Raw genomic sequence first — 54939 nt, 5'->3', positions numbered from 1 at the left:
ACGCATCGTAGGCCGCCGCCTCGTAATTCTCGAAGGCGCGGTTGGCGAAGGCGTTCTTCAGGATCTCGTCCTGGGCCGGGGCGTGGGCCAAAGCCGCCATGTTGCCCATGAAGCCGAGCACGCCCTCCTTCAGGGTCGAAGGGCTCTCGGACATCGCCGCCAGCGCTTCGTCGAGCCGGTCGCGCTGGCCATGCGTCTCGGCGATGTGGCGGCGTAGAGCCGCGTCCATGTCGGGATAGCGCTCCAGGCGCTCGACCTGCCGCTCCATGATCTGAAGCGCCTGCAATTCGAGGGCGTGGGTGTTCTTCAGGGCAGTCACGTAGAGCGAACGGATATCCTCGGCCATCGTCGGGTCCTTCTCGGCGCGGCGATCCGGCAGGGATCGGCTTTCCCGGCGGATCGGATGTCCGGCCCAACGTCGCCGATCTGCGCCGGTTCGCCAAAAATACTCATACTACGAAACAGTATTTTTCGACCCGACGTCTCACGGAACGCCGCCAGGATGGAGACGTTGTTCGCCCTCATCGGCAGCAGGCCCCGGCGCACGCCATGCCGACCCATGAGACGAGGGAGATCCGCATGACCGCTTCCCCGCCCCCCGTGCCGCCGGCCAACCGGTCCGACAAGGGTCCCGGCAGTGCCGAGCGCGCCCCGACGGAGACCGGCGCCAAGGACACCGGCCAGACCCGGGACCCGGACAAGATCGGCCAGTCCGGCAACGCGACGGTGAACACGACCCACCAGGGCCATCAGCAGGATCGGTAAGGCCAGGAGCGTCCATCCCCATGAGCACGTCGACCAAGACCGACGCCGCCGACCGCCATCACGGCGGCCCCGGCAGCAGCCACCAGCGATCCGACCGCCCGGACCCCACCGCCGATACCGGACCGACGCCGGGCTCGGCCACCAGCGACAGCCGCTCGCACGTCTCGGGTGGCGGCGGCGAGCGCGACCGGCACCACGCCCACGATCCCGACCGCAAGGCGCACTCGCCGCGCTCGCATTGAATACGCGAGACGCGCGGCCTTGCGGCGGACCGGGATGTTTCCCGTGAAACCATGATCCGCGCCGGACGGGGTCCCCGTTCGGCGCGGACGGGTCGGGGCTCCTGGACGCCAACTCGCCCCGATCCTGTCACGGCCTCAGCGTGATATCGCCAAGGTCGTGCGCCACCTGGGCTTTCCTGACGAACTCCGCGCGCATCAGGGAGCCCGCCACGATGTCCGATCCTGCCCTCCTCCTTCGCCCCGCCTCCGGCCTCACCCGCCGCGCCGCCCTGATCGGTGCAGCGCTCGCGACCTGTGCGGTTCGCGGTGCGGCCGCGACGGAGGATGCGGTGGCCCGCCTCGCCCAGTTCGAGCGGCGCGACGGCGGGCGGCTCGGGGTCGAGGTGCGGGACACCGCGACCGGCCGCCGCTTCGGTCACCGGGCCGACGAACTCTTTCCGATGTGCAGCACCTTCAAGGCGGTCGCCGCCGCCGCGGTGCTGGCCCGGGCGGACAAGGGCCAGGACGACCTGAACCGGCGCATCGCCTATACTCGTGACGACCTCCTCAGCTACGCCCCGGTCACCTCGAAGCACGTCGAATCCGGCCTGACGCTGGCCGAACTCTGCGCCGCCGCCGTGGTGTGGAGCGACAACACCGCCGCCAACCTGATGCTGGCGACCCTGGGCGGGCCCGGCGGCATCACCACCTTCGCCCGGGCGCACGGCGACACCGTCACCCGCCTCGACCGCACCGAGCCGACGCTCAACACCGCGATCCCCGGCGACCCGCGCGACACGACGAGCCCGGCGGCGGTGGTCGGCCTCCTCGACAACGTGCTCCTCGGCAAGGCCCTGTCGGCGGAGTCGCGCACGAAGCTGGTCGGCTGGATGCACGAGAGCCCGACCGGCCTGAAGCGCGTGCGCGCCGGCCTGCCGGAGGGATGGCGCACGGCCGACAAGACCGGCACCGGCGACAACGGCACCGCCAACGTGGTGGCGCTGATCCACCGGCCGGACGGTGCGCCGATCCTGGCGGCGGTGTATCTTACCGGATCACCGGCCGAGCCCGCCGCGCGCGACGCCCTGCACGCCGAGGTCGGCCGGCTGATCGCCCGGAGCTTCCCGGGCGCCTGATCCCGCTCGCAGGACGCACCGTCCCGATGTCGAAGACCACCCGCGCCACGCAGGTCCTGACCCGTGCCGGCATCCCGCACACGGTCCACGCCTACGACTACGACCCGGAGGCGACCCGCATCGGCCTCCAGGCCGCGGAGGCGTTGGGCGTCGCGCCGGGCGAGGTGTTCAAGACCCTGATGGCGATGGTGGACGGCAAGCCGGTCTGCGTGCTGGCGCCCTCCGACCGGGAGATCTCGCTGAAGAAGCTCGCCGCCGCCTTCGGGGGCAAGTCCGCCGCCATGATGCGCCCGGCCGAAGCCGAGCGCCTGACCGGCTACCATGTCGGCGGCATCAGTCCGCTCGGGCAGAAGCGGACGGTGCCGACCCTGGTCGATGCCGCCGTCCTCGCGCTCCCGGAGATCTTCCTCAACGGCGGCCAGCGCGGGCTGCAGGTGCGGGTCAAGCCCGACGATCTCGTCCGCGTGCTCCAGGCCCGAACCGAGGCCGTGACCTGACGGAAACGCCCCGTTAACCACGATCCGTCAAGGCTGGTGCGGGTCGCGGGAGAGGACGGACGGATGGGTCACAGCGTGAGGCTCCTGGCGGGCGCGGTCCTCCTCGGCCTCGCCGGGCCGGCGATGGCCGCCGACCTGCCCGAGCCGGGTTACTGGCCGGAGCCGCGCCGCGCGCCGGGTCCTCCTCCCGCCCCCCGCTACTTCCCGCGCGGCGACAGCGACGCCTCGCCCGCCCGGGTGCAGCCGCCCTGCCAGGGCTTCGTGCCCACCAACGCCCTGGGCGATCCGACCTATGTCGGCTCGCCCTTCGGCCTCGGCAAGCCGAGCTATTACGGCTTCCCGCCCCCGCGCGGCGTCGACGACCCGTACGGGCGGCGACTCGCCCGGGGCTGCTGGTAGGCCGCCATCGGACGCCCCCTCGTGGCCCGCATCGCCTGCCTCCATACCGCCGACGGCAATATCGCAATCTTCGACGACGCCCTGTCGGCGAGCGGCCTGGTCGGCATGACCCTTCGCCATGCCGTGCGCGCCGACCTGCTGGCCGCCGCCGAGCGGGAGGGCGGATTGACGCCGGGCCTCGTCGCCGAGACGGCCGCGGCCCTGGGGGCGCTCTGCGCCGGGGCCGATGCGGTGCTGCTGACCTGCTCGACCCTCGGGCCCGCCGCCGCGATCGCGGCCCGCGATGCTCCCGTCCCGGTCCTGCGGGTCGATGCGGCGCTCGCCGCCGCGGCGGTGGCGGAGGGCGGGCGGGTCGTCGTGCTCTGTGCCGTGGAGACCACGATCGCGCCGACGCGCCATCTGTTCGAGGAGGCTGCACGGGCGACCGGGGCGGTGGTCGACGTGCGGTGGGTGCCCGGCGCCTGGGACGCCTTCAAGGCCGGCGACATCCCGCGCTACCTCGCGCTGATCGCCGCGGCGGGCGACGCGGCGTTGCGGACGGGCGCCACCCGTGTCGCTTTCGCCCAGGCCTCGATGGCGGGTGCCGCCGCGCGGGTGGGCGGTGAGCCCCCTCCCCTCACCAGCCCGGTCGCCGGCCTGCGCGCCGCGGCGGCGGCCGTACGGGGTGGTTGAACCCGACCCTACCCGGCAGGCCGCTCGGCCATGCGCGCCCGCGTGTCCTCGTCAAGCACGGCGCGGATCGCCGCCGTCAGCGGGTGGCGGGCGGTGTGCTTGGCGCCGTAGGCGAGGTTGAAGGCGTAGTCGAAGCCCGGCGGGTTGCGGCCCTGGTTGTGCTGGAGGATCGTCTCCAGCTTGTCGAAGCCCTTGGCCAGGACCGCCTCCGGCGAGGTGCCGGCCTCGTACTCCTCCCACAAGCCCAGGATCTCGTCCCGGCGCGCCGACGGCAGGGTATCCGTGAGGGACAGGAGATCGCGCCGCTCCTGCGCCGCCTTGTCGGCCGCCCGGGGATCGGTCGCCGGGATGTCGCCGCCGACCGCCTCGCCGAGATCGTGGACGAGGCACATCTTGATCAGCCTGAGCAGGTCGAATCCGTCCGCCCCGTCGACCAGCACCATCGCCATCAGGCAGAGCCGCCAGGTGTGCTCGGCCGTGCTCTCCGGCCGGCCGGAGGCGGCGTGGCCGCTGCGCAGCGTGCTCTTGAGCGCCTCGGCCCGGCGCAGGAAGTCGAGGGTACCGACGAGGTCGTCCGGACTCATGATGGGGATGACTCCTCGCTCAGCGCGGTGCCGTGCGGCGCAGCCTCGACCGCAGGATCGCCATACAAGATCGCCATATCCGATTCGCTCGGCGTGAGGCGGATGGAGGGACGATACGAGAGATGAATCGCTCGCCTGCCCCAAAGTCCGCCGGTGATCCGGGGTAGGATCACTCGGCCGAGCCGGACTTCCATCTGCAATCCCGTTCGACGGAATCGCAGCCGGGTTCCTCCCAAGGCTCTTCTCCCAAAACTCTCCTCCCAAGGCTCCCCTGGCGCGGCTCCGGCGCGCCGATTACCGTCGCGCCGGTTCGACCGACAGGAGCCTCGCGCGATGACGCCACCCCCCTCCCCTTCCGCCGTCCTCCGTCTCGGCGACGTCGCCGCCCTGCAGGGTCGGGTGCGCGACTGGCGGAGAGCCGGGGAGACCGTGGCTTTGGTGCCGACCATGGGGGCCCTGCACGAGGGGCACCTCGCCCTGGTGCGGCAGGCGCAGGAGCGGTGCCGGCGGGTGATCGTCAGCATCTTCGTCAACCCGACGCAGTTCGGCCCCAACGAGGACTTTTCGCGCTACCCCCGCGTCCTGGAGGACGACATCGCTCTCCTGGCCGAGGTCGGGGCGGATGCCGCCTACCTGCCCGACGTGGCGACGATGTATCCGCCGGGCTTCGCCACGACCGTGACGGTGGCGGGCCTGACGGAGGGGCTGTGCGGCCCGGTGCGGCCGGGACATTTCGCGGGCGTCGCCACCGTGGTGACGAAGCTCCTGCTCCAGGCCCTGCCCGATCTCGCTCTCTTCGGCGAGAAGGATTTCCAGCAGCTCCAGGTGATCCGGCGCGCCGCCCGCGACCTCGACGTCCCGGTGGCGATCGAGGGCGTGCCGACGGTGCGGGAGGCCGACGGCCTCGCCCTGTCGTCGCGCAACCGCTACCTCTCGACCGAGGAGCGGCACGCCGCCCCGACGATCCACGCGGTGCTGCAGCGGGTGGCCGCGGCGGTGCGCGGCGGCGCGGCGACGGCACCTGCCCTGGCGGAGGGCCGCGCCGCGCTCGAAGCGGCGGGCTTCGGGCCCGTGCAGTACCTGTCGGTGGCCGACGCCGAGAGCCTGGCGCCCCTGGAGCGGGTCGAGGGCCCGGCCCGCGTGCTGGTGGCGGCCTATCTCGGCCGCACCCGCCTCATCGACAACGTCGCGGTCTGACGCGACCGCGACGGCGGGCGGGGTCCGGCCCCGCCCGCTCCCGAAACATCGGTCCCGCTCGGGACGTCAGTCCCGCTCGGGATGTCAGTCCCGCACGGGATGTCAGTCCCGCAGAAGGTCGTTGATCGCGGTCTTGGCCCGGGTGCCGGCATCGACGCGCTTGACGATGACGGCGCAGTAGAGCGACGGGCCCGGGGTACCGTCCGGCAGCGCCTTGCCGGGCTGCGTGCCCGACACCACCACCGAGTAGGGCGGCACGCGGCCATACGAGACCTCGCCGGTGGCCCGGTCGATGATCTTGGTCGAGGCGCCGATATAGACGCCCATCGAGAGCACGCTGCCCTCGCCGACGATCACGCCCTCGGCCACCTCGGCGCGGGCGCCGATGAAGCAGTTGTCCTCGATGATGACCGGGTTGGCCTGGAGCGGCTCGAGCACCCCGGCGATGCCGGCGCCGCCGGAGATGTGGCAGTGCTTGCCGATCTGGGCGCAGGAGCCGACCGTGGCCCAGGTGTCGATCATCGAGCCCTCGCCGACATGGGCGCCGAGATTGACGAAGGACGGCATCAGCACCGCGCCCGGCGCGATGTGGGCGCCCCGGCGCACCACCGCGCCCGGCACGGCCCGGAAGCCGGCGGCGCGGAAGCGCGCGGCGTCCCAGCCCTCGAACTTCGACGGCACCTTGTCCCACCAGCCACCGCCGCCGGGCCCACCCTCGATCAGCGCCATGTCGTTGAGGCGGAACGAGAGCAGCACCGCCTTCTTCAGCCACTGGTTAACGTGCCAGTCGCCGCCCTCGACCTTCTCGGCCACCCGGGCCTCGCCGGAATCGAGCAGCGCCAGGGCGGCGTCGACCGCCTCGCGGACCGGCCCGCGCGTGTCGGCCCCGACATTCGCGCGGTCCTCCCAGGCGGCTTCGATGGTCCGGGCGAGATCGGCGTGCGACATGGGAGGCGTCCAGGGCGGGAGGGAAGTCGTATCGGCGTCCCCTCTATCAAAGCCTCGGCCCCGCTGTCACGTCGGGTCAGCGGCGCGGCTGCTGGCAAAGGTACGGGTGAGGGCGGCGAGCTCGTCGGCCAGCACGTCGTGGATCACCGCGGCCGCGTCGGGAAACACCTCGAGCACCCGGCGCATCAGGGCCTGCGTGACGACCATCACCTCGGCGGGGTCGGCGCCGACCCGCGCCGTGCTCGGCCGCTCCAGGGGGAGGAACAGGGCGGTCTGCCCGATCAGGGTGGATGGCCCGGCCTCGACCGGGACGCCGCGGGGCGAGCGGGGCTCCAGCACGACGGTGCCGCGCGTCACCACGAAGCCGCCATCGGCCGGCGTGCCGCGGGTGAACAGCACGGCGCCGGGCTCGAGACGGCGGCGCTCGGCCGCGAACGAGATCAGCCGCAGGGCGTCCCGATCCATCAATCCGAACAGCGGCGCGGCGGCCAGAATCGCGATGTCGTCGTCGAGCGCCAACGGCCTCGCTCTCCCCTGCCGCAACCCCGGCGCGGTCCTTCCGCGCCCGGGCGGCCCGGCCAAGCTCTAGCCGATCCGGCGCGCCGGCACCATGCGCGCCGGCCCCTCTTCCGATGTCCGATCGGTCACGCCGGGTGGCAGGAACCCGCCCGGTGCGGGCTTGCGCCCCTCACGCGACCCTCGCGCTCTCCGCGCCGCCCAGGCGGGCCACCACACGGTTGCGGCCGAGGCGCTTGGCCTCGTAGAGCGCCGCGTCGGTGGCCGCGAAGCACGCGCCGCCGCTCTCGCCCGGGCCGGCCTCGGCGACGCCGAGGCTCACCGTGATGCCGCCGCCCTCGTTGCCGGCATGCGGGATCAGCAGGCGCGCGACCGCCAGGCGGATGCGCTCGGCCCGGGCGACCGCCTCGGCGCTCGACGCGCCGGGCAGCAGTACGGCGAATTCCTCGCCGCCGATCCGGCAGGCGGTCTCCTCCGGCCCGCGGATCTGGCGCTGCAGCACCCGGGCGATGGCGCGCAGCACCTCGTCGCCGGCGAGGTGGCCGTAGGTGTCGTTGTAGAGCTTGAACCGGTCGGCATCGAGGAGGACGAGGCTGAACGTCGCCCGGCGCGGCATCGGCCCCCGGGCCTGCTCCTGCGCCCGCGCGAAGGCCTCGTCGAAATGGCGCCGGTTCGGCAGGCCGGTCAGCCCGTCGGTATGGGCGAGGCGGGCGAGATCGCGGTTGGCGTCGAGCGCGCGCGCCTCGGCCCGGCTGCGCCGTTCCAGCTCGCGCTGGAGCCGCAGGGTCAGCCCGATCATGCCGCCGCACAGGATCGCCACCAGCACCGCGATGGCGATGGCCTTGGGCCGCCACAGGGCCGTGATCACCTCGGTCGGCACCACGGCCGTCGCCACCAGCGGATGGCGGCCGACCCGGCAGTAGGTGAACAGGGCCTCGACCCCGTCCGGGTGGCCGGGCGCGACGAACTGGCCCGATCGGTGCTCGAAGAAGCGCCGGAAATGCGCGAGGGACGACAGGTCCTCGCCGATCATGCGCTCGATGGGCGGGCTGCGCACCAGGAGTTCGCCGCTGTCGCGGAAGAACGCGATGCGGCTCTGGTCGCCGATGCTGAGGCGGGCGAACAGGCCGTTGAAGTAGCCGATATCGATGGTTCCCATCACCACGCCGGCGAAGGCGCCGTCCGCGTAGGCGAGGCGCCGGCTGAGCGGGATCACCCAGCGGCCGTCCGGCGCCATGCGGAACGGCTTGCCGATATAGAGCCCGACATCTCCCCGCTGCTTGTGAGCCAGGAAGAAATCCGCCTCGGGGAAGGCCAGGGCCCGCGGTACCGCGTTGGTGGAATCGACGAAGGCCTGTCCCTGCGGGTCGAGGGCCAGGATCGCGCCGAGGCCGTTCGCCGTCGCGGCCCGGTCGAACAGGGCGAGCTGGCGCAGCTCCGGCGGGCTCTCGTCGATCGCCGGGTTCTGCAGCCCGTCCACCACCGCCTGGAGCGACAGGTCGTAGAACTCGATGTTGCGGTCGACCATGTGCTCGACCGCCTCCAGCAGGTTCTGCGACACCCGGCCGACCTGCTCCCAGGCGCTGCGGCGCATCTGCATGACCGTCAGACCCGAGGCGGCGCCGATCACCAGGGTGACGGCGACGATCGATCCGGCCAGCGCGCGGGAGGCGGCGGGACCCCGCCGACGGGCTCGAGGGTGCATCGGCGCTCCGTTGCGCAGTGCCTGCAATACGACCGGTGTATGACCCGAAGTCTAAGATTGGGTTGCGTCCGAGCCTTACCCGGATGCCGTTTCGGCCGGTGGCCGGCACGCCCCGTTTCCGGCTACGGTCCCGGCCGGACACCTGCAGGGAAGGGACCGTCATGGGCGGCACGGAAGCGATCGATCGGGCGCGCAGGGTGAGGATGGGGCGGGCCCGGCCCGGACGGGGGACGTCGCGATGATCGCCCCCGCCTTGCGCGAAGAGATCGCCCGCCGCTACGGCACGCCCGCGGTCGTCATCGACCTCGACCGGGTCGAGCGCAACATCGCCCGGCTCCAGGCCGCCTGCGACGCGGCCGGGCTCGCCAACCGCCCGCACATCAAGACGCACAAGAGCCCGGTCCTCGCCCGGATGCAGATCGCGGCCGGCGCGCGGGGCGTGACGTGCCAGAAGATCGGCGAGGCCGAGGTGATGGCGGCGGCCGGCATCGACGACATCCTGGTGAGCTACAACCTGGTCGGCCCGCACGCGGTCGGGCGTCTCGGGCGGCTCCTGCGCGAGAGCCCGGCCCGGCTCACGGTCGCGGCCGACAACCCGGTGACCGTGGCGGGCCTGGAGGAGGCCGCGCGGGCCGGCGGGCGCACCCTCGACGTGGTGGTGGAATGCGACACCGGCCGCAAGCGCGCCGGCGTCGAGACCCCGGGCGAGGCGGTGGCGCTCGCCCGCGACATCGCGAGCCGCCCAGGCCTCGCCTTCGCGGGCCTGCTCCTCTACCCGCCGGCCGGGGACGCCGCCGGGGCCCAGACGTTCCTCGACGAGGCGAAGGCGGGCCTCGCCGCCCTCGGGCTCGAGCCCCGGATCGTCTCGACCGGCGGCACGCCGAACCTGCCGGAGCTCGGCCAGATTCGCGGCGCCACCGAGCACCGGGCCGGCACCGTGATCTTCAACGACCGGATGATGATGGCGGCGGGCGTCGCCACCCTGGAGGAGTGCGCGCTGGCCGTGCTCGCCCGGGTGGTGAGCCGGGCGGGGCCCGAGCGCGGCATCCTGGATGCCGGCTCGAAGACGCTCACCAGCGATACCGGCGGCGGGCTCGACGGGTTCGGGCTCCTGCCCGACCATCCGGGCGCGCGCATCCACGCCTTTGCCGAGGAGCACGGCTTCCTCGACCTCTCGGCCTGCGCCGACCGACCCGCGGTCGGGACGCTCGTCGAGGTGGTGCCCAACCACGTCTGCGTCGTCGTCAACATGGTCGACACGCTGGTGACGGTGCGCGGCGGCGCGATCGTCGGCACGCTGCCGGTGGCGGCGCGGGGAATGATCGCGTGAGCACGCCGCGCGTGAACGCGGGGCGGTGAGCGAGGCTCAGGGCAGCAGCTTGTAGCCGCCGCCCTCCGTCACCAGGATCGAGGCGGTCGCCGGGTTCGGCTCGATCTTCTGGCGCAGGCGGTAGATGTGGGTCTCGAGGGTGTGGGTGGTGACCTGGGCGTTGTAGCCCCACACCTCGGCGAGCAGGGTGTCGCGCCCCACCACCTGCCGGCCGGCGCGGTAGAGGAAGCGCAGGATCGCGGTCTCCTTCTCGGTGAGCTTCAGCTTCGAGCCGCGCTCGCCGACGAGGAGCTTCGCGCCCGGCCGGAAGGTGTAGGGGCCGATCTGGAACACCGCGTCCTCGCTCGCCTCGTACTGGCGCAGCTGGGCGCGGATGCGGGCGAGCAGCACCGCGAGCTTGAACGGCTTCGTCACGTAGTCGTTGGCGCCGGCATCCAGCCCCTGCACGGTGTCGGTGTCGGAGGCCTGGCCGGTCAGCATGATCACCGGGCCGCGAAAGCCGCCCTGCCGCATCTGCCGCACGGCCTCGCGCCCGTCGAGGTCGGGCAGGCCGACATCCATCACCACGAGGTCGATCCGCTCGGAGGAGACCCGCTCCATCGCGCCCTGCGCGGTCTCGGCGGTCACCACGTCGAAGGAATCCGAGAGGGCGAGCTGCTCGGTCAGGGTGTCGCGCAGGGTCGGATCGTCGTCGACGACGAGCAGGCGGTGGGCGTTCGACATCGAACCGGCACTCTCGAACAGAACGGTCGGCCGCCGGCCGGGCTCGGCCCCGCCGCCGGCCGGGGCGGCGATCCGGGACGGAGCGCAGCCTGGCAGCGTGCGGGGCAGAGTAGCGGAGCGCCGGGCCGCGGCAAGGGCCGGGCCCCTCCCTGTCCACGGCATCGGGGCTCAGGCGCGGGGCGGCAGCGGCCCCTCCGGCCGGGGTGGAACGGGCCGCAGGTTGCTCGGCGCGGTCAGCTCCGGGCGCGCCACCGCCACCGGGCAGGCCTGGAGCCAGAGATAGGCCCGGAGCGCCAGCCAGGCGTCCTCCAGCGCTCCGTGGCGGGTGCCGACCCGGGCGAGCCCCATGCGCCGACACACCGCGTCGAGGGCGGCGCGCCCCCTCTCGCCGCGGCGGCGATAGGCCTCCATGGTGCAATAGACCTTGGCCGAGACGGCCGGCAGGCCGGTCGCCGCCATCTCGCGGTCGAGGACGGCGAGATCGAAGGCGGCGTTGTGGGCGACGACGAGGTCGGCCCCCGCCAGGATCCCCGCCAGCGCCGCGAGGTGCATCGCGGCCGGATCCTGATGGCGCAGGAGCCAGTCGTCGTAGCCGTGCACGGCTTGCGCCGCCGGGTGGCTCGGCCGGCCCGGATCGAAGATCAGGTGGTGACAGGCGATCTCGGGCCGGCCGGTGGCGAGCGAGGCGGTCGCGAGCGCCACCACGCCCACGCTCACCATCCGGTCGCCCGCGGCAAGGCCGGTGGCCTCGACATCGAGGGCGACGAGACGCGGCGGCAGCCAGCCGAGCCAGTCGGGAATCGGGGTCGGCTCAGGCATCGGTCGCGGATTCGCCCGGGTTCGTGGATCGGCGGCCCTGGAGCCGTCGCGGCGGGAGCCTTAAAGAGGATGGCGATGAAGCGCACGACCCTTCCGCACCTGCGGGTCCGCCCGAACCCCCTCGACCGCCGCCGCGGCACCCTGATCGCCGGCCCGGTCCTGATTCCCTGCGCCCTGGGCAAGGGCGGCCAGCGGCAGGTGAAACGCGAGGGCGACGGGGCGTCGCCCCGCGGCACCTTCCGGCTGCGCGGCGGCTTCTACCGGCCCGACCGGCTCGGGACGCGCCCACCGACCCCCCTCCCCTTGCGGGCGATCCGCCCCGGCGACGGCTGGTGCGACGACCCGCGCGACCGGCGCTACAACCGGCCTCTCGCCCTCCCGGCCCCCGGCATCAGCGCCGAGGCGATGTGGCGCGACGACGGGCTCTACGACCTCGTGATCGACCTCGACTACAACCGCGGCCCGATCCGCCCCGGACGCGGCAGCGCCATCTTCCTCCACGTCGCCCGCCCGGGCTTCCGGCCGACCGAGGGCTGCGTCGCCCTGCGCCGCCCCGACCTGGTGCGGCTCCTGCGCCGCCTCGGCCCCGGCACGCGTCTCACGATCTGAGAAAGATCTTCTCCGGTTTCGCGGGGCGAGGGATGGAGATCCTCACCGTCGCGCGATGCTGCACGGCACAACGAAATCTTTAGATTTGGTAACGCTGCCACACTCGCGCACCTCGAAAACATGCGCTAGGGTTCGACTGCCACACAAAAGCCGCACCGGACGCAGGGAGAGACGCATGCTCGACGCCTATACCGCGACCGAGATCGTTCGGGCCCGCCAGATCCATGCCGTGGAGGGGCCGCGCGGCACCCTCTGGAACGGCTCGGCCCGTTACCGCGACGGGCTGCCGAATTCCCCCGTCCTGCTCACGGACGAGGACCGCGTCCGCTTCCTGGAGCAGGCGCGGGAGGAGATCCGCTGCCTGCACGCCAATTGACGGCCGCGCGTCAGTCCGCCGTCGCCGCCTTGGGCCGACGCGCCCCGAAGATCGCGCTGCCGACCCGCACATGGGTCGCTCCCATCTGGATCGCCGCCGGGTAGTCGGCGCTCATCCCCATCGACAGGATCGGCAGGGCGTGGCGGCGGGCGATCGCCGCCAGCAGGCCGAAATGCGCCGAGGGCGGGTCCTCCGCCGGGGGAATGCACATCAGGCCGCAGACCGTGAGGCCGTGCGTATCCCGGCACTCCGCCAGGAACGCGTCGAGCCCGCCCGGCGCCACGCCGCCCTTCTGCGGCTCCTCGCCGGTATTGACCTGCACCAGCAGGCGCGGATGCCGGCCGTTGCGCTGGATCTCCTTGCCGAGCGCCGCGGCGAGCGAGGTCCGGTCCAGGGTGTGGATCACGTCGAACAGCTCGACCGCCTCGCGGGCCTTGTTCGATTGCAGCGGGCCGATCAGATGCAGTTCGGCGTCCGGATACGCCTCGCGCAGGGCCGGCCACTTGGCCTTCGCCTCCTGGACGTAGTTCTCTCCGAAACAGCGTTGTCCGGCTTCCAGCGCCGGCTGGATCCCCTCGGGCGGAATCGTCTTCGACACCGCGATGAGGGCGACGCCCGCGGGATCGCGCTCGCTGTCCTCGGCCGCCCGGGCGATCGCCGCCCGCACCTCGGCCAGGTTCGACGTGACGGTCTGCGGGTCGATCATGACCGGCTGCCTCTCCATTGTTGACCCTCGGGACCAAACCGTGTCCTAGTCCGCCGGCGCCGCGCCGAGCAAGCTCAACCGTTTGCGGCCGTGACGTTTTCCCTTCATCCCTGCCGCCGGTGCTCACGGCGCCGGCGCCGACCGGTCGCAAAGACGCCGCCCATGGCCGAACGTTACAACGCGAAGGATTCCGAGCCCCACTGGCAGCAGGTGTGGGCCGAGCGCGAGATTTTTCGCACCCGCAACGACGATCCCCGTCCGAAATACTACGTGCTCGAGATGTTCCCCTATCCGTCGGGGCGCATCCATATGGGCCACGTCCGCAACTACGCCATGGGCGACGTGGTGGCGCGCTACAAGCGGGCCAAGGGCTTCAACGTCCTGCACCCGATGGGCTGGGACGCGTTCGGCCTGCCGGCCGAGAACGCCGCGATGCAGAACAAGGTCAACCCGCGGGACTGGACCTACGCCAACATCGCGACGATGCGGACACAGCTCCAATCGATGGGTCTGTCGCTCGACTGGAGCCGGGAGATCGCGACCTGCGATCCCGAATACTACAAGCACCAGCAGCGGATGTTCCTCGACTTCCTGAAGGCCGGGCTGGTCTCGCGCCGCACCGCCAAGGTGAACTGGGACCCGGTCGACCACACCGTGCTGGCCAACGAGCAGGTGATCGACGGGCGCGGCTGGCGCTCGGGGGCGCTGGTCGAGCAGCGCGAGCTGACCCAGTGGTTCTTCAAGATCACCGACTTCGCCCAGGATCTGGACGACCGGCTCGACACCCTGGAGCGCTGGCCGGAAAAGGTCCGGCTGATGCAGCGCAACTGGATCGGCCGCTCGGAAGGGCTGGAGCTGCGCTTTGCCCTCGAATCGGCGCCGGAGGGCGCGGGCTCCGAGGTGACGGTCTACACGACGCGGCCCGACACCCTGTTCGGCGCCAAGTTCCTGGCGGTCGCCGCCGACCACCCGCTCGCCGCTTCGGTCGCCGCCGGCAACCCGGCCCTGCAGGACTTCATCGCCGAGTGCCGGCGCATGGGCACGGCGCAGGCCGCGATCGACACGGCGGAGAAGCTCGGCTTCGACACCGGCCTCAAGGTCCGCCACCCCCTCGACCCGTCCTGGACCCTGCCGGTCTACGTCGCCAACTTCGTGCTGATGGAGTACGGCACCGGCGCGGTGTTCGGCTGCCCGGCGCACGACCAGCGCGACCTCGACTTCGCCAACAAGTACGGTCTCGGCAACACCCCGGTCGTGTGCCCGCCGGACCAGGACCCGGCCGCCTTCGTGATCACCGACACCGCCTATGACGGCGACGGCCGGATGATCAACTCGCGCTTCCTCGACGGGATGGACACCGACACGGCGTTCAAGACTGTTGCCGACCGGCTGGAGGCCGAGACCCTGGACGGCGCCTCGGTCGGCCGACGCCGGGTGCAGTTCCGCCTGCGCGATTGGGGCGTGTCGCGCCAGCGCTACTGGGGCTGCCCGATCCCGGTGATCCACTGCGACTCGTGCGGCGTCGTGCCGGTGCCGGTCGCGGATCTGCCGGTGAAGCTGCCCGAGGAGGTGTCCTTCGACGTGCCCGGCAACCCGCTCGAGCGCGATGCCGCCTGGCGCAACGTGCCCTGCCCGTGTTGCGGCAAGCCGGCCCGGCGCGAGACCGACACGATGGACACCTTCGTCGATTCGTCCTGGTACTTCGCCCGCTTCACCGCGCCGTGGCTGACGGACGCGCCGACCGAGAAGGCTGTGGCCGATCACTGGCTGCCGGTCGATCAGTATATCGGCGGCATCGAGCACGCGATCCTGCACCTGCTCTACTCCCGCTTCTTCATGCGGGCGATGCGCCAGACCGGCTGGGCCGGTGTCGACGAGCCCTTCGCGGGCCTTTTCACCCAGGGCATGGTCGTCCACGAGACCTATCGCGACGAGGCCGGCGCCTGGGTGCAGCCGGTCGACGTGCGGATCGTCAGCGAGGATGGCGCCCGCAAGGCGTTTCACGTGAAAACCGAAGCGCCCGTCTCGATCGGTGCGATCGAGAAGATGTCGAAGTCGAAGAAGAACGTCGTCGACCCGGACGACATCATCGCTTCGTACGGCGCCGACACCGCCCGCTGGTTCATGCTCTCCGACTCCCCGCCGGAGCGCGACGTGATCTGGACCGAGGACGGCGTCCAGGGGGCCTCCCGCTTCGTCCAGCGCGTCTGGCGCATGGTGAGCGAAGTCGCCGAGGGCGGGACCGAGGCGGCGCGCGACGACAACCCGGCGGTGCTGAAGGCGGCCCACAAGGCCCTCGCCGCGGTGGGCGAGGATATCGAGCGCCTGCGCTTCAACCGCTGCGTCGCCCATGTCTACGAGCTGGCGAACAGCCTGCAGGAGGCGGTCGCCACGGAACGCGGCCACGCCCCCTCCCCCGCCCTGCGGGAGGCGACGCGGATCCTGGTGCAGCTCATCGCCCCGATGATGCCGCACCTCGCCGAGGCCTGCTGGACGGCGCTGGGGCAGGACGGCCTGGTCGCCGAGGCGGGCTGGCCGGAGGTCCGCCACGACCTCCTGGTCGAGGACAGCGTGACGATGCCGGTGCAGATCAACGGCCGCAAGCGCGCCGACGTGACGGTGCCGCGGGACGCCGACCAGGCCGCGGTCCAGGCGGCGGTGCTGGCGCTCGAGCCGGTGCAGCGCGCGCTCGAAGGCAAGCCGCCCCGCAAGGTGATCGTGGTGCCGCTGCGCATCGTGAACATCGTCGTCTGATCGATCGACACGATCACGGCAGCGAGCGGGGCCCGGCGATCCGACGATCGCCGGGCCTTTCGTTTGACACCGTAGTCCCCGATATTCTCGCCGCCTTCGTCCCCCGGCCCTGCTGTCGCCGCAGAGATTTTTTAGGATCACCCCCTAACCTGGCGGCCCGGAAGGCAGGGCTTGCCGGGACCGCCCCTCCCCACGGTCACGCCTCTTGGCAGGACCTCGGCGGGGCGGTAACGGGACGCGTGGTGGCAGGACGGACCTTCATGACAGGCTTGATGGCAGGCAGCACGGTGAAGACGGCGCGGAACCTCACTCTCGTCGCCACCCTGGCGCTCGGTCTCTCGGCCTGCTTTCGTCCGCTCTACGGGCCGACCGCTTCCGGCGCACCCCTGAGCGCCGTACTGGCCTCGATTCAGGTCGACCCGGCCAAGACGGCCCAGGGCCAGGAACGTCTCGGCCACTACCTGCGCAGCGAGCTGGTGTTCGACCTCGACGGCTCCGGCCAGCCCTCGGACAAGAAGTACCGCCTGACCTTGACCGCGAGCGAGACGGTGCAGACCCCGATCGTCAGCTCGATCACCGGCCGGGCCGAATCCGCGACCCTGTTCGGCACCGCCTCCTACAAGGTTCAGACCTTGTCCGGCGACCGCACCCTCACGGAGGGTGTCGCCCAGGGTACCGCGACCTACGACCGCTCGTCCCAGCGCTTCGCCAGCCTGCGGGCTGCCCGCGACGCCGAGATCCGGCTCGCCAAGCTGCTCTCCGAGCAGATCAAGACCCGCGTCGCCGCGATCCTGGCGACCCAGCCCTGAGCGCGTCATGACAGCCGTGAAGGCCGGCGAGGTCGAGGGGCTGCTGCGCCGCGGCCCCGACCCGCGCATCGCCGTCATCCTGGTTTACGGCCCGGATACCGGCCTCGTCGCCGAGCGCGCGCGCCTGCTCGCCGAGAAGGCGGTCGACGATCCCACCGATCCCTTCGCCCTGGTCAAGCTCGACGGCGACGTGCTGGCGAGCGACCCCGGCCGCCTCATTGACGAGGCCGGCACCGTCGGTCTGTTCGGCGGCAAGCGTGCGGTCTGGGTACGTTCCGGCAGCCGCAACTACGCCCCGGCGGTCGAGGCCGCCCTCAAGCAGGAGGGTGCCGACACACGGATCGTGGTCGAGGCCGGCGACCTCGCCAAGTCGGCTCCCTTGCGGGTGGTGTGCGAGCGCTCGCCCCGGGCGCTCGCCATCCCCTGCTACGCCGACGATGCCGGCACGCTCGCCGACCTGATCGACCGGACGCTGCGGGCCGACAACCTGCGCATCACACGCGACGCCCGCGATCTCCTCGTCTCCGGGCTTGGCGGCGACCGGCGGGCCAGTCTCGGGGAGATCGAGAAGCTCGCTCTCTACGCGCGCGGCCAGGGCGAAATCGGAATCGACGACGTCGAGGCGATCGGCAGCGACGTCTCGGGCTCGATGCTCAACACCCTGGTCGATGCCGCCTTCGCCGGCCGCATCGCCGAGACCGAGCGCAGCTATCGCCGCTTCCAGATCGAGGGCATGGACGCGTCGGTGATGCTGGGCGCCGCGCTCCGCCACGGCCTCACCCTGCTCGCCACCCGCCTCGACGGCGAAGGCAAGAGCCCGGGCGCGATGGTGGCGGGCTGGCGCGGCCTGCATTTCCGCCGCCAGCGCATCGTCGAGACGCAGCTCGCCCGCTGGAGCCCAGCGTCGTTGCGCCGGGCGGTATCGCTGCTGCAGGATGCCGTGCTGGGCGCCCGCCGGGCCGGCGGCGACTTCTCCCACGCCATCGCGGCCGACCTCTTCCTGCGCCTCGCCAGCGAGGCGGCGCGGCGGGGGTAGCCCCCTCCCCTTCGTCGCGACAGCGGGCCGATCCCCGAAAGACAGGCGTATTGCCCATTACCGCCTCTCGGACGCGATTGTCAGCGTCACGAGATCGGCGGCAGCCTGCCGGGGCCGTCGCGAAGAAGGCCGGACCATCCGGCCCAGCCTTCCTCCTCACTCCCCGATCTGCATTTCCAGCCGTCGGCACAATCCGTCGAGCTGGTCGAGGCTCGTGTAGCGCAAGCGCACCTCGCCACCGCCGCCCTTGGCGTCGATCGACACAACGACGCCGAGCACGTCTTCCAGCCGCCGCTCCAGGGCACGGGTGTCGGCATCCTTCTCGGCCGCAACCTTGCGCGGCCGGCCGGGACGCGGCCCGGTGCCGGTCTGCTCACCGGCGGCGAGCGCCTCGACCTCGCGCACCGTCATCCCGTCCTCGATCACCCGGCGGGCGATGCCCTCCGGGTCCTTGACCGAGAGGAGCGCACGGGCATGGCCGGCGGTCAGGGTACCGGCGACGACGTGCTCCTGAACGGCCGGGGGCAGCTGCAGCAGGCGCAGCGTGTTGGCGAGATGGCTGCGGCTCTTGCCGATGATCTCGGCGAGTTCGGTCTGGGTGTAGCGAAACTCGCTCATCAGCCGCTCGTAGCCCGCCGCCTCCTCGATGGCGTTGAGGTCGGCGCGCTGGACGTTCTCCAGGATCGCGAATTCGAGCGAAGTGCGGTCGTCGATCTCGACCGTGACGACCGGCACCTCGTGCAGGCCGGCCCGCTGCGCCGCGCGCCAGCGCCGCTCGCCGGCGACGATCTCGAACGCGTCCGGCAGGTTGGCGAGCGCCCGCACGACGATCGGCTGGATCACCCCGCGGGTCCGGATCGAGGCCGACAGCTCCTCGAGCTCGGTCTCGGCAAAGTGGCGGCGCGGGTTGCGCGGGTTCGGCCGCAGGAACTCGATCGGCACACGCCGCTGACCGGCCTTTGGCTTCTCGGTGGCGGCCGGGACGTCCTCGCCGAAATCACCGATCAGCGCCGCGAGACCCCGCCCGAGGCGCGGTCGCGCTCCCTCCTCCGCCATGCCCTTCATCCTCTCAACAACTCCGTTACGACGGTTCAGGCGGCGGCCGGGAGGCGGCCTTCCCGTTGGATGACCTCGGATGCGAGGCGCAGATAGGCCTGCGAGCCCGCGCATTTGAGGTCGTAGAGCAGCACGGGCTTGCCGTGCGACGGGGCCTCGGAGACCCGCACGTTGCGGGGAATCATGGTCTCGTAGACCTTGTCACCCATGAATTCCCGCACATCGGCGACGACCTGGGCCGACAGGTTGTTGCGCGGGTCGAACATCGTCAGCACCACGCCCTGGATCGCCAGGCGTGGGTTGAGGGCGCCCTTCACCTGCTCGACGGTGCGCAGCAACTGGCTCAAGCCCTCGAGGGCGAAGAACTCGCATTGCAGCGGCACCAGCACCGCGTGGGCCGCAGCCAGCGCGTTGAGGGTGAGGAGATTGAGCGAGGGCGGGCAGTCGATCAGCACGTAGGTGAAGCGCTGATCCTCCGGCATCTCGCCGCGATCGAGCGGTTCGAGCGCGCGACGCAGGCGCTGGGCCCGATCCGGCGCGCTCGCCATCGCCATCTCGAGACCGAGGAGATCCATGGTCGAGGGGACCAGGGACAGGCGCGGCACGGCGGTGACCTGCACCGCCTCTGCCAGCGGCGCCTCGCCGGCCAGCACATCGTAGGTCGAGAGACGGCGTTGGCGCCGGTCGATGCCGAGGCCGGTCGAGGCATTGCCCTGCGGGTCGAGATCGATGATCAGCACGCGCTCGCCGATCGCCGCCAGCGCGGTACCGAGGTTGATCGCCGTCGTGGTCTTGCCGACGCCGCCCTTCTGGTTGGCGAGCGCGATGATGCGCAGGGGCCGCGGGCTATCGCTCGCCTGCGCCTCGGGGGGTTCCGCGATCATGGGAGAAGGTCGCTCACACTGGAGATGCGGACGATTCTGGCGTCAGAATCGGTCCGACTCGGGATCAGATCCGCGGTAAATCTCCACCTTTCCTCCGCCTCGGTCAATTCGGTTAAGACATCACGCCCTTTGGGAAAAAGCCCCGTGGCGCCATTTTTCAACAACGGGGCGGTCCAGGACAGGAGTTGGGACAGGGGGGCGAGGGCACGCGCGGTGACGATCTGCGAATCGGCGAACCCGTCGATCACCGCCTCGATCCGCGCGACGTGCACCTTGGCCGGCGCCCCGGTGAGCCGGGCCGTTTCCTGCAGGAAGGCGCCCTTGCGGCCGTTGCTCTCGACGAGATCGACACGGAAGCCCGGCCGCTCGCGCCCGGCGATGGCCAGGATCAGGCCTGGGATGCCGGCACCGCTGCCGAGGTCGAGCCAGCGCGTCGCCTCGGGCGTCATTGCCAGGAGCTGGAGCGAATCGGCGACATGGCGCGTCCAGACCTCGGCGAGGGTCGAGGGACCGACGAGGTTCTTGATCGACTGCCAGCGGGTGAGCTGGGCGACGTAGAGGTCGAGCGCCGCCGCTGTTTCACGTGAAACGCCCGCCTCGCGCAGGACGGCGTCGCGGCCGGGAGCAGGGTTCTTCATTCGGCCGGAACCTGGATCGACGGAATACGGCGGGCATGGGCCGCCAACAGAGTGAGTGCCGCCGGCGTGACGCCCTCGATGCGGGCCGCCTGGCCAAGGGTGAGGGGACGCACCGTATCGAGCTTGAGGCGCAGTTCGTTCGACAATCCGGCGATACCGGCATAATCGAGGTGAGCCGGGAGCGTCACGGCCTCGTCCCTCCGGAACGCCGCGATGTCGGCCTTCTGCCGGTCGAGATAGACCGCGTAGGTCGCGTCCGTGCAAATCCGATCCGCGAGGGCAGGGGGGATCGCCGCGAGCTGAGGCCAGATCGCAGCGAGCCGATCCCAGCCGATCTCGGGATAGGATAGCAGCTGGAACGCCGAGCGGCGGATCCCGTCGCGGTTGAGCGCGATCCCGTGACGCTGGGCCTCGGTCGGGGTCAGGCTGAAAGTGTCGAGCATGCACCGGGCCATCGCCTGGGCTTCCTGCCGCGCCGCATGGTGCGTGGCCCGCCCGGTAGAGATGCAGCCCAGGGCAAGGCCGCGGCCCGTCAGTCGCTCGTCGGCGTTGTCGACGCGCAGGCTGAGCCGATACTCCGAGCGCGAGGTGAACATGCGATAGGGCTCGCTGACCCCATGGGTCACGAGGTCATCGATCATGACGCCGATATAGGACTCGGCCCGGTCGAACACCGCCAGATCGGCCTTGCCCGCCAGGCGGGCGGCATTGAGACCGGCGACCAGTCCCTGACCCGCCGCCTCCTCGTAACCCGTGGTGCCGTTGATCTGTCCGGCGAGAAACAGGCCGGCGATGCGCCGGGTCTGGAGCGTCGCATCGAGCTCGCGCGGATCGACGTAGTCGTACTCGATGGCGTAGCCCGGGCGCAGAATCACCACACGCTCGCATCCCGGCAGCAGGCGGACGATGCCGTGCTGCACCTCCTCCGGCAGGGAGGTCGAGATGCCGTTCGGATAGACCGTCGGATCGTCGAGCCCTTCCGGCTCGAGAAAGATCTGGTGGCCGTCGCGGTCGCCGAACCGCACCACCTTGTCCTCGATCGACGGGCAGTAGCGCGGACCGCGGCTGGTGATGCCGCCGGAATACATCGCCGAGCGATGCAGGTTGGCGCGGATCAGGTCGTGTGCCGCCTGGCCGGTCCGGGTGACACCGCACTCGATCTGCGGAGTGCTGATGCGCTCGGTCAGGGTCGAGAACGGCACCGGCTCGTCGTCGGCGGCCTGCTTGTCGATGCCGTGCCAGTCGATCGTACGACCGTCGAGTCGCGGCGGCGTGCCGGTTTTCAAGCGGCCGAGGGCGAAGCCGTGCCGGTCGAGAGTCGCGGACAGGCCGAGGGCCGGCCCTTCGCCGATCCGGCCAGCAGGCGTGGTGACCTCGCCGATATGGATCAGTCCGCGCAGGAAGGTCCCGGTGGTCAGAACGACGGCCCGGCAGGGGAGGGCGCGGCCATCGGCCAGGACGGCGCCGGCGACCTGTCCGTCCTTGACCGTTAGATCGGCGACTTCACCCTCGACGATCGTGAGGTTCGGCGTCTCGGCGAGCGCGGCCTGCATCGCCCTGGCGTAGAGCTTGCGATCGGCCTGGGTTCGCGGCCCGCGCACGGCGGGGCCCTTGCGGCGGTTGAGCAGGCGGAACTGGATACCCGCTCGATCAGCGGCACGGCCCATCAGCCCATCGAGGGCGTCGACCTCGCGCACGAGGTGGCCCTTGCCGAGGCCACCGATGGCAGGGTTGCAGGACATCGCCCCGAGCGTCTCGCGGCGATGGGTAACCAGGGCGGTGCGGGCCCCGTAACGCGCGGCGGCGGCGGCCGCTTCGGCGCCCGCATGCCCACCGCCGACGACGATCACGTCGAAGGAGGAATCATCTCTGTGCATGGGGTGATTAGGCGCTGCCCCAGGGTGGCGTCAATCACGCCGTCGGCCTCGTTCGCGTTTCACGTGAAAACTCCCCCGGGTTGGTGCTCAGGCACCGATCCGACAGAGCTACTTCCCGATGCAGAACCCGGCGAAGAGCCGGTCGAGCATTTCCTCGACACCAACCCGGCCTGCGACCTCCCCGAGCGCACGAACCGCGAGGCGCAGATCCTCCGCCACGAGTTCCGCCGGCAGGGTCCCGCCATGCGTCACGACGCGATCGAGTTGTCGCTCGCAGGCTTCCAGCGCCAAGCGCTGCCGCTCGCGGGTGACCAGCGCATCACCGCTCCCGAGCGACGCCGCGGCGTTCCGCTCGATCTCCGCGAGGAGCCGGTCTAGGCCTTCACCCGTCCGGGCCGAGATCGCGATGTCTTCCCCGGTGACATCACCCGGCAGGTCACGCTTGGTCGCGACGACGCGTACCGGGGCGGACAGGGGAGGGGGCGCATCCCCGCCCGGTTCGCGCAGCCAGAGCACGAGATCGGCCTGCTCGATGCGGCGGCGGCTGCGGGCGACACCCTCGACCTCGATCGCGTCGTTGGTTTCGCGCAGGCCGGCAGTGTCCACCAGCAGAACCGGCAGGCCGCCGAGATCGCAGCGCACCTCGATGGCATCCCGGGTCGTTCCCGGAACCTCCGAGACGATGGCGACGTCCCGTCGTGCGAGGGCGTTGAGCAGCGTCGACTTGCCCGCATTGGGCGCCCCGGCGAGCACCACCGTGAACCCGTCCCGCAGGCGCTCGCCCCGTCGTCCGTCAGCGAGAGCAGCGCGGATCTCATCCCGCACGCTCTCGGCGGCGACCCGACCGGATGCGGCCAGGGCGTCGTCGTCGACATCACCCTCGTCGGAAAAGTCGAGGGCGGCCTCCGTACCGGCGAGGACGTCGAGAAGCGTCTCGCGCCAACACTCGACGGCCCGACCGAGGACACCGTCGAGCTGGCGCACAGCCTGACGCCGCTGCGCCTCGGTCTCGGCGTCGATCAGGTCGGCCAGTCCCTCGACGGCCGTCAGATCCATTCGGCCGTTGAGGAAAGCTCGGCGGGTGAAGGCCCCTGCCTCAGCCGGCACGAGCCCCGGCAAGGCCGCAAGGCTGCGCAACACGGCCGCCCGAACCGCCGGACCACCATGAAGGTGCAGCTCGACCATGTCCTCGCCGGTCGCTGTCCCCGGGCCGGGCAGCCAGGCGACGAGGGCCTGGTCGAGGAGCTCGCCCGTCCCCGGCTCGCGCAAGGTGCGGAGGGAGAGGCGACGCGCCGGCGGCAGCGAGGCCCGGATCAGAGCCGCGAGGGCAGGACCCGCCTGCGGGCCGCTGATCCGCACGACCGCGACGGCGGTGCGGCCATAACCGGTAGCGGGGGCGAAGATGGTGTCGGGCGGGAGCATCGGGGGCACGGGGAGGGAGCGGACGGGGGTGGCCCGTGGCTAGAGCACTTCACGATCGCGTTGCAATCGCGAAGCACTCTAGGTCTCTGATTTTGCCGCATTTTCTGCGACGAACCAGTATCCGCTCCGTCGGAAAATGCTCCAGCACGAATCGGTGACGATGCCGAACGGGAGAGACGGTCGGGGATGCGGTCTCGCGGGCCACGGAGCGTTGAACGACCGGAGAGGGACGATGAGAGGTCCGCGGGACGGGACGTTCCGGCCGTGGTCGCGATCGTCCTCGCCGTGATGGTCCGGATACGAAAACGGCGCCCCTCTCGGGGCGCCGTGCAGGAGGCGGGTGATTGCGACCGAAGGGCCGGATCAGGTGTTCATCGAGTCGAAGAAGTCGCCGTTGCTCTTGGTCTGGCGCAGCTTGTCGAGCAGGAACTCGATCGCGTCGGTGACGCCCATCGGGTTGAGGATGCGGCGCAGCACGTAGGTCTTCTTGAGCGCGTCCGGCGGGACCAGCAGCTCCTCCTTGCGGGTGCCCGAGCGGGTGATGTCGATCGCCGGGAAGATGCGCTTGTCGGAGACCTTGCGGTCCAGGATGATCTCGGAGTTGCCAGTGCCCTTGAACTCCTCGAAGATCACCTCGTCCATGCGCGAGCCGGTATCGATCAGCGCGGTGGCGATGATGGAGAGCGAGCCGCCCTCCTCGATGTTGCGGGCAGCGCCGAAGAAGCGCTTGGGCCGCTGGAGCGCGTTGGCGTCGACACCGCCGGTCAGCACCTTGCCGGAGGACGGCACCACGGTGTTGTAGGCGCGGCCCAGACGCGTGATCGAGTCGAGCAGGATGACGACGTCGCGGCCGTGCTCCACCAGGCGCTTGGCCTTCTCGATCACCATCTCGGCGACCTGGACGTGGCGGGTCGCCGGCTCGTCGAAGGTCGAGGCGATGACTTCGCCCTTCACCGAGCGCTGCATGTCGGTGACCTCTTCCGGCCGCTCGTCGATGAGCAGGACGATGAGGTAGCACTCCGGGTGATTGAGGGTGATCGACTGGGCGATGTTCTGCATCAGCACCGTCTTGCCGGTGCGCGGCGGCGCCACGATCAGGGCGCGCTGGCCCTTGCCGATCGGCGCGACGATGTCGATGATCCGGGGCGAGAAGTCCTTGCGGGTCGGCTCCGCCAGTTCGAGCTTGAAGCGCTGCGTCGGGAATAGCGGCGTCAGGTTGTCGAAGTGGACCTTGTGCTTGATCTTGTCCGGGTTCTCGAAATTGATCGTGTTGACCTTGAGCAGCGCGAAGTAGCGCTCGCCGTCCTTCGGGCCCCGGATCGGCCCCTCGACGGTGTCGCCGGTGCGCAGGCCGAAGCGGCGGATCTGCGTCGGCGAGATGTAGATGTCGTCCGGGCCCGGCAGGTAGTTCGAGTCGGAGGAGCGCAGGAAGCCGAAGCCGTCCTGCAGCACCTCGACGGTGCCGGCACCGATGATCTCGACGTCCTTGGCAGCGAGCTGCTTCAGGATCGCGAACATCAGCTCCTGCTTGCGCATGGTCGAGGCGTTCTCGACCTCGACCTCCTCGGCGAAGGCCAGGAGCTCGGTGGGGGTCTTGGACTTGAGATCCTGCAGCTTCACCTCGCGCATGGCGGGGGCGGCCGGGGTCTCGATCGGGGCGAGCGTATCTTCGATCATGGGATATCGGGGTGCGAGGCGAAGCTGGGGAGCGTCGTCATGTCGGGACAAGTCCGGCCGCCGCGGGTCGCGGCGTTGAGCGGAGAGCAACGGGGTGGCCGAGGCGGGCACCGGTCGCGAAATCGTCGCCTGATGTGTCCCGGAGGTCGCGCGGAGGAACCGGATCGGTCCTGGAAGCGACGTGACGTGACGATGGAGGAGGGATCGTCTTTATGTAGCGGCTCCGCGACGCAGGCTCAAGTCCCCGCGGGGGAAAAGTGACGCGCCGCCGGGACCGACGAAGGGATGAGGGCGCCCGTCAGCGGCGGCGCAGCCGGATGTAGAGCGCGCCGCCGCCGCCATGGTGGTGGGCGGCTTCCTCGAAGCCGACGACCAGGGGGCGCAGCTCGGGCAGGCGCAGCCAGTGCGGCACGCTGCGGCGCAGGACGCCGCGCTCGGCATAGGGATCGTCGCCGCCGCCGCCCTTGCCGGTGACGACCAGCACCACCGCGTGCCCGGAGGCGCGGGAGCGTTGCAGGAAGCCGATCAGCGCCGCATGCGCCTCGGACTGGCGCATCCCGTGCAGGTCGATCGCCGCGTCGACGCTGCGCGAACCGCGGCGCAGGCTGGTCCGCACCCGGCGCTCGAGCGGCGCCAGCGGCGGCAGGACCGGCGCGGGCAGCGGAGGCGGGCTCACGGTCTTCGCGGCCCCCTTGGGGGCGGGTCGCGCCACCTTGGCGGGCCGCACGAATTTCGGCGGCGGAGGCACCATGGGCGCAGGGGCGGGCGTCGGCACCGATACCGGGGGAGGGGAGGGCGCGACGGGGGCGGGCGCCCGCCCGCGCAGCGGCACGATCAGGCGGGAGATCTCGGCCCAGAGCCGGCTCTCCTCGGTGGTGAGGCGGCGGACGCGGCGGGGACGGCGCGGCTCGGTCACGGCGCAGCCCCCGGCGCATCCGGCTTCGGCAGCAGCACGATGAAGCGCGTCGGGTCGCGCAGGAGCCCCGCAACGGCACCGGCCCGCGCGCCGGTGCCGAGATAGAGGTCGCCCCGAGCCGGCCCGAGGATCGCCGAGCCGGTATCCTGCGCGATCACGAGGCGGCGCAGCGGGACGCTGCCGCCGTCCGGCTCCGGCAACACCCCGTCGAGCCAGAACGGCAGGCCGTAGCGCCACAGGGTGGCATCGACCGCGAGGCTGCGGCCGGCGGTCAGCGGCGCGCCCGCCGCACCCCGCGGGCCGGTCTCCGGCGCGCCGTCGTCGAGGCGAAAGAAGATGTAGGAGGCGTTGCGGCGGATCAGGTCGCGGGCCACGTCCGGGTGGGCCCGCAACCAGCCGGTCCAGCGCTCCAGCGTCAGGCCCTCGAGGGGCAGATGGCCGCCGGTGACGATCAGCCGGGCGACCGAGGTGTAGGGCCGGCCGTTGCGGCCATCATAGGCGAGGCGGACCGAGCGGCCGTCGGGCAGGCGGACGCGCCCCGAGCCCTGGACCTGCAGCACCAGGAGGTCGACCGCGTCCCGCAGCCAGAGCAGCGGGCGGGTGCGGGGGCCGAGCGCTCCGTCCTCGATCGCCGCCCGGTCGGGATAGGGGCGGAACGCCTCGCCGTCGCGGCGCGCCGCGCGCAGGGACGGGTCCAGGCCCGGCCGTGTCTCGCCCGGTTCGAGGGAGACGAGGTCGTCGGGGCGCGCCAGCGCCGGCACGGTGAAGTCCGGCGTCGGCACCGGGGAGCCGTCGAGTTCGGGCTCGAAATAGCCGGTGAGGAATCCGGCCTGACGCTCGGCCGGGTTCTCGCGGGCCGGCCGCAGCACCCGGTAGGCGGCAAAATTCTGGAGGAAGAAGCCTTTCGCACCCTCGGGCGGCACGGTCGCGGCGGCAGCGCAGGCCGCGGCCAGATCCTGCGACGGCGCCTTCGGCGCGGCTTCGGCGAGGACAGGGGCGGCGGGCTGTGCACAGGTCGCCCGGAAGGTCGCGAGGGCGGCCGCGAGATCGTCGACGGCGAAACCCGGGAGCGCGTCGAGGGCGACGGGTTCGAGCACGGCCTCACCGACCCGCAGCGGTGCCGCATCGGCGCGGCCGCCGGAGAGTCCGACCAGGGAACCGGCGATCATGCCGGCGAGGAGGAGGGCGGAGGAGGGCGATCCGGTGCGGGGACGTCGGCCCCAGGGCATCCTGCAAGGGGTCCTGCTGCCCGGGATCCTGTTGCCAAGGATCGTACGAGGGCGACGTCCGAGGCGGGCACCGGAGGAACGGGGAAGGCCGACGGCCGGCGGCATGATGGCGGGCTCCGGCCCCGAGACGGTAGGGTGTGCGGGAATGCTGAGGTCCGATCGCACGACGCGATGTCCGCCCGATTTTCGCCGATGCCCGGCGGAGGATCAAGCCGCTCGCCCGGCACGATCCCGGGGCTCGGCTCCCGCAGCGCCTCGATGGCGGCGGGAGCCGGGCGGGGCGGCGCCTACTGCCCGGCCTCGGTGGCGACGAGCTGCCAGTTGGGATCGCGGCTTCCCAGCGTCCGGGCGAAGGTCCAGACGTCGGTCACGTCCACCACCTTGTCGGGGCTGCCGTCGACCACCTGGCCCTGCGGCCCGCGGGTCGCGGTGATCAGCTTCGAGAGGTAGCGCACGGTGACCTGGGCGACGCGGTTGCGCACGTCGACCCCGACGATCTCGGCCCGGTCGATCGACACGAAGGTGGTCTCGACGGTCTGGCCGGCGCGCTCGCGGCCCTGGATCGCCCGCTCGAACCCATCGGCGACCTCGCGGGAGAGCAGGGTCTTGAGGGTCTTGCGGTCGCCCTTGGCAAAGGCGGTGACGATGGTCTCGTAGGCGACCTTCGCGCCGTCGGCGAAGCCGCGGGGATCGAAGCCGGGCTCCTGCTGAAGGATCTGGTCGAGGCCGCGGGCGGCGGGCGAGTTCGGCTCGACCACGCCCTTCCAGTTGCGCGGCACCGCCGTCGCCACCGGGGCGGCCGCGGCGCGCTCGGGGCCGGCCCCCGGCAGCCGCACGACGTTGTCGCCGTCGCGCGAGGCGGCCGGCGGCGGCTCCTCGCGTCGGGCGAGCGGGTTGAAGGGCGGCCGCTCGCTTCCGGTCTTCTGTCCGAGGACGGACCGGAGCTTCCAGATCACGAAGACCGCAAGCCCGAGGAAGATGAGGGTCGTAAGGTCGAGAGAATCCTGCATCATCGATCCGTTCATCGGTCCGTTCTTGGCGGCTTCGCGCGGAGCACCCCAACCGCCCCGGCACAGCGTACGACATCTCCAGCGCGTCGACGGCTTTGGCACCGGGCCCGGGGCGTGGCAAGAATCTTGGCAAAAACCTTCGCCAGAACCTCGGCCAGCCCCGGACCGGCGCCGCCCGGCGGGCCATCCACGAGGATATGGGGCCGGGGGCCCGCCGTATCCAGGCACCGTCCACGGAGATGGCCCACGCCTGGGCCCATCCCCGAGCAAGTGCGCATCCCGTCGTCGAATCGAAGGCGTCGTCGGGTCAGGGGTTCGGGGAGGGCGATCGGCGGCTCTGCTTGTTCACGCGGTGCGGGCATGATAGCCGCAACCCCGCCGTCGCGCGCGCCGATTTGCGCGCCAGCGTGCGACGGCCCGTCGTTACGTCCAGCCCTCGAAGGAACTCTCCGCCATGGCCGATTCCCCGCTCCCGAACGGCAACGGTGGCGCCGCGGCGCAGCCCGACGACCTCACCCCGACCCTGAACGCGCTCGCCCAGTACGCCAAGGACCTCTCCTTCGAGAACCCGAACGCGCCGCGCTCGCTGCAGCCGCAGCAGCAGGGCCCGCAGATCAACATCCAGGTCAACGTCAACGCCAAGCAGCTCGCCGAGGAGGATTTCGAGGTCGACCTGCGCCTCGAGGGCGACGCCAAGATCGGCGCCGAGGTTCTGTTCGCCTTCGAGCTGACCTATTCGGGCATCTTCCGCCTGCGCAATATCCCGCAGGACCAGATGCATCCGGCCGTCATGATCGAGTGCCCGCGGTTGCTGTTCCCGTTCGCCCGCCAGATCATCGCCGACGCGGTGCGCAACGGCGGCTTCCCGCCGCTCTACATCGATCCGATCGACTTCGTCGGCCTCTACCGCCAGAAAGCCGCCGAGGCTCAGGCCCAGGGCGGGATCGCGTAAGGTCGACACTGCGTCGGATTGTCGAACTCGCGCGGCGCGGGCCTGGACGATCGGCATCGTCCGGACCCGCGCCCGTTTCATTTCGAGACGAAAACGTTTCACGGGAAACGCCGCTCGCTACTCGGCGAGGACGGGCACCAGGGACGCGACCAGCAATCCCGCCATCACGAGATTGAACAGCCGCATCGCTCGGCGCGACCGCAGCACCCGGGCGGTGCCGACGCCGACGAGCGTCCACAGGGCGACGCACGGGACGGCGACGAGCCCGAAGACGAGGGCCAGCAGCAGCGTCGCCACCGGTGACGCGCCTTGCCCCTCCGCCGTGTAGGTGGCGAGCGCCCCGGCGGCGATGATCCAGGCCTTCGGGTTGACCCACTGGAACAACGCCGCCTGCAGGAAGCCGAGGGGGCGCCCGAACGCGCCGGGCTTCGCGGCCGCGACCGCAGGATCAGGCTCGGCGGCGGCGATTTTCCAGGCAAGCCAGAGCAGGTAGGCGGCCCCCACCCATTTGAGCACGGCGTGGACCCGCGGATCGGTGAGCAGCGGCAGGCCGGCGGTGCCGAGAACGATCAGCATCACCGGAAAGCCCGCCGCGATGCCGAGCATGTGCGGCACGGTGCGGGCGAAGCCGTAGGTCGCCCCGGAGGCCACCACCATGGTGTTGTTGGGCCCGGGCGTTGCCGACATCGCGACCGCGAACGCACTCGCCGAGAGCAGCCAAGTCCAATCCATCGTCGTCCCCCGCCCGTACCTCGCAGCGCCGGCGGGATCCTACAGGTCTCTGTCGTGCCGGTCGCCGTGTCGACGACGAAGCGCGTGCGGTTTTCACGGTCTGATCGGCACCCGTTCGACCATGGACCGGCCGAACCCTGGGGCAGGCGACCGCAGGACCATGGGAGCCGTTCCCCCTGGACTCCCGCCCCCGGATCGGGCGATGGGAGACGCGCGCAGCGCGAGCGGCTGCGAGCGTGGAAAGACGACGGGATGGCGTACTGGCTCTACAAGTCCGAGCCCTCGGTCTGGTCGTGGGACGACCAGGTCGCTGCGGGCGAGGCCGGGACCTACTGGAACGGGGTGCGCAACCACGTCGCCCGCAAGAACCTGGAGGCGATGCGCCTCGGCGAGCAGGGCTTCTTCTATCACTCGAACGAGGGCAAGGCGGTGGTCGGCATCGTCGAGGTGATCCGCACCTACTATCCCGACCACACCGACGAGACCGGTCGCTTCGGCATGGTGGATCTCAAGGCGGTAGTCGCCCTGCCCCAACCCGTCACCCTGGACGCGATCAAGGCCGAGACCGCCTTGCGGGAGATGGTGCTCGTCAACAACTCGCGCCTCTCGGTCCAGCCAGTGAGCGAGGCGGAATGGGCGCTGGTGCGCCGCATGGGCGGCCTATGAATGGGGGCCGGTGAGGGGCGGCGCGTGAAACGCGTCCTCGCCGCGCCCGGCTTGACGCTTGGCCTGACGCTCGGCCTCGCACTCGGCCTCGTCGCCGGGCCGGCGGCGGCGCAGAAGAAGCCCCCGGTCCGGGGCGCGCCCGAGAAGGCGGCCGTACCGGCCAAGGTCGTGGCCTGCGGCTCGCTCGCCAACCTGCGCATCCTGATGGCGGAGACGGGGGGCGATCAGACGGCGATCAAGGCACGGCTGGCCGATCCCAAGGCCGACCATCTCGGTTGCGCCCGGTTCGGCCCGGATCGGATCGAGGGCAATGCCGAGCGGGTGGTGATCGGCGGCACCGCCTATGACTGCCTGAGGGTCAAGGAGTCGAGCCTGTGCCGCTGGGCGCTGTCCGGCGTGCCGGCGGAAGCGCCATGAGGCGCGTCCGCCGGCAACGGGCCCGGACCTTTCCGTGTCAGACGCTCCAGTACGGCGTCGCCTTGAAGTACTGGTGGACGTGCTCCTCCCAGCCGCGATCGAAGGAGGGGTCGTTGCCCTCCGCCGAGGCCGGGGGCGCGGCGCGCAGCTGCTCCTCGGTGAGATCGAGGATGTAGGCATCCATCTCGGGTGCGAAGCGCAGCGTCGACCACGGGATGGTGTAGTAGCCCTCGCCGATGCCGAGGAAGCCGCCGAAGCTCATCACGGCGTAGACCACCTTGCCGGAGGCCTTCTCGATCATCAGCCGCTCGATGCGGCCGATGCTGTCGCCGTTGGGGCGGCGCACCGCGGTACCCTCGACGCGGTCGCTGGCGATGAGGGCGCTGGTCTCGTTCGTGGTCAGGCTGCCCATGTCGGAACGGTCGCCGATCGTCGGCGCGACGGTGGTCATCGGAATGCCTCCGGGTCAGGTTTTCCCTTGCTCCTGCAACGCTGTCGCGCCGGGCCTGTTCCGGCCGGACACGCTGCGGCGAATGGCGGAACGCGAGGCGGTTTCCCTGACGCGAGCGGGGCGCTAGCTTGGGCGCCATGAGCTTGGGATCCATGCCGATTCGCCGCACCGCCGTCCTGACGGTCCTCCTCGCGCTCGCCGGTCCCGCCTTCGCGCAGGACCGGGGCACCCTCCATCCGAAGCCGCTGCCGCCGCTCGCCAATCCGGACGATCCGTCGACGCCCGCCAAGGCCCTGTTCGGCCGCGCGACGACGCCGGCCGCCCTGCCGCCGCAAGCGATCGGCGGTTACGCGCGGGGCTGCGTGGCCGGCGCCGAGGCGCTGCCGATCGACGGCGACACCTGGCAGGTGATGCGGCTGTCCCGGAACCGGAACTGGGGCCACCCGCGCCTCGTCGCGTTCCTGGAAAAGATCGCCGCCGAGGCACCGCGCAAGGCGGGCTGGCCCGGTCTCCTCGTCGGGGACATGTCCCAGCCCCGGGGCGGTCCGATGCTGACGGGCCACGCCTCGCACCAGCTCGGCCTCGACGCCGATATCTGGCTGACCCCGATGCCGGACCGGCGCCTGACCCGCGCCGAGCGCGAGGAGATGTCGGCCACCAACGTGGTGCGGCTCGACCGGCGCGACATCGACCCGGCCGTGTGGCGGCCCGAGCACCTGCGGCTGATCAAGATGGTGTCGCGCGAGCCCGAGGTGGCGCGGATCTTCGTCAATCCGGCGATCAAGCTGGCGCTGTGCCGCGAGGCCGGTTCGGACCGGAGCTGGCTCACCAAGGTCCGGCCGATCTACGGCCACAACTACCATTTCCACATCCGGCTCGACTGTCCGGCGGGCGAATCCGCCTGCCACGACCAGGATCCGCCGCCCTCCGGCGACGGCTGCGGCCCCGAGCTCGCCTACTGGTTCTCGGACGCGATCCTGAATCCCAAGCCGCGCCCGCCCGGCAAGCCGCGTCCGCCGATGACGCTCGCGGGCTTGCCGGATGCCTGCCGCACGGTGCTGAAGGCGCGCTGACACCGATGCGGGACCGGCGAAAGGCCGGTCCCGCTCTCCGGAATTCGCTTCGCGGCGTCCGGCTACTCGGCCGCGACGCCGATGCCGACCGGGCAGGACACCCCGGTGCCGCCCAGGCCGCAATAGCCGCCCGGGTTCTTCGCCAGGTACTGCTGGTGGTACTCCTCGGCGAAGTAGAACGGGCCGCCGTCGCGGACCTCCGTGGTGATCGGGCCGAAACCCCGGGCCTTGAGGGCGGCGGCGTAGGCGTCGCGGGATGCCTCGGCTTCGGCGAGGCGCGCCGGATCCGACAGGTAGATGCCGGAGCGGTACTGCGTGCCGACATCGTTGCCCTGGCGCATGCCCTGGGTCGGGTCGTGGCTCTCCCAGAAGGTCTTGAGCAGGGTGCCGAACGGCATCGCGGCGGGGTCGTAGGCGACGAGCACGACCTCGTTGTGCCCGGTCATCCCGGAGCAGACCTCCTCGTAGGTCGGGTTCGGCGTAAAGCCGGCGGCGTATCCCACCGCCGTGACGAAGACGCCGTCGCCGAGCTGCCAGAATTTGCGCTCCGCGCCCCAGAAGCAGCCGAGACCGAACACGACGGTCTCGACCCCGGCCGGATAGGGGCCCTTCAGCGGATGGCCGTTGACGAAGTGACGCTCGGCCGTCGGCAGGGGGATCGACCGGCCCGGCAGGGTCTGGTCGGGAGCCGGCATCTCGGCGCGCTTGCGGAAGAACAGCATCGGGTCGCTCCGGTTTACGGAACGGGGCCTCGCGACCCCGGAGGCGTCAGCGCCTCGTTACGCGACGAATCTGGGATGCCGGATGCGGTTCCTGAAGAGCGGTGCTTGCGCGCAGGGCGAGATGTCGTGACCGGGAACCGTCCAAGACGGAGACGGCACGACAGGAATGGGAGGTGGGCCGCACCCACGGGACGCGGCGACCGACGGCGCGATCAGCGCAGGACCGGCGCGTCCGTTCCAGCGAGGGTCTGGGCGACGGCGCCCTCTTGCGTTGCGGCGACGCGGGCCGGCGCATCGGGACCGAAGGCGGTGCTGGGATCGAAGAAGGCGCCGCGCGCGGTGATCAGCCCGGCAGCCAGGACCCAGAAGAGAACCGCGCCGACGATGCGCCGAGTCCGGCGGCGACGGGGTGCTGCGGTGCCGGCCGTATCCGACCCGGGTCGAAGGTCCAGGCGCTCGCCGAACGGATCGAAGATGGCAGGACGCATGGTAAAACCCGGCGTGGATGGAAGGCTGCCTGGATGGCAACCGCACCGCAGTAGATAGGTCAGCGAGAGCCCTCCCAGCAATAGACACGGTTTTCCATTTTCATGAACAGAAGAGAATATGTTTGTTGTCAAAACCTGCTTGGAGAGAAGTTTTATCTTCGTTCCAACGCGGGCGTTCGTTGGGCTGCTGCGTCGTGACGCAGCCGCTACCTCTCGCGGGATCGGGGCGATCCGGCGCACCCTCGTGTCGCAAGGGGGCGGCGGCCATCCGCAACGGCCATGCGGACGGCACGGTTGCCCCGGCGCCAATCAATAGCGTACAATCGAATGCGGACGTTGCGGATCGGTCCGGTCCGCGATGCGGCACAGCCGTCTTTCTAGGAATATCGACCTTGAAGAGCGAGATCTGGACGCTTGGCAGAGCCGTCGGCGACCATCCGCAGCCTTCGTCCGTCGCGAGGCGGCACCGTCCTGAGACGACCGGCGGCGGACGGGCGCGGGCCGGCGACGCACCATGACCGCGTCGATGGACGGGATCGTCCGGCAGGCGGATCCGACCTCCCAGGACTTCATGCACCTGATCGAGGCGTTCGGCCTCACCGGCGCGTGGCGCTGGGATTTCGGCACCGGCCGCCAGGTCTGGTCGTCCGGACTCTACCGCCTGCTCGGGCTGCCGGAGAGCGAGACGGCGAGCTACGAGCGGTTGCTCCGCCTGGTCCATCCCGCCGACCGCGACGTGCTGGAGGATGCCGCCCAGATCGTCCAGACCGGGATCTGCGGCAGCCACACGGTGCGGCTGATCCGGCCGGACGGGACGTCGCGCACCGTGGTGAGCCGCGGCGAGGTGTTCTTCAACGCCGAGGGCCGGCCCGTGGCGGTGACCGGCGTGCTGCTTGACGTAACCGACCGCGAGCGCCTGGCCGAGCTGCACCGGCTGGAGCAGCAGCGCCGGGCGAGCCTGGCGCAGCAGGCGCAGGTCTTCATCTACACCGAGGCCAGCCTGCCGCCGACCGGGTACGGCCCCGACTTCCTGGCGCTCGTCGGCCTCGGTCGCGAGGACGTGCGGGCGAACTGGCTCAGCCCGATCGTGCCGGAGGAATGGCCGCGCTGGGGCGAGGAGCTGCCCCGCCTCGCCGCGGCCGGGCGGCCGTTCAGCATCGAGCCGACCCTGCGCCTCGCCGCGGGCGGGCGGGCGCCGTTCCGCATGACGATGGTGCCCCTGCGCGACGAGGCGGCGGACCAGATGAGCTGGACCGTCGTGATCACCCCGCGCGAGGGCGAGACGGCGGCCCCCTGCGGGTCGCTGCCGCGCCAGGTCGAGCAGGCGATCGAAGGCTGCCACCTGCGGGCGGCCCGCGGCTTCCTCGACTGGACCCTCAGCGACCTCGCGCGGGCGAGCGGCCTGTCGCTCTCCACCGTCCGGCGCCTCGAGGAAGAGACCGAGGGACCGACCTCGCGCTCGCGTCCCCACGTCCTCGCGGCCCTGCGCAAGGCGGGCATCGTGTTCACGCTGGTCGAGGGCGGGACGGTGGCCGTGGCCCTCTCCGGCGAAGCCGAGACGCCGCCGGTCGGCCCTTGAGGGTCACGCGACCCGGTAGACGCTCAGGGCGACGTGGTCGGGCGCCCGCGCCCCGGTCGCGAGGAACAAGCTCGTTTGCATCCAGGCGAGGCGCGGGGCCTCGGTCTCGAACCGGGGAGCGGAGCGGAAGTAGATCAGCGCGGGATCGACCGGCTCGCCCCGACGCAGGCGCTCCAGCGCCTCGGGCGGCCCGAAGCGCAGGCCGGTATTCTCGACGTAGATCCGCGCGCCGTCCTCGGCCTCGACGACGTAGCGGGCATGGAGCTGCGTGAGGCCGTCGGCCGCGATGGTCTGGTAATCGGCCCCACCGGGCAGGACCCGTCCGGCGAGGCCCGGTCCCGAGACCGTGCCGCCCGTGATGGCGATGACCCGCCGGCTGCCGGCCGTGGTCTCGCCGACCTCGTAGGGCACCGCGACCAGGATGCGGGCGTCGAAGACGTGCTCCAGGGCGGGGGCGGGGATCGTCATCATGGCTTGCCCTTCACTAGCGGGCAGTCGCTCTGGTCGAGCGGCCGGAACGCCTCGTCGCCCGGCAGCGTCGCGACCCGCTGCATCACGTCCCATTCCCCCGTCGACTCCTCCGGCCGCTTGACCCGGAACAGCGAGACCTCGCGGATCACCCGCCCGTCCGGCCGCAGGCGCCCGCCATGGGTCATGATGTCCTCGATCGGCATCGCGCGCATCGCCGCCATCACCGGCGCGGCCGCATCGGTGCCGGCGGCCTGCACCGCCTTGAGATAGTGCATCACCGCCGAGTAGACGCCGGCCTGGTAGCTGTTCGGCATCGCCTTCTGGCGCTCGTAAAACCGCTTGGCGAAGGCGCGGGTGGCGTCGTCCTGGTCCCAGTAGAACGCCTCCGCGAGGTAGAGCCCACCGGCGACCGTGAGCCCGAGCGCGTGGACGTCGACCGCCGTCATGTAGAAGCCGGCGAGCTTCTGCCGGCCGCCGAGCACCCCGAACTCGGAGGCCTGCTTGACCGCGTTGATCGCGTCGCCGCCGACGTTGAAGAGCGCGATCACCCCGGCGCCGGAGGCCTGCGCCTGCAGGATCTGCGACGACAGATCGGGCGAGAGCAGGGGGTGGAAGACCTGGCCCACCACCTTGCCGCCGCCGCCCGTGACCACCGGCGTCACGTCGGCGACGAAGGATTGTCCGAGGGTGATGTCGGCGACGACGTAGAACCAGGTCTTCTCCCCGGCCTCCACCAGGGGCTTGGCGATGGCGCGGGACAGCGCATGGGTATCGATGACCCAGAGCGCGCCGTTGGGCGAGCACTGCGCCCCGGTGATCACCGTCGAGCCCGAGCCGGTGATGAGGGCGATCCGCCCCTTCTCCGTCGCCAGCGCCTGGACGCCGAGCGCCACCGCCGAGTTGCCGAGGTCGGTGATCATGTCGACTCCCTCGACGTCGTACCAGCGCCGCGCCAGCGTGCTCGCCACGTCCGGCTTGCTCTGGTGATCGGCCGACACGATCTCGATCGGCTTTCCCAGCACGGTCGCGCCGAAATCCTCGACCGCGAGGCGTGCGGCGGTGACGCTGCCGGTGCCGTAATTGCCCGACATCGCGGTCGACATGTCGGCGAGCACGCCGATCTTGACGCGGTCGCCGGAGACGGCGCCCTCCGCCCGCACCGGCGCGGGGGCGAAGGCGATCAGGCCCGCCAGCAGGGCGGAGCGGAGGGCGCGCATCGGTGCGACCTCCTCAGACGGCCTTGAGGCCGAGGATGTCGCGCGCCTCGGCCGGGCTCGCCGGCTCGTGGTTCAGCTCCTTGACGATCCGCACCGTGCGGGCGACGAGCTGCTCGTTGGTCGCGAGCTGGCCGCGGGAATAGTAGTTGTTGTCCTCCAGCCCGACCCGGACGTGGCCGCCGAGCAGGATCGCCTGGGTGGTGGCCGGCAACTGCGCCGGGCCGATGCCGGAGACGCAGAAGATGGACTGGGGCGGCAGCATCCGGATCATCGCCGCCAGGATGTCGTGGGAATAGGGCATCGCGCCCTGGAAGCCCTTGTCGGCGCCCAGCACCATGTTGATGTAGTAGGGCGGCTTGTCGTAGCCCTTCTCGATCAGCCGGGTCACGTCCTGGAGGATGTGCTGGGGGCCGAAGACCTCCCATTCCGGCTTGATGCCGCGCTCCTGCATGCGCTTGGCGAGAAGCTCGCAGCGGCTCGGCGTCGTCACCACCAGGATCTCGCGGCCGCCATGCACGTCCGCGAAGGTCATGCCGTCGAAGGTCGCCATCTCGGCGCCGGCCTCGCAGCCCTTCAGCCGCTCCTCGAAGCTCGATTCGAACAGCCCGTCGGGGCGCGGCACCAGCATGTCGCCGCTCGATCCGCCGCCGGTCGAGTTGTTGAGGATGATGTCGCAGCGCTCGCGGATGCGCCGGTTGATGTCGCGATAGATCCCGTCGTTGCAGGTCGCCTCGTCGTCGGGACGGCGGGCGTGGAGCGCCGCGATCGCCGCGCCCTCCTTCCAGGACTTGTGCACCGACTCGGCGATCTCCTCGGGCTGGGTCGGCAGGTTGGGGTTCTGCGCCTTCGAGGCCATGCCGCCCGTCGGCGCCACCGTCACGATCACCTTGGCCATGGTATCCTCCCGTTTCGTGGTGGTGGGAACTGGGGTTACGGCAGGTTCGGCGCCGCGCGCTTCTGCCGGACGAGGTCGACGAGGAGCCGGTCGCGCTCGGCCACCATCGCGTCGCGGTCGCGCCCCTCGAGGGCCTGTTCGAGGCCCTGGACGAGGGTCTGCTTCAGCGCGGGCGTCAGGCGCGGGTCGCCGAGATCGGCCCACATCGCCTCCATCAGGGGGCCGAGATGGTCGAGGGTGTGGGCGAGCCCGCCCGGCCCGCCCGAGAGGTGGTTGAGCAGGCACGGCCCCATCAGGGCCCAGCGCAGGCCCGGCCCGTGGGCGATGGCGGCGTCGATATCGGCCACCGTGGCGGCGCCGGTGCCGACGAGGTGGAACGCCTCGCGCCAGAGCGCCGCCTGGAGCCGGTTGGCGACGTGGCCGACGAGCTCGCGCCGCAGGCGGATCGGCCGCTTGCCGAGGCTTTGGTAGAACGCCATCGCGGCCGCGACGGCGCCCTCGTCGGTCCTCTCGCCGCCCAGGACCTCGACCAGCGGCACGAGGTGGGGCGGGTTGAAGGGGTGGCCCAGCACCACCCGGCCGGGATGCCGGCAGGCCGCCTGGATCGCGCTCGGGGTGAGGCCGGAAGAGCTCGTCGCCAGCACCACGTCGGGCGCGGCCGCGGCGTCGAGCCGCCGATAGGTCTCGTGCTTGATCTCCAGGCGCTCGGGGCCGTTCTCCTGGACGAAATCGGCTTGCGCCACCGCCTCCTCGGGCTCGGCCACGAAGGTCAGGCGCTCGGGCGAGGCGCCGGGAGCAAGGCCGATCTGTTCGAGGACCGGCCAGTGCCGGGCGACCGTCCCGCGCAACCGCGCTTCGGCGCCGGGGGCCGGATCGGTGGCGGTCACGTCGAGCCCGCGGGCGAGGCATTGCGACACCCACGACGCCCCGATGACGCCGGTGCCGATCACCGCCACCCGTCCGATGGCCGTGCGGTAGCCCGCAGCCGCTTCGCTCGCGTCATCCATCGCGGCGCCCTCCCTGGTCGGGTCTCTGTCGGGGCTTGCCGCCCGATTGACCCGTCGAGATAGTTATATCACATTACAAATCAGGTTTGGCAATCCGGCGCGAACGGCCGGAGCGAGAATCGGAGGAGCGCCGCGATGGCGGAGGACCTGTCGGGCCTCGGTACCGAGTCCCTGGTCGTCACCCGGCGGGAGGCCGTGGCGATCGTCACCTTGTCCCGCCCGCACAAGCGCAACGCCCTCGACGACGGCATGGTGCTGGGGCTGGAGCGCATCGCCCGGGGTCTTCCCGACGACGTGCGGGCGCTGGTCATCGCCGCGCAGGGCCCGCATTTCTGCGCCGGGCTCGATCTCGCGGAGCTGACCGAGCGCGATGCGCCGGCCGGGATGCTGCATTCGCGGATGTGGCACCGGGCCTTCCACGAGATCGAGTTCGGCCGGGTGCCGGTGGTGGCGGCGCTGAAGGGCGCGGTGATCGGCGGCGGGCTCGAACTGGCGCTGTCGGCCCATCTGCGGGTGGCCGAATCGTCCGCCTTCTACGCCCTGCCGGAGGGCCAGCGCGGCATCTTCGTCGGCGGCGGCGCCTCGGTGCGGCTGCCGCGGCTGATCGGCGTCTCGCGGATGCGCGACATGATGCTGACCGGCCGGGTCCACGATGCCGAGAGCGGCGAGCGGCTGGGCCTGTCGCACTACGTCGTGGCCCCGGGCGAGGGGCTGGAACGGGCGATCGCCCTCGCCACCCGGGCGGCCGAGAACGCGCCGCTCACCAACTACGCCCTGATCCACGCCCTGCCGCGCATCGCCGAGGCCGACCCGGCGACGGGCTACCTCACCGAGGCGCTGATGACCGCCGTGGCCCAGAGCGACGCCGAGGCCAAGCGCCGGCTGGCGGAGTTTCTGGAGGGGCGGGCGAAGAAGGTGCGGGAATAGGGGAGGCGGGCTCGTCCGCGCCGGCCTCTCGTCCCCGCCGCGTCATTCCGGGGCCGCGACAGCGGAGCCCGGAATCCAGAAACACGGAATGTCCCGTATCGAGCGGGACGCCTTCCGCTTCGTCTTGCACCACCCGCGGTTCTGGATCCCGGGCTCCGCTGCGCGGCCCCAGGATGACCCCGAGAGGCAAAAACAGAGAAGATAACAAGTAGGGCGCCGTTCCCCTCTCCCGTCTGGGAGAGGGGATCCCGCGCCTGATTTTTACTTGGGATCGTCAACACAACGCACCTGACATCATCCTCGTAAAACTCAAGACCCGGCACCAAGACCGGCCACCCCCCGGAGGAAACCATGCCACGCCGTCCCATCCGCCGGCTCGCGCCGGCGCTCGCCGCCCTCCTGTCCTTCCTCGCCCCTGCCGCCGCCGCCGAGCGGCCGGTGAAGATCGGCGTCCTCAACGACATGTCGGGGCCTTACGCCGACTACCAGGGCCAGGGCTCGGTCATCGCGGCGCAACTCGCCATCGAGGATTTTTCCAAACAGGCCGGGCGGCCGGTCGAGCTGGTCTCGGCCGACCACCAGAACAAGACCGATATCGGCGCTTCGATCGCCCGGCGCTGGTTCGACCAGGACGGTGTCGACCTGATCGTCGACGTGCCGAACTCCGCCGTGGCGCTCGCGGTGGCGAACCTGGCGCGGGAGAAGAACAAGGTGTTCATCGGCTCGGGCGCCGGCACCGCCGAGCTCACCGGCAAGCAATGCTCGCCCAACACCGTGCACTGGACCTACGACACCTGGTCGCTCGGCCACGCGCTCGCCAAGGCGCTGGTGCAGCAGGGCGGCAAGTCCTGGTACTTCCTCACCGCCGATTACACCTTCGGCAAGGATCTCGAAGGCTCGGCCACCGAGGAGGTCAAGGCGATGGGCGGCAGCGTGAAGGGCGCGGCGCGCCATCCGCTGGGCACCGCCGACTTCTCGTCCTTCCTGCTCCAGGCGCAAGGCTCGGGCGCCGACGTGATCGGGCTGGCGAATGCCGGCGACGACACCTCCAATGCCCTCAAGCAGGCGGCGGAGTTCGGCATCGCCCCGGCCCAGCGCCTCGCCGGCCTGATCCTCAACATCACCAACATGCCGGCGCTCGGCCTCGAGGCGACGCAGGGCGTCTACATCGTCACGCCGTATTACTGGGACCTCAACGACGGCACCCGGGCCTTCGCGGCGCGCTATGCCGCCCGCCACCCGCGCCACGCCATGCCGAACGACATGCAGGCCGGCGTCTATTCGGCGGTGGAGCACTACCTGAAGGCGCTCGCGACCGTGACGGATGCCGGCGACGGCCGCAGCGTCGTGGCCGCCATGAAGGCGATGCCGACCGACGATCCGATCTTCGGTCAAGGCCGCATCCGCGAGGACGGGCGCAAGCTCCATCCGATGTACCTGCTCGAGACCAAGACCCCGGCCGAGAGCAAGGGCGGCTGGGACTACTTCAAGCCGGTCCGCACCGTGCCGGCGGAGGAGGCCTGGCGCCCGCTCGCCGAAGGCGGCTGCCCGCTGGTGAAGGGGTAGGGCGATGGAGACGCATCGTTTCACCGAGCGCGAGGACGGCAGCCTCGTCGTCACCGCGACGGCCCCTCTGCCGCCCTACCCGGAGCGCCTGACCGCGCACCTGACCCGTCACGCCGCCGAGGCGCCGGAGAGACCGTTCCTGGTCCGGCGCGGGGCCGGCGGAGCGGTCGAGCCCCTGACCTACGGCGCGGCGCTCCGCGCCGTCGAGCGCATCGCCGCCGCCCTGCTCGCCCGGAACCTGTCGGCCGAGCGGCCGGTGATGATCCTGTCCGGCAACGGCTTCGAGCACGCGCTGCTCTCGCTCGCCGCGCTCCATGTCGGCATCGCGGTGGCGCCGGTCTCGCCGGCCTATTCCACCGTGTCGCAGGACCATGCCCGCCTGCGGGCGATCGTGGACTTGCTCACCCCCGGCCTCGTCTTCGCGGCGGAAGGCGCCCCTTACGCCGCCGCCATCGCGGCCGCGGTGCCGGCGGGCACGGAGGTGGTGATCGGCGACGGCGCGGCGATCGGCCGGCCGGCGACGCCGTTCGCGGAGCTGATGTGGGCGGAGGATCCCGCTCCCGTCGCCGCCGCCCACGCGGCGGTGGTGCCGGACACGGTGGCAAAGCTCCTGTTCACCTCCGGCTCCACCGGCGTGCCGAAGGCGGTGGTGAACACCCACCGGATGCTCGCCTCCAACCAGGCGATGCTCCAGGCGCGCTTTCCCGCGCTCACCGCCGAGCCGCCGGTGATGGTCGACTGGCTGCCCTGGCACCACACCTTCGGGGGCAACCACAACTTCAACCTGGTGCTGGCGAATGGCGGCACGCTGCACATCGACGAGGGACGGCCGACGCCGGGCGGCATCCGCGAGACCGTGCGGGCCCTGCGCGAGGTCGCGCCCACCCTCTACCTCACGGTGCCGAAGGGTTTCGAGGCGCTGGTGCCCCACCTGCGCGACGATGCCGAACTCCGAAACAATTTCTTTAGCCGGCTCCAGGTCACCTTCTTCGCCGCCGCCGGCCTGCCGCAGCCGGTCTGGGACGCCATCGACGACCTCGCCCGCCGGACGATCGGCCGGACGGTGCCGATGGTGACGGGGCTCGGCGCCACCGAGACCGCGCCGCTCGCCCTCGTTACCGACGACCGCCCGGCCAAGGCCGGCCAGGTCGGCCTGCCGGCGCCGGGCGTCACGCTGAAGGTCGCGCCCGTCGGCGCCAAGCGCGAGGCGCGGGTGCGCGGGCCGAACGTCACCCCCGGCTACTGGCGCCGGCCGGACCTGACGGCGGCGGCCTTCGACGAGGAGGGGTTCTACCGCCTCGGCGACGCCCTGGTGCCGGTCGATCCCGCCGATCCTCACCGCGGCTTCACCTTCGACGGGCGCCTCAACGAGGATTTCAAGCTCACCACCGGGGTCTGGGTCAGCGTCGGTCCCCTGCGGGCCGCCTTCCTCGACGCGTTCCAGCCGCTGGTGCGCGACGTCGCCATCGCGGGCGAGGCGCGGGACGAGGTCGCCGCCCTGGTCTTTCCCGACATCGCCGCGTGCCGGGCCCTCTGTGGCGAGACCGGCGACGACGCGCGCGTCCTCGCCCATCCGGCCCTGCGCCGCGACTTCGCCCGCCGCCTCGGCGCCTTCGCGCAGAAGGCCACCGGCTCGTCGAACCGCATCGCCCGGCTGCTGCTGCTCGCCGAACCCCCGGCCCTCGACCGCGACGAGGTGACCGACAAGGGCTCGATCAACCAGCGCGGCGTGCTGCGCAACCGGGCAGCGGCCGTGGACCTGCTCTACGCCGCGCCGTTTGAGGCCGCCATCATCACCCCGGAGACCGCATGACCGCGCCGCACGACAAGCCGCAGGACCGAGCGCCCGACCACGAGGGCTTCACCCATGCCCGTACGCTGACGGTGGAATGGGGCCATTGCGACCCCGCCGGCATCGTGTTCAACCCGCGCTTCTTCGACTTCTTCGACTGGTCGACCGCGCTGCTCTGCGAGGCCGCGACCGGGCTGCCGAAGGCCGGGATGCTGGCGCGCTACGACCTCCTCGGCATCCCGCTGGTCGAGACCGGCGCCCGCTTCCTGAAGCCCTCGCGCTACGGCGACCGGGTCGAGATCGTCTCGACGGTGGTGGATGTCGGGCGATCGAGCTTTGCCGTGCGTCACCGCCTGCTCAATGGCGGGGAGCTCGCCGTCGAGGGCCGCGAGCGCCGGGTCTGGGCCGGCCGCCACCCCGACGATCCCGCCCGGATGAAGGCGGCGCCGATCCCCGAGGACCTGGTGCGGCGCTTCCGCGGGGAGTGAGCCTCACTCGGCTTCTTCCGCCCCCTCGTCCCCCGCCAAATCTCCCGCCACCTCCCGCGCCCCCTGCTCCAGGCGCCGCAGGAGGTCGAGGAGCGCGGTCCGCTCCTGCGAGTTCAGGAAGGCGGCGATGCGCTCCTCGTGGGCGGCCTCGCGGCGGTGGAGTTCCGCCATCAGGGCCTCGCCGGCATCAGTCAGGAAGAGCGATTGCGAGCGGCGGTCCGTCGGGTCCGGCTCGCGGCGCACCAGGGCGCGGGCCTCCAGCGCGTCGAGGAGCGGGCCGATATTGGCCCGCTTGATGCCGATCGCCGCGCCGACCTGGCTCGGCCGCGCGCCCGGGCTGCCCTCGATCACCGTGAGCACGCCGAGCTGGCTCTGGCGCACGTCGAGATCGGCAAACAGCTCGACGAAGCTGCGCGACACCGCGACCTGCGCCCGCCGCAGGGTGTAGCCGATCAGGCCTTCGAGACGGGCAAGGCCCGGGGAATCTTCGCTCGGCAACGCTGGACGGGCCCGTGTTCGACCGTGGGACTGGTCCGCCACCTGCCCGCGAACGGGCCCGGGCGCAAGCGGGGTGGCGCGCCCGGATCCCGGCCCCCGGCGATCAGACCGCCGCCCGCGCCTCCCGGTCCCACGCGGCCTCGACCTCGAGCGAGCGCGTGTCGCGCTTGCAGGTGGCGAGAGCGGCGTCGCGCCCGTCCTCGCGGTAGGTCACGGCGAAATCGCCCTTGCCCACCTCGCCCTCGATCCGGGGCTCCTCGGCCGAGCCGGCATGACCGACGTAACGCAGGCTGGTGCCGTAATGCCCGCTCCAGAAGAACGGCGTCTCGGTGAACGGCGCCGTCTCGCCGAGCAGCATGCGGGCGACGTGCTGGCCCTGGCGCTGGGCATGGACCCAGTGCTCGACCCGCAGGGGCCGGCCGCTGCGCGGATCCGGATAGGACGCGACGTCGCCGATGGCGTAGATGCCGGGCGCCGACGCGGCGAGGGTGGCGTCGACCGCGATGCCGCCGCCCGCATCCTTCTCGGCGAGCGCCAGGCCGGCCGCCTCGGCGAGATCGATGCGCGGTGCCACGCCGGTGCCGAGCACCACGAGGTCGGCCTCGATCCGGCTGCCGTCGTCGAGGGCGAGCGCCGTCCCGTCGAAGCCCTCGACCTTGCGGCCGAGCCGGAACGTCACGCCCTTCTCCTCGTGCAGCCCCTGGACGAAGCGGCCGACCGCCTCGCCGAGAACCTTGGCCAACGGCACGGCATCGGGCGCCACGACCGCGACGCGCTTCTCGCGGGCGATCATCGCGGCGGCGACCTCGAGGCCGATGAAGCTCGCCCCCACCACGGCGACCGAGCGGGCCTTCTCGGCCGCCGCGATCAGGGCGTCGGCGTCCTGGAGGCTGCGCAGGGTATGGACCTCGGGCCGGTCGAAGCCCGGCAGGTCGGGCGTCTGCGGCGCGGCGCCGGTGGCGATCACCAGGGCGTCGTAGGCCAGCCGCTCGCCGCCGGCCGTCACGATCTCCTCCGCGCCGAGATCGAGGGAGACCACCCGGTCGCGCAGGAGCCGCGGGCCCTCGCCGCCATAGAAGCCGTCCGGGGCGAGCATCGTCTTCTCGCGGGGCGCCTTGCCGGAGAGATACTGCTTCGAGCAGAAGGTGCGGTCGTAGGGCGGATCGGGATCGTCGCTCACCAGGGTCACGGCGGCGCCGTGGCCGGCCCGGGCCAGCCACTCGGCGCAGGCGTGCCCCCCGGCCCCGCCGCCGATGATCACCACCTTGCCGGGAGGAGCTTTGGCCGGCTCGGCGCCTTCAGGCCTGGATGCGGCGTCGCGCCGGCCGGTCACGGTGATGCGGCCGTCGCGCTCCTCGGCGCGGTAGCACGGCAGCGGCGCGAAGGCCGGGGCGCCGACCGCCTCGCCGGTCTCCAGGCTGAACCGGGCATGGTGCCAGGGGCACCGTATCTCGCCCTCGGCCACGATGCCCTTGGCGAGCGGTGCGCCGAGATGGGTGCAGCGGGCCCCGATCGCCGTCACCGCGCCGTCGCGGCGCAGGAGCAGCACCTTGTCCTCGCCGAGGGTGCCCTCGATCATCGCGCCCTCGGGCAGGTCGCCCGCCGGGATGCCGCGCGCGAAATCCGGCTTGTCGTCCGTCGTCCCGGTCTTCCCACCGCCCTCGGCCATCGTCCGCTCCCGTCCGTCGCATCGTTCGTCGGCGGGCAACGCGCGGATGACCTTGCGGTGCCGTCAGGCGATGCCGCGGATGTCGAGAAGCAGGCGCTCGGGCCCGCGCAGGGACGCGCCCGACCGGTAGGGCGGCGGATCCTCGGCGAGGCGGGGCTCCCGCAGACGGGCGACCAGCGCGGTCAGGGCCGCCTCGGCCTCGATGCGGGCGAGCGGCGCGCCGACGCAGTAATGCAGCGCACCGCCGAAGCCGAAATGCTGGTTGTCCTCCCGGTCGGGATCGAACCGGTCGGGATCGGGGAAGCGGGCCGGATCGCGGTTGCCGGCGGCGAAGAGCAGCACCAGGGGCACGCCCTGCGGAATCGTGACGCCGGCGACCGGGATCGGCGCCCGGGTGAGCCGGGTGCGGAAATGCACCGGCGGCTCGTAGCGCAGCAATTCCTCGATCACCCGCGGCGCCCGCTCCGGATCGGTCCGCAGGCGCGCCAGCTCGTCGGGATGGCGCAACAGCGTCAGCATCCCGTTGGTGATGAGGTTCACGGTGGTCTCGTGCCCGGCGATCAGGAGCAGGATCGCCGTGGCGACGAGGTCCGGGTCGCTCATCCGCCCGGCCTCCGGGTCCTTCGCCGTGGCGAGCCCCGACAGCATGTCGTCGGCGGGTGAGCGGCGCTTCTCGCGGATCAGGTCGCGCATGTAGGCGGCGATGGCGTCGAACGTCTCGGTGTTGCGCGCCCGCAGGTCCGCGTCGTTGCGGCTCTCGGGCTCGAGGGCGGTGGCGAGCTGCGTCGCCCAGGCATGGAAGCGCGCCTCGTCCTCCCGCGGCACGCCGAGCATCTCGCAGATCACCGTGACGGGGAGCGGATAGGCGAGGTCGTCGACGAGGTCGAAGCGGGTCGCGCCCGAGCATGCCTTCAGGCACTCGTCGACCAGTGCCTCGGTGCGCCGCTTCATGCCCCGCACCCGCGCCACCGTGAACTGTCCCATCACCTGGCGCCGCAGCAGGCCGTGGTCGGGCGGATCGCGGAAGATGAAGGGGCGGTGGCGGTCGGTGATCCAGTCCTTGAGCGGGTTGACGAAAAAATCCTTGAGCGGGTTGCCGGTGGCCGGGTGCTCGGCCGGCGGCAGGTCCTCCGAGCTGACCCGGGGATCGTGCAGGAGGGCGCGGATCGCCGCGTAGCCGCTCGCCACCCAGGTGCCGTCGTCCTGGCGCGCGACGGGCTGCGCCCGCAGGCGGGCGTAGAGCGGGTAGGGATCGGCGCGGTTCGCGGGATCGCGGACCTGCGCGAACAGGGTGCCGTCGGTGTCGGTCATGGAGTGGAGAACCTCGGATCGGGCGGCGCCGGTCAGGCGGCCTGCGCGGAGGGCAGGCCCGGCGGCACCGGTGCCGGGGAGGGTTGGTCGGCGCCGCCGGTGATCGGCGGGAACGGCGCGCCCTCCCGGATCGGCGCCTCGTAGGCCGGCAGCCAGCGCCCGGCATTGACCGCGACCGCCGCGATCGTGCGGCCCTCGCGGCCGTAGACCGCCAGGAACCGGCCGGTGCGCGGATCGCCCTGCACGATCGCCACCGCGTCGGCCTCCTCGGTCAGCCCGAGGGACTTGATGTTGAGGCCGAACTGGCTCGACCAGAAGGCCGGCAGCTCGGCATAGGCGCCCGCCGCCTCCGGTCCGTCCAGCATGGCGCGGGCCGCATGCGCCCCTTGCGCGACGGCGTTGCCCCAATGCTCCAGGGCGACCGGGCGGCCGCCGTAGAGCGGATGGGGAAAGCGCGCCACGTCGCCGGCGGCGAAGATCGCCTCGTCGGGCCGGCCCGCCTCGTCGAGGGCCCGGCAGGCGCCGTCGCAGGACAGCCCGCCCTCGTCGGCCGACAGGCCGCTGCCGGCGAGCCAAGCGGTGTTGCGCACCGCGCCCAGGGCCACCACGACGAGGGCGGCCTCGATCGTGCCGCCATCGGCCAGATGCGCGGCGCGCACCCGGCCGGCCCCGTCCCCTTCGAGCCGCGCGACACGGGTGCCGGGGCGCAGATCGACGCCCGACGCCTCCATCCGCCCGGCCATGAATCCGCCGAGCACGCGGCCGAGCGCCCGGGCGAGGGGCGCCGGTTCGGGATCGACCACCGTGACCGGCAGTCCCAGGGCACGGATGCTGGAGGCGACCTCGCCGCCGATGAAGCCGGCACCCAGGATCAGCACCCGGCCCGGCCTCGCCGCGAGGCCGGCGGCGAGCGCCGCCGCGTCGTCGCGGCCGCGCAGGGTGTGGACACCCGACAGCCGCGCCTCGTCGGCCTGCGGCCAGGGCCGGGCGCGGGCGCCGGTGGCGATCAGCAGGCGGTCGAAGGGCAGGCGGGTGCCGTCGGCGAGGCGGAGCGCACGGCCGGCGCGGTCGAGGCCCGCGGCGGGGATGCCGAGGCGCCACTCGGCGTCGAGGGTGCCGACGCCCGGCAGGGTCGTGGCCCCGGCGTCGACCTCGCCGGTGAGGACGTGCTTGGACAGGGGAGGGCGGTCGTAGGGGCGGTGGGGCTCGTCGCCGACGAGGATCAGGCGGCCGGCGAACCCGCCCCGCCGCAGGGCCTCGGCCCCGTGCAGGCCCGCGAGCGAGGCACCCGCGACCACGATGGTCCCGTCCCTCACGCCGCCCGCTCCGCCGACGCGTCGTGCTCGACCCGGATGGCGCGAACCGGGCAGGCCTGCACCGCCCGGTCGATGGCGGCCCGCTCCGCGGCCGGCGGCGCCGGGTCGTAGGCCAGGATCTCGTCGCCCTGCAGCACGAACCGCTCCGGCGCGGCGTAGCAGCACTGGGCGTAGGCCTGACACCGGTTCAAGTCGACGACGACGCGCATCCGCGGCTCCCGGACCATCCGACGGAGAAAACCGAAGTCGCCGGGTCGGGTTCCGGCACCGCTTGAGACGGCAGCACGGCCGACGCGCTCGCCCGTGCTTGTTATGTCAACGGCATCGATTCCATCGAGAATCCGACCCACGTCGACAGATAATCCTTGCGTTTGAGGTCAACGCGAACTTAAGGATACGACACCGATTTGCAGTGACTCCCGAGCCTCAGGCATGGACGATAACGCCGACACTCACGATCAGATCGTCACGCTGACGGCCGATATCATCTCGGCATATGTCAGCAGCAATCATCTGCAAGGTGCGGAGCTGCCGAAGCTGATCGCCGACGTCTTCAGTGCATTGAACGAGGTCGCGAAGGGCGGTAAAGCCGCTCCTGAACCGGCTCATCCCAAGGCGACGCCGGCGGAGATCCGCCGATCGATCAGCCACGACTTCCTGGTCAGCTTCGAGGACGGCAAGTCCTACAAGACCCTGCGCCGTCATCTGACCCTGCGCGGGCTGACGCCCGAGGCCTATCGCCAGAAATGGGGCCTGCCGCTCGACTACCCGATGACCTCGGCGAGCTATTCCGAGCAGCGCTCGGAACTGGCGCGCTCCCTCGGCCTCGGCCAGCAGCGCCGCCGCAGCGCGGCGCGGGCCGTCGAGGAAACGGACGACATGGCCGAACTCCCCACCGCGGAACCGGCCGAGGCGACGGAGGCCGGCATGCTCCCGGAGAACGAGGCGCAAGACGAGCCCAAGCCTCGCCGCGGTCGCCGCAGCACCTGAGCGCCTGTTCCTCCAGGCGATGGGGCGCGGGCGGTGAGCGATCCCGCCCGATCCCCCATCCCGGGAGGGCGATCACCCCGCGATCGACCGTCCCCTCGGGACGAGGATTGAATGTCGAGGCGCGCGATCGAACGAGGCCGCGCGATTCGACCGGCATGAGGGAGCCCGAGAGGGCGTAATCCCTGCGCCGCGTCAGCCCGGCCGCGGCGACCCGCGATCGGCCCGCGCCAGGGCCGCGAAGGCCCGGGCCACCGCGACGGCGCCCGGATCCTCCACCCCGGCGAGATCGGCGGCGGCGAGGTAGCTCGACCGTCCGGTGCCGGCCCGTGTCATGCCGGCGGTGGCGGCGGCGCCCGCTTCCGCGGCCCGCGCCGCTCCGGGAAGGCCGCCGGCCGGCAGCGCGTCGAGGGCCGGTACCAGTGCGTCGAGCAGGGTGCGGTCGCCGGGCTTCGCCCCGCCATGGGCCTGGAGGCGCGCCGCGCCCGCGGTCAGCGCCGCGGGCCAGTCCGCGCCCTCGGCCAAAGCCGAGCCGGCGGCGGCGAAGAAGATCGACATCAGCACCCCGCTCGATCCGCCGGCCACCCGGGCGAGGCGCTCCGACAGCGCGTGGCACAAGGCGGCGGGCTCGGCCTGGGGCAGCCGGTCGAGATCGGCCAGCACCGCCCGGGCGGCGGTCGCGAAGGTGGTGCCGGTGTCGCCGTCACCGACCCGCGCATCGAGGGCGTTGAGGTCCGTCTCCGCCGCGGCCAGCGCCGTGCAGACCGCGGTGATCGCCCCGGCCACCGCCGGATCGTGCGACGCCGCGGGCGCCTGGCTCCGCCGGGCGAGCCGAGCGGGCAAGGGGAGCGTCGCGGATGCGACCACCGGGACCGCGAGCGGCCAGGCCGGCGCGTCGGTCGCGGCCGTCAGCGCCGCCTCGGTCTCGGCCGCGAGGGGCATGAGCGAGAGCGAGGCGCCGTACATGTCGAGGGCCGTCATGGCGGCGGCGGGCCCGAGGAGCAGGCGCACCCGGGCCCCGAGGGGCGTCGCCAGCACCGCCCGGGCGAGCACCTGCATCTCCAGCGCCGTGGTGCCGCCGAGGTTGTTGACGAGGAGGGCGAGGGGACCGTCCGCCGGCAGGGTCTCGGCGAGGCGCGCGGCCATCAGCCGGGCGAGGTCGTCGGCGGCCGGCAGGGCGATGCGCTCGATGCCGGGCTCGCCGTGGATGCCGAGGCCGAGCTCGGCCTCGCCGGGGGCGAGGCGGGCCTCCCGGGTCCCGCCCGGCAGGGTGCAGCCCGAGACCGCGATGCCGAGGGAGCGGATCCCGGCGGCGGCCGTGCGGGCGGCATCCGCCACCTCGGCCAGGGACCGGCCGGATTCGGCGGCGTGGCCCGCCACCTTATGGACCAGGAGCGTGCCGGCGATGCCGCGGGGCTGGGCCGCACCGGGGATCGCGATGTCGTCGGCGACCGTGACCGTCTCGACGGCCAGGCCGAGGGCCCGGGCACGCTCCGCGGCGAGCCCGAAATTCAGCCGGTCGCCGGCATAGTTCTTGATGATCAGAAGGCAGCCCGCCGGCCCGGTCACCGCCAGGATCCCGGCCAGCACCGCATCGACGGAGGGCGACGCGAACACGTCGCCGCAGACCGCCGCGGTGAGCAGGCCGCGGCCGACGAAGCCCGCATGGGCCGGCTCGTGCCCCGAGCCGCCCCCGGAGACGAGGGCGACCCGGTCCGCCGCCCAGCCGGCCCGTACGACGACCCGGATCGCGGGATCGCCGTCGAGCCGGGCGAGGCGCCCGCCGCTGCCGGAGACGAGGCCGTCCACCGCCTCCGCCACCAGGGCGGCGCGGTCGTTGATGAAGTGGGCCATCCGGTCGGTCCTCCCCCGAGCATCGTCCGCCGATGCAGGTGCCGGTTCGGCGGACGATGCAGACACGGCAATCCGGGCGGAGCCGCTCCGGTCCGCCCCGCTCGGCGGCGCCCGGTCGCGATCCGCCCGCCGCGGCCGATCCTGCCAAAAGCGTGGCCCATCCGCCATCACGGCGACGCATCGGCCCGGCCGGGGCCGAACGGCTTTGCCGAATCCGCTCCTTCGGGCGATAAGACGCGACACATTCGGGTCGGCCCCTTCCCCGCACCGCCGGACCCGACCCTCGACCCTCGCCGGGGCCACGACGCAGCGGCGCGAGCCCGATCCCCAGGTGAACGCCGCGACGACGATGAGCGACCCCCTTGCGTTCCTGGCCGGCGGCGGCCGTGCGGCCGAGATGATCCGCGCGCGCGACTGGACGGGCCATCCGCTCGGGGCCCCGGCGACCTGGCCGGATTCCCTGCGCACGGCGCTCGCCCTGGTGCTGAACTCGCCCGAGAGCATGATCCTGGCCTGGGGGCCGGACCTCCACTTCTTCTTCAACGAGACCTACTTCCCGCTGCTCGGCCCCCGCCTCGACTGGGCGATGGGCGAGCGCTTCGACCGCGTCTGGGCCGATGGCTGGGAGCAGGCCAAGCCCATCATCGAGGACGCCTTCGCGGGGCGGAGCCGCCGCTTCGTCGACCTGCCCTGGAAGCTCGGCACCGACCGGGGCGAGGCCGACACCTGGTGGACCTTCTCGTACTCGCGCGTCCTCGACGGCGAGGGGCGCGTCGCGGGTCTCTTCATCCTCACCAACGAGACCACCGCCCAGGTGACCGCGACGCGGCAGTTGCGCGAGAGCGAGGCGATCGCCCGGCAGAACATCGAGCGGGTCCAGCTCGCCCTGTCGGCCGGCGCGATCATCGGTACCTGGTTCTGGGACCTGCCGACCGACCGCTTCACCGTCGACGAGGCCTTCGCCCGCAGCTTCGGCCTCGATCCGGCCTTGGGCCGCGAAGGCCTGAGCCTGGAGCAGGTGATCGAGACCGTGCACCCCGACGACCGGGCCGGCCTGATCGCGGCGATCGACGCGGTGGTGATCCGCGGCGGCACCTACGCGCACCAGTACCGCACCCGGCGCGCCGACGGGCGATATTACTGGCTGGAGGCGAACGGGCGGGTCGACCACGCGCCGGACGGCACCCCGCTGAGCTTCCCGGGCGTCCTGATCGACGTGAACGAGCGCCGCGCCGTCGAGGCCGAGCGCGACCGCGCCATCGCCCAGCTGCGGACGCTGACCGAGACCCTGGAGCAGCGCGTCGCCGAGCAGACCGCCGAGCTGATGCGGGCCGAGGAGGCGTTGCGCCAGTCGCAGAAGATGGAGGCGGTGGGCCAGCTCACCGGCGGCCTCGCCCACGACTTCAACAACCTGCTCGCCGGCATCTCGGGCTCCCTCGAACTGATGCAGACCCGCATCGGCCAGGGCCGCCTCAAGGAGGTCGACCGCTACGTCGCCGCCGCGCAGGGCGCGACGCGCCGTGCCGCGGCGCTGACGCACCGGCTCCTCGCCTTCTCGCGGCGCCAGACGCTCGACCCGCGCCCGACCGACGTCAACCGCCTCGTGGCCGGCATGGAGGAGCTGATCCGCCGCACCGTCGGCCCGGCGATCGAGATCGCGGTTTCGGGGCCGGCCGACCTCTGGACCGTCCTTGTCGATCCGCCCCAGCTCGAGAACGCACTCCTCAACCTCTGCATCAACGCCCGGGACGCGATGCCGGACGGCGGGCGGATCGGGATCGAGACCGCGCATCTGAGCCTCGACGCGGCCGCCGCCCGCGCGCACGAGATGCCGCCGGGCGACTACCTGTCGCTCTCCGTCGCCGATACCGGCACCGGGATGGCGCCCGAGGTGGTGCGGCGCGCCTTCGATCCGTTCTTCACCACCAAACCCATCGGCCAGGGCACGGGCCTCGGCCTGTCGATGATCTACGGCTTCACCCAGCAATCGGGCGGGCAGGTGCGGATCACCTCCGAGGTCGGGCGCGGCACCACCGTGACGCTCACCCTGCCGCGCCACCACGGCGCCTCGGATGCCGAGGCGGTGCAACCCCTCCGGGGCGAGACGCCCCGGGCCGAGTGCGGCGAGACCGTGCTGATCGTCGACGACGAGCCGACGGTGCGGATGCTGGTGACCGAGGTGCTGGAGGATCTCGGCTACACGGCGATCGAGGCGGCGGACGGCGCGGGGGGCTTGCGCGTGCTGCAATCGGATGTGCGCATCGACCTCCTCGTCACCGATGTCGGCCTGCCCGGCGGCATGAACGGCCGCCAGATGGCGGATGCGGGCCGGGCCTTGCGGCCGGGCCTGAAGGTGCTGTTCATCACCGGCTACGCCGAGAACGCGGCCCTGGGGACCGGCCAGCTCGAGCCGGGCACCGCGGTGCTGACGAAGCCCTTCGTGGTCGAGGCGCTGGCCCTGCGCATTCGCCGGATGATCGAGCAGGGATAGGACGCCGCTCCGTCACACCACGTTAAGCCCAATCTGATTGAACGCGAGGCAACTCAAGAATGTCTCGGGACGCCCGCATGTTCGCCTCCGCCCGTCGTGCCAGCTCCACCGCCAAGCTGGACGCCCTCGAGCGATCCCAGGCCACCGTGGCGTTCGACCTCGACGGGGTGCTGCTCGAAGCGAACGGAAATTTCCTGCGGCTGATGGGCTACGACCTGGAAGAGGTGCGCGGCCGCCACCACCGCCTGTTCGTCGATCCCGCCGAGGCCGCGGACCCCGCCTACGCGGCGTTCTGGGCGTCCTTGCGCCGGGGCGAGTTCCAGAGCGCGGAGTACCGCCGGCTGGCCAAGGGCGGGCGCGAGGTCTGGATCCGCGCCAGCTACAACCCGGTGCTCGACGCCCGCGGCCGGCCGATCCGGATCGTCAAGTTCGCCCTCGACATCACCGCCGAGAAGCAGGCGGCGATCGATTCCGCCGGCCAGATCACCGCCATCAACCGCTCGCAGGCGGTGATCCACTTCGCCCCCGACGGGACGATCCTCGACGCCAACCCGCGCTTCCTCGCGGCGATGGGCTACGATCTCGAGGAGGTGCGCGGCTGCCACCACCGCCTGTTCGTGACCGAGGCGGAGGCGGAATCGCCGGATTACCGCGAGTTCTGGGCGCGGCTCGCCCGCGGCGAGTTCCACGGCGGCGAGTTCAAGCGGCGGGGCAAGGATGGCGGCGACGTCTGGATCCAGGCGACCTACAACCCGATTCTCGACGCGACCGGGCGCACGATCAAGATCGTCAAGTACGCCGCCGACATCACCGCCGCCAAGCAGCACGCCGCCGACACCGCGGGCAAGATCGAGGCGGC

At 71.9% G+C, this 54939-nt stretch carries 56 protein-coding genes (2 of these 56 cut by a window edge); 25 read left to right on the top strand and 31 right to left on the bottom strand.

Going from position 1 to position 54939, the window contains the following annotated elements:
- A protein-coding gene (locus miv_RS07825; RefSeq protein ID WP_048431368.1) for a ferritin-like domain-containing protein crosses the window boundary here: on the bottom strand, window positions 1–346 show its 5' portion. 164 nt of this gene lie to the left of the window's left edge; 346 of the gene's 510 nt are visible here — the first part of the coding sequence; its start codon is at window positions 344–346; its stop codon lies off the left edge, out of view.
- A gap of 233 nt (window positions 347–579) precedes the next feature.
- On the opposite strand from miv_RS07825, the gene miv_RS07820 reads away from it, so the two are divergent.
- From miv_RS07820 to miv_RS07795, 6 genes are all read left to right on the top strand, one after another.
- Window positions 580–765, top strand: a complete 186-nt coding sequence (locus miv_RS07820) for a hypothetical protein (protein WP_207182155.1) — start codon at window positions 580–582, stop codon at window positions 763–765.
- A gap of 20 nt (window positions 766–785) precedes the next feature.
- Complete coding sequence (locus tag miv_RS07815; RefSeq protein ID WP_048431366.1) at window positions 786–1007, top strand: hypothetical protein; 222 nt, start codon at window positions 786–788, stop codon at window positions 1005–1007.
- 212 nt (window positions 1008–1219) lie between these two features.
- Window positions 1220–2122, top strand: coding sequence for a class A beta-lactamase (gene bla, locus miv_RS07810; RefSeq protein WP_207182153.1), 903 nt, complete (start codon window positions 1220–1222; stop codon window positions 2120–2122).
- Between the two features lie 26 nt (window positions 2123–2148).
- Complete coding sequence (ybaK, locus tag miv_RS07805; RefSeq protein ID WP_207182152.1) at window positions 2149–2619, top strand: Cys-tRNA(Pro) deacylase; 471 nt, start codon at window positions 2149–2151, stop codon at window positions 2617–2619.
- A 63-nt stretch (window positions 2620–2682) separates the two neighbouring features.
- Complete coding sequence (locus miv_RS07800) at window positions 2683–3018, top strand: hypothetical protein (protein ID WP_207182150.1); 336 nt, start codon at window positions 2683–2685, stop codon at window positions 3016–3018.
- A 21-nt stretch (window positions 3019–3039) separates the two neighbouring features.
- On the top strand, window positions 3040–3690 hold the full coding sequence (locus miv_RS07795) for an aspartate/glutamate racemase family protein (RefSeq protein WP_207182148.1): 651 nt from the start codon (window positions 3040–3042) through the stop codon (window positions 3688–3690).
- An 8-nt stretch (window positions 3691–3698) separates the two neighbouring features.
- Here the strand turns inward: miv_RS07795 and miv_RS07790 are convergent, their stop codons facing one another.
- Window positions 3699–4274, bottom strand: a complete 576-nt coding sequence (locus miv_RS07790; RefSeq protein ID WP_207182146.1) for an HD domain-containing protein — start codon at window positions 4272–4274, stop codon at window positions 3699–3701.
- A gap of 333 nt (window positions 4275–4607) precedes the next feature.
- Here miv_RS07790 and panC point away from each other — a divergent pair, with 333 nt between their 5' ends.
- Window positions 4608–5471: a pantoate--beta-alanine ligase gene (panC, locus tag miv_RS07785; RefSeq protein WP_207182144.1), complete on the top strand. Its 864-nt coding sequence runs from the start codon at window positions 4608–4610 to the stop codon at window positions 5469–5471.
- Window positions 5472–5573: 102 nt separating this feature from the next.
- Here panC and dapD read toward each other — a convergent pair whose 3' ends face one another.
- The 3 genes from dapD to miv_RS07770 all read right to left on the bottom strand — a co-directional run bounded on the left by dapD (window position 5574) and on the right by miv_RS07770 (window position 8640).
- Complete coding sequence (gene dapD, locus miv_RS07780) at window positions 5574–6419, bottom strand: 2,3,4,5-tetrahydropyridine-2,6-dicarboxylate N-succinyltransferase (protein WP_048427528.1); 846 nt, start codon at window positions 6417–6419, stop codon at window positions 5574–5576.
- 66 nt (window positions 6420–6485) lie between these two features.
- Entirely contained in the window at window positions 6486–6938 is a 453-nt protein-coding gene (locus miv_RS07775; RefSeq protein WP_207182142.1) for a Crp/Fnr family transcriptional regulator, read from the bottom strand.
- A 169-nt stretch (window positions 6939–7107) separates the two neighbouring features.
- Complete coding sequence (locus miv_RS07770) at window positions 7108–8640, bottom strand: GGDEF domain-containing protein (protein WP_207182141.1); 1533 nt, start codon at window positions 8638–8640, stop codon at window positions 7108–7110.
- A gap of 241 nt (window positions 8641–8881) precedes the next feature.
- Between miv_RS07770 and miv_RS07765 the strand changes: the two genes are divergently transcribed.
- The gene (locus tag miv_RS07765) at window positions 8882–9970 is read left to right on the top strand and encodes an alanine racemase (RefSeq protein WP_420865540.1); all 1089 of its coding nucleotides are present in this window, start codon (window positions 8882–8884) and stop codon (window positions 9968–9970) included.
- 36 nt (window positions 9971–10006) lie between these two features.
- On the opposite strand, the gene miv_RS07760 is transcribed toward miv_RS07765, so the two are convergent.
- The gene (locus tag miv_RS07760; protein ID WP_058617544.1) at window positions 10007–10693 is read right to left on the bottom strand and encodes a response regulator transcription factor; all 687 of its coding nucleotides are present in this window, start codon (window positions 10691–10693) and stop codon (window positions 10007–10009) included.
- Between the two features lie 168 nt (window positions 10694–10861).
- Entirely contained in the window at window positions 10862–11512 is a 651-nt protein-coding gene (locus miv_RS07755) for a 3'-5' exonuclease (protein WP_207182139.1), read from the bottom strand.
- Between the two features lie 75 nt (window positions 11513–11587).
- Here miv_RS07755 and miv_RS07750 point away from each other — a divergent pair, with 75 nt between their 5' ends.
- Together miv_RS07750 and miv_RS07745 are read left to right on the top strand one after the other, a co-directional pair.
- Entirely contained in the window at window positions 11588–12121 is a 534-nt protein-coding gene (locus tag miv_RS07750; protein ID WP_048427531.1) for a L,D-transpeptidase family protein, read from the top strand.
- 175 nt (window positions 12122–12296) lie between these two features.
- Window positions 12297–12497 (top strand): hypothetical protein, encoded by a 201-nt coding sequence (locus miv_RS07745; protein ID WP_048427522.1) that lies wholly within the window; start codon window positions 12297–12299, stop codon window positions 12495–12497.
- 10 nt (window positions 12498–12507) lie between these two features.
- Here miv_RS07745 and miv_RS07740 read toward each other — a convergent pair whose 3' ends face one another.
- Entirely contained in the window at window positions 12508–13203 is a 696-nt protein-coding gene (locus miv_RS07740; protein ID WP_207182137.1) for a YggS family pyridoxal phosphate-dependent enzyme, read from the bottom strand.
- A gap of 162 nt (window positions 13204–13365) precedes the next feature.
- On the opposite strand from miv_RS07740, the gene leuS reads away from it, so the two are divergent.
- The 3 genes from leuS to holA all read left to right on the top strand — a co-directional run bounded on the left by leuS (window position 13366) and on the right by holA (window position 17802).
- The gene (gene leuS / locus miv_RS07735; RefSeq protein WP_207182135.1) at window positions 13366–15957 is read left to right on the top strand and encodes a leucine--tRNA ligase; all 2592 of its coding nucleotides are present in this window, start codon (window positions 13366–13368) and stop codon (window positions 15955–15957) included.
- Between the two features lie 272 nt (window positions 15958–16229).
- Window positions 16230–16766 (top strand): LPS assembly lipoprotein LptE, encoded by a 537-nt coding sequence (locus miv_RS07730; RefSeq protein ID WP_048427519.1) that lies wholly within the window; start codon window positions 16230–16232, stop codon window positions 16764–16766.
- A 7-nt stretch (window positions 16767–16773) separates the two neighbouring features.
- Complete coding sequence (holA, locus tag miv_RS07725) at window positions 16774–17802, top strand: DNA polymerase III subunit delta (RefSeq protein ID WP_048427518.1); 1029 nt, start codon at window positions 16774–16776, stop codon at window positions 17800–17802.
- Between the two features lie 156 nt (window positions 17803–17958).
- On the opposite strand, the gene miv_RS07720 is transcribed toward holA, so the two are convergent.
- From miv_RS07720 to miv_RS07680, 9 genes are all read right to left on the bottom strand, one after another.
- Window positions 17959–18858 (bottom strand): ParB/RepB/Spo0J family partition protein, encoded by a 900-nt coding sequence (locus miv_RS07720; protein WP_207182126.1) that lies wholly within the window; start codon window positions 18856–18858, stop codon window positions 17959–17961.
- A 35-nt stretch (window positions 18859–18893) separates the two neighbouring features.
- A complete protein-coding gene (locus miv_RS07715) occupies window positions 18894–19742 on the bottom strand; it encodes a ParA family protein (protein WP_048427516.1) in 849 nt (282 codons plus the stop codon).
- Window positions 19739–20380 carry a 16S rRNA (guanine(527)-N(7))-methyltransferase RsmG gene (rsmG, locus tag miv_RS07710; protein WP_207182125.1) on the bottom strand — a complete coding sequence of 214 codons (642 nt, stop codon included), beginning with the start codon at window positions 20378–20380 and terminating at the stop codon, window positions 19739–19741. The genes miv_RS07715 and rsmG overlap by 4 nt, the downstream gene beginning before the upstream one ends.
- Entirely contained in the window at window positions 20377–22257 is a 1881-nt protein-coding gene (mnmG, locus tag miv_RS07705) for a tRNA uridine-5-carboxymethylaminomethyl(34) synthesis enzyme MnmG (protein ID WP_207182122.1), read from the bottom strand. The genes rsmG and mnmG overlap by 4 nt, the downstream gene beginning before the upstream one ends.
- Window positions 22258–22365: 108 nt before the next feature.
- Window positions 22366–23679: a tRNA uridine-5-carboxymethylaminomethyl(34) synthesis GTPase MnmE gene (mnmE, locus tag miv_RS07700; protein WP_207182120.1), complete on the bottom strand. Its 1314-nt coding sequence runs from the start codon at window positions 23677–23679 to the stop codon at window positions 22366–22368.
- A gap of 363 nt (window positions 23680–24042) precedes the next feature.
- Window positions 24043–25356: a transcription termination factor Rho gene (rho, locus tag miv_RS07695; protein WP_048461698.1), complete on the bottom strand. Its 1314-nt coding sequence runs from the start codon at window positions 25354–25356 to the stop codon at window positions 24043–24045.
- Between the two features lie 298 nt (window positions 25357–25654).
- Window positions 25655–26272 (bottom strand): Smr/MutS family protein, encoded by a 618-nt coding sequence (locus tag miv_RS07690; protein WP_207182118.1) that lies wholly within the window; start codon window positions 26270–26272, stop codon window positions 25655–25657.
- Window positions 26269–27501, bottom strand: coding sequence for a murein transglycosylase A (gene mltA / locus miv_RS07685; RefSeq protein ID WP_207182117.1), 1233 nt, complete (start codon window positions 27499–27501; stop codon window positions 26269–26271). Before mltA ends, miv_RS07690 begins: the two co-directional genes overlap by 4 nt.
- Before the next feature lie 287 nt (window positions 27502–27788).
- The gene (locus tag miv_RS07680) at window positions 27789–28511 is read right to left on the bottom strand and encodes a Tim44/TimA family putative adaptor protein (protein WP_179945859.1); all 723 of its coding nucleotides are present in this window, start codon (window positions 28509–28511) and stop codon (window positions 27789–27791) included.
- Between the two features lie 454 nt (window positions 28512–28965).
- Here miv_RS07680 and secB point away from each other — a divergent pair, with 454 nt between their 5' ends.
- Window positions 28966–29463 carry a protein-export chaperone SecB gene (secB, locus tag miv_RS07675; RefSeq protein WP_048431347.1) on the top strand — a complete coding sequence of 166 codons (498 nt, stop codon included), beginning with the start codon at window positions 28966–28968 and terminating at the stop codon, window positions 29461–29463.
- A gap of 117 nt (window positions 29464–29580) precedes the next feature.
- Here secB and miv_RS07670 read toward each other — a convergent pair whose 3' ends face one another.
- Window positions 29581–30195: a LysE family translocator gene (locus tag miv_RS07670; protein ID WP_207182116.1), complete on the bottom strand. Its 615-nt coding sequence runs from the start codon at window positions 30193–30195 to the stop codon at window positions 29581–29583.
- A 252-nt stretch (window positions 30196–30447) separates the two neighbouring features.
- On the opposite strand from miv_RS07670, the gene miv_RS07665 reads away from it, so the two are divergent.
- Window positions 30448–30861 (top strand): EVE domain-containing protein, encoded by a 414-nt coding sequence (locus tag miv_RS07665; protein WP_207182115.1) that lies wholly within the window; start codon window positions 30448–30450, stop codon window positions 30859–30861.
- A gap of 24 nt (window positions 30862–30885) precedes the next feature.
- Entirely contained in the window at window positions 30886–31278 is a 393-nt protein-coding gene (locus miv_RS07660) for a hypothetical protein (RefSeq protein WP_207182114.1), read from the top strand.
- 37 nt (window positions 31279–31315) lie between these two features.
- Here miv_RS07660 and miv_RS07655 read toward each other — a convergent pair whose 3' ends face one another.
- Window positions 31316–31690 carry a PRC-barrel domain-containing protein gene (locus miv_RS07655; protein ID WP_048431348.1) on the bottom strand — a complete coding sequence of 125 codons (375 nt, stop codon included), beginning with the start codon at window positions 31688–31690 and terminating at the stop codon, window positions 31316–31318.
- Window positions 31691–31881: 191 nt separating this feature from the next.
- On the opposite strand from miv_RS07655, the gene mepA reads away from it, so the two are divergent.
- Window positions 31882–32802: a penicillin-insensitive murein endopeptidase gene (gene mepA / locus miv_RS07650; RefSeq protein ID WP_207182113.1), complete on the top strand. Its 921-nt coding sequence runs from the start codon at window positions 31882–31884 to the stop codon at window positions 32800–32802.
- A 62-nt stretch (window positions 32803–32864) separates the two neighbouring features.
- On the opposite strand, the gene msrA is transcribed toward mepA, so the two are convergent.
- Entirely contained in the window at window positions 32865–33524 is a 660-nt protein-coding gene (msrA, locus tag miv_RS07645; RefSeq protein WP_207182112.1) for a peptide-methionine (S)-S-oxide reductase MsrA, read from the bottom strand.
- Window positions 33525–33736: 212 nt separating this feature from the next.
- Entirely contained in the window at window positions 33737–34012 is a 276-nt protein-coding gene (locus miv_RS07640; protein WP_048431341.1) for a hypothetical protein, read from the bottom strand.
- A 514-nt stretch (window positions 34013–34526) separates the two neighbouring features.
- Between miv_RS07640 and miv_RS07635 the strand changes: the two genes are divergently transcribed.
- Window positions 34527–35591, top strand: a complete 1065-nt coding sequence (locus tag miv_RS07635) for a PAS domain-containing protein (protein WP_207182111.1) — start codon at window positions 34527–34529, stop codon at window positions 35589–35591.
- 3 nt (window positions 35592–35594) lie between these two features.
- On the opposite strand, the gene miv_RS07630 is transcribed toward miv_RS07635, so the two are convergent.
- Genes miv_RS07630 through miv_RS07615 form a run of 4 tightly spaced genes read right to left on the bottom strand, consistent with a single transcriptional unit; the run spans window position 35595 to window position 39181 of the window.
- Entirely contained in the window at window positions 35595–36062 is a 468-nt protein-coding gene (locus tag miv_RS07630; protein ID WP_207182110.1) for a DUF3237 domain-containing protein, read from the bottom strand.
- Window positions 36059–37279, bottom strand: coding sequence for an ABC transporter substrate-binding protein (locus miv_RS07625; RefSeq protein WP_207182109.1), 1221 nt, complete (start codon window positions 37277–37279; stop codon window positions 36059–36061). Before miv_RS07625 ends, miv_RS07630 begins: the two co-directional genes overlap by 4 nt.
- A 13-nt stretch (window positions 37280–37292) precedes the next feature.
- Window positions 37293–38174, bottom strand: coding sequence for a beta-keto acid cleavage family enzyme (locus miv_RS07620; RefSeq protein ID WP_058620247.1), 882 nt, complete (start codon window positions 38172–38174; stop codon window positions 37293–37295).
- 35 nt (window positions 38175–38209) lie between these two features.
- Window positions 38210–39181, bottom strand: a complete 972-nt coding sequence (locus miv_RS07615; RefSeq protein ID WP_207182107.1) for a 3-hydroxyacyl-CoA dehydrogenase NAD-binding domain-containing protein — start codon at window positions 39179–39181, stop codon at window positions 38210–38212.
- Between the two features lie 135 nt (window positions 39182–39316).
- Between miv_RS07615 and miv_RS07610 the strand changes: the two genes are divergently transcribed.
- The 4 genes from miv_RS07610 (at window position 39317) to miv_RS07595 (ending at window position 43954) form a co-directional block, all read left to right on the top strand.
- Window positions 39317–40108 carry a crotonase/enoyl-CoA hydratase family protein gene (locus miv_RS07610; RefSeq protein ID WP_207182105.1) on the top strand — a complete coding sequence of 264 codons (792 nt, stop codon included), beginning with the start codon at window positions 39317–39319 and terminating at the stop codon, window positions 40106–40108.
- Between the two features lie 351 nt (window positions 40109–40459).
- Window positions 40460–41674, top strand: coding sequence for an ABC transporter substrate-binding protein (locus miv_RS07605; protein WP_207182104.1), 1215 nt, complete (start codon window positions 40460–40462; stop codon window positions 41672–41674).
- 4 nt (window positions 41675–41678) lie between these two features.
- On the top strand, window positions 41679–43487 hold the full coding sequence (locus tag miv_RS07600) for a feruloyl-CoA synthase (protein ID WP_207182103.1): 1809 nt from the start codon (window positions 41679–41681) through the stop codon (window positions 43485–43487).
- On the top strand, window positions 43484–43954 hold the full coding sequence (locus tag miv_RS07595; protein ID WP_207182102.1) for an acyl-CoA thioesterase: 471 nt from the start codon (window positions 43484–43486) through the stop codon (window positions 43952–43954). Before miv_RS07600 ends, miv_RS07595 begins: the two co-directional genes overlap by 4 nt.
- 3 nt (window positions 43955–43957) lie before the next feature.
- Here miv_RS07595 and miv_RS07590 read toward each other — a convergent pair whose 3' ends face one another.
- From miv_RS07590 to miv_RS07570, 5 genes are all read right to left on the bottom strand, one after another.
- A complete protein-coding gene (locus tag miv_RS07590) occupies window positions 43958–44452 on the bottom strand; it encodes a MarR family winged helix-turn-helix transcriptional regulator (protein ID WP_207182101.1) in 495 nt (164 codons plus the stop codon).
- A 103-nt stretch (window positions 44453–44555) separates the two neighbouring features.
- The gene (locus miv_RS07585) at window positions 44556–46121 is read right to left on the bottom strand and encodes an FAD-dependent oxidoreductase (protein WP_207182099.1); all 1566 of its coding nucleotides are present in this window, start codon (window positions 46119–46121) and stop codon (window positions 44556–44558) included.
- 63 nt (window positions 46122–46184) lie between these two features.
- A complete protein-coding gene (locus tag miv_RS07580) occupies window positions 46185–47432 on the bottom strand; it encodes a cytochrome P450 (protein WP_207182097.1) in 1248 nt (415 codons plus the stop codon).
- A gap of 32 nt (window positions 47433–47464) precedes the next feature.
- Window positions 47465–48748: an NAD(P)/FAD-dependent oxidoreductase gene (locus miv_RS07575; protein WP_207182096.1), complete on the bottom strand. Its 1284-nt coding sequence runs from the start codon at window positions 48746–48748 to the stop codon at window positions 47465–47467.
- Complete coding sequence (locus miv_RS07570) at window positions 48745–48957, bottom strand: ferredoxin (protein WP_207182095.1); 213 nt, start codon at window positions 48955–48957, stop codon at window positions 48745–48747. Before miv_RS07570 ends, miv_RS07575 begins: the two co-directional genes overlap by 4 nt.
- Before the next feature lie 223 nt (window positions 48958–49180).
- Between miv_RS07570 and miv_RS07565 the strand changes: the two genes are divergently transcribed.
- Window positions 49181–49738, top strand: coding sequence for a Ros/MucR family transcriptional regulator (locus miv_RS07565; RefSeq protein ID WP_207182094.1), 558 nt, complete (start codon window positions 49181–49183; stop codon window positions 49736–49738).
- Window positions 49739–49930: 192 nt separating this feature from the next.
- Here miv_RS07565 and miv_RS07560 read toward each other — a convergent pair whose 3' ends face one another.
- Window positions 49931–51589, bottom strand: coding sequence for a dihydroxyacetone kinase subunit DhaK (locus miv_RS07560; RefSeq protein ID WP_207182092.1), 1659 nt, complete (start codon window positions 51587–51589; stop codon window positions 49931–49933).
- A 349-nt stretch (window positions 51590–51938) separates the two neighbouring features.
- Between miv_RS07560 and miv_RS07555 the strand changes: the two genes are divergently transcribed.
- Both miv_RS07555 and miv_RS07550 read left to right on the top strand, forming a co-directional pair.
- Window positions 51939–54080: a hybrid sensor histidine kinase/response regulator gene (locus tag miv_RS07555; protein WP_207182091.1), complete on the top strand. Its 2142-nt coding sequence runs from the start codon at window positions 51939–51941 to the stop codon at window positions 54078–54080.
- A gap of 77 nt (window positions 54081–54157) precedes the next feature.
- Window positions 54158–54939, top strand: the beginning of a protein-coding gene (locus miv_RS07550; protein WP_207182089.1) for a PAS domain-containing protein. Its footprint extends 1177 nt past the window's final position; 782 of the gene's 1959 nt are visible here — the first part of the coding sequence; it begins with the start codon at window positions 54158–54160; its stop codon lies off the right edge, out of view.

It is taken from the genome of Methylobacterium indicum (assembly GCF_017347565.1).
Lineage (GTDB): Bacteria > Pseudomonadota > Alphaproteobacteria > Rhizobiales > Beijerinckiaceae > Methylobacterium > Methylobacterium indicum.
This window is presented reverse-complemented; position numbering and strand designations above follow the sequence as displayed.

Coding starts and splice junctions, on each gene's coding strand:
- miv_RS07820 (WP_207182155.1), top strand. CDS start 580: ATGACCGCTTCCCCGCCCCCCGTGCCGCCGGCCAACCGGTCCGACAAG.
- miv_RS07815 (WP_048431366.1), top strand. CDS start 786: ATGAGCACGTCGACCAAGACCGACGCCGCCGACCGCCATCACGGCGGC.
- bla (WP_207182153.1), top strand. CDS start 1,220: ATGTCCGATCCTGCCCTCCTCCTTCGCCCCGCCTCCGGCCTCACCCGC.
- ybaK (WP_207182152.1), top strand. CDS start 2,149: ATGTCGAAGACCACCCGCGCCACGCAGGTCCTGACCCGTGCCGGCATC.
- miv_RS07800 (WP_207182150.1), top strand. CDS start 2,683: ATGGGTCACAGCGTGAGGCTCCTGGCGGGCGCGGTCCTCCTCGGCCTC.
- miv_RS07790 (WP_207182146.1), bottom strand. CDS start 4,274: ATGAGTCCGGACGACCTCGTCGGTACCCTCGACTTCCTGCGCCGGGCC.
- panC (WP_207182144.1), top strand. CDS start 4,608: ATGACGCCACCCCCCTCCCCTTCCGCCGTCCTCCGTCTCGGCGACGTC.
- dapD (WP_048427528.1), bottom strand. CDS start 6,419: ATGTCGCACGCCGATCTCGCCCGGACCATCGAAGCCGCCTGGGAGGAC.
- miv_RS07770 (WP_207182141.1), bottom strand. CDS start 8,640: ATGCACCCTCGAGCCCGTCGGCGGGGTCCCGCCGCCTCCCGCGCGCTG.
- miv_RS07760 (WP_058617544.1), bottom strand. CDS start 10,693: ATGTCGAACGCCCACCGCCTGCTCGTCGTCGACGACGATCCGACCCTG.
- miv_RS07755 (WP_207182139.1), bottom strand. CDS start 11,512: ATGCCTGAGCCGACCCCGATTCCCGACTGGCTCGGCTGGCTGCCGCCG.
- miv_RS07750 (WP_048427531.1), top strand. CDS start 11,588: ATGAAGCGCACGACCCTTCCGCACCTGCGGGTCCGCCCGAACCCCCTC.
- miv_RS07745 (WP_048427522.1), top strand. CDS start 12,297: ATGCTCGACGCCTATACCGCGACCGAGATCGTTCGGGCCCGCCAGATC.
- miv_RS07740 (WP_207182137.1), bottom strand. CDS start 13,203: ATGATCGACCCGCAGACCGTCACGTCGAACCTGGCCGAGGTGCGGGCG.
- leuS (WP_207182135.1), top strand. CDS start 13,366: ATGGCCGAACGTTACAACGCGAAGGATTCCGAGCCCCACTGGCAGCAG.
- miv_RS07730 (WP_048427519.1), top strand. CDS start 16,230: ATGGCAGGCAGCACGGTGAAGACGGCGCGGAACCTCACTCTCGTCGCC.
- holA (WP_048427518.1), top strand. CDS start 16,774: ATGACAGCCGTGAAGGCCGGCGAGGTCGAGGGGCTGCTGCGCCGCGGC.
- miv_RS07720 (WP_207182126.1), bottom strand. CDS start 18,858: ATGGCGGAGGAGGGAGCGCGACCGCGCCTCGGGCGGGGTCTCGCGGCG.
- miv_RS07715 (WP_048427516.1), bottom strand. CDS start 19,742: ATGATCGCGGAACCCCCCGAGGCGCAGGCGAGCGATAGCCCGCGGCCC.
- rsmG (WP_207182125.1), bottom strand. CDS start 20,380: ATGAAGAACCCTGCTCCCGGCCGCGACGCCGTCCTGCGCGAGGCGGGC.
- mnmG (WP_207182122.1), bottom strand. CDS start 22,257: ATGCACAGAGATGATTCCTCCTTCGACGTGATCGTCGTCGGCGGTGGG.
- mnmE (WP_207182120.1), bottom strand. CDS start 23,679: ATGCTCCCGCCCGACACCATCTTCGCCCCCGCTACCGGTTATGGCCGC.
- rho (WP_048461698.1), bottom strand. CDS start 25,356: ATGATCGAAGATACGCTCGCCCCGATCGAGACCCCGGCCGCCCCCGCC.
- mltA (WP_207182117.1), bottom strand. CDS start 27,501: ATGCCCTGGGGCCGACGTCCCCGCACCGGATCGCCCTCCTCCGCCCTC.
- miv_RS07680 (WP_179945859.1), bottom strand. CDS start 28,511: ATGCAGGATTCTCTCGACCTTACGACCCTCATCTTCCTCGGGCTTGCG.
- secB (WP_048431347.1), top strand. CDS start 28,966: ATGGCCGATTCCCCGCTCCCGAACGGCAACGGTGGCGCCGCGGCGCAG.
- miv_RS07670 (WP_207182116.1), bottom strand. CDS start 30,195: ATGGATTGGACTTGGCTGCTCTCGGCGAGTGCGTTCGCGGTCGCGATG.
- miv_RS07665 (WP_207182115.1), top strand. CDS start 30,448: ATGGCGTACTGGCTCTACAAGTCCGAGCCCTCGGTCTGGTCGTGGGAC.
- miv_RS07655 (WP_048431348.1), bottom strand. CDS start 31,690: ATGGGCAGCCTGACCACGAACGAGACCAGCGCCCTCATCGCCAGCGAC.
- mepA (WP_207182113.1), top strand. CDS start 31,882: ATGCCGATTCGCCGCACCGCCGTCCTGACGGTCCTCCTCGCGCTCGCC.
- msrA (WP_207182112.1), bottom strand. CDS start 33,524: ATGCTGTTCTTCCGCAAGCGCGCCGAGATGCCGGCTCCCGACCAGACC.
- miv_RS07640 (WP_048431341.1), bottom strand. CDS start 34,012: ATGCGTCCTGCCATCTTCGATCCGTTCGGCGAGCGCCTGGACCTTCGA.
- miv_RS07635 (WP_207182111.1), top strand. CDS start 34,527: ATGACCGCGTCGATGGACGGGATCGTCCGGCAGGCGGATCCGACCTCC.
- miv_RS07630 (WP_207182110.1), bottom strand. CDS start 36,062: ATGATGACGATCCCCGCCCCCGCCCTGGAGCACGTCTTCGACGCCCGC.
- miv_RS07625 (WP_207182109.1), bottom strand. CDS start 37,279: ATGCGCGCCCTCCGCTCCGCCCTGCTGGCGGGCCTGATCGCCTTCGCC.
- miv_RS07620 (WP_058620247.1), bottom strand. CDS start 38,174: ATGGCCAAGGTGATCGTGACGGTGGCGCCGACGGGCGGCATGGCCTCG.
- miv_RS07615 (WP_207182107.1), bottom strand. CDS start 39,181: ATGGATGACGCGAGCGAAGCGGCTGCGGGCTACCGCACGGCCATCGGA.
- miv_RS07610 (WP_207182105.1), top strand. CDS start 39,317: ATGGCGGAGGACCTGTCGGGCCTCGGTACCGAGTCCCTGGTCGTCACC.
- miv_RS07605 (WP_207182104.1), top strand. CDS start 40,460: ATGCCACGCCGTCCCATCCGCCGGCTCGCGCCGGCGCTCGCCGCCCTC.
- miv_RS07600 (WP_207182103.1), top strand. CDS start 41,679: ATGGAGACGCATCGTTTCACCGAGCGCGAGGACGGCAGCCTCGTCGTC.
- miv_RS07595 (WP_207182102.1), top strand. CDS start 43,484: ATGACCGCGCCGCACGACAAGCCGCAGGACCGAGCGCCCGACCACGAG.
- miv_RS07585 (WP_207182099.1), bottom strand. CDS start 46,121: ATGGCCGAGGGCGGTGGGAAGACCGGGACGACGGACGACAAGCCGGAT.
- miv_RS07580 (WP_207182097.1), bottom strand. CDS start 47,432: ATGACCGACACCGACGGCACCCTGTTCGCGCAGGTCCGCGATCCCGCG.
- miv_RS07570 (WP_207182095.1), bottom strand. CDS start 48,957: ATGCGCGTCGTCGTCGACTTGAACCGGTGTCAGGCCTACGCCCAGTGC.
- miv_RS07565 (WP_207182094.1), top strand. CDS start 49,181: ATGGACGATAACGCCGACACTCACGATCAGATCGTCACGCTGACGGCC.
- miv_RS07560 (WP_207182092.1), bottom strand. CDS start 51,589: ATGGCCCACTTCATCAACGACCGCGCCGCCCTGGTGGCGGAGGCGGTG.
- miv_RS07555 (WP_207182091.1), top strand. CDS start 51,939: ATGAGCGACCCCCTTGCGTTCCTGGCCGGCGGCGGCCGTGCGGCCGAG.